Raw genomic sequence first — 57,671 nt, 5'->3', positions numbered from 1 at the left:
GGGGCCCGGTAGCTCGTAGGCTTCCCTGCATGAGTGATTCCCCTCCCGGTGTCGCCGACCTGCTCGGTGTCCTCGCCTACGCCGAGCTCACCGCCTTCCTACGGCTCGCCGAGGACGCCGCCCGGCTCGCCCCCACGCTGACCGACCGGGCCGCGCTCGGCGACCTGGCCGTGACCGAGTACGCCCATTTCCGGCTGCTGAGCGACCGGCTCGCCGCGCTGGGGACGGACCCGGAGGAGGCGATGGCGCCGTTCGTCGGGCCGCTGGACGACTGGCACGCCAGGACCGCGCCGCACGACTGGCTGGAGGCCCTGGTCAAGGCGTACGTGGGCACGGGGATGGCCCTCGACTTCTACCGTGAGGCGGCCACCCTGGTCGACGAGGAGACCCGCCGGCTCGTCGACGAGGTGCTCGTCGATGAGGGACGCTCGCAGTTCGCGGTGGAGCGGGTGCGCGCGGCCATCGAGAACGATCACGTGGTATGCGGGCGGCTGGCGCTGTGGGCCAGGCGGCTCGTGGGGGAGTCGCTCAACCAGGGCCGGAGGGTGGCCGAGGCCCGGCCGGAGCTGGCGGCGCTGCTGGTGGAGGCGGCGGGGGAGGACATCACCCGGATGTTCGGCCGGCTGACCGAGGCCCACGGCGAGCGGATGTCGGCCCTGGGGCTGACCCCCGGCCCCTGAGCCCGGCCGGACGGCGGACGGGCGCGCCGAGGGTCCGGGTCGCACAGGGCCGGGTGCCCCGAAAGGCCACCCGGAGCCGAGGCGCCGCCTCCCGGACGGGCCGGGGCCGAGACGCGGCCCCCGGATATGTCGGCTGATCGGGGAGCGTGAAGTCGCCGGACGGTTGTACGGTGCGAGACATGAGGGTCCCGCGCCGCTACGGCACTCCTCCGACCAGATGTGGACCGAACCGCTGGGCGCTCCGCGCCGTGCTGCGCCGGGGGGACGCGGACTGCCCCGCCGTCAGCCTGGGCCGCCACCCCGTCCACCGGGGCAGACGCCCGCCGGGCTGCCGCCTCCCGGGACGGGAGGACCGTCCGGGACGGTGCCCGGGAGACTGACCGGCCCGTGCCGGTCGGCCCCCCGGGGACTCCCGTCTTGTCAGAGGGTGCCGCCGAAGCCGACCGGCCGGTTCTCCTCCTCGCCGATCTCGATGAAACCGAGCGAGGCGATGGGGACCAGCACCTTGCGGCCGCCGGTGTCGGTGATGCTGAACACGCCGCGTTCGGGGGCGAGGGCCTGGTGCAGCTCCTCCTCGATCTGCTCGGCCGTCAGCTCGGTGTTCAGTATGAGCTCGCGGTGCACGGAGCGTACGCCGATCTTGATTTCCATCCTGCTCCCTTTCGACGAGGGTTGCTCGTCCCATGGTCACCCCATCGGAGCCGCGAGCGCCGCTTGATCGCGTCAAGCGAACAGACGCGTCGCCTTCCGCCGGCGTCCGGCCGGACGCCCGCCGGTGCTCGGCCGTACGGCCCCGCGGGTGCTCGCCGTGCCGCCCCGTCAGTGCTCGGCGGTGGTGCGGGGGAAGCCCGATATGCCGCGCCACGACAGGCGGGCGATGAGCTGGGTGGCGGCGTCCTTGGGGATGGAGCCGCCGCTGCTGATCCAGTAGCGGGCGCTGACCTCGGCCATGCCGACCAGGCCGACGCCGAGCAGCCGGGCCTCGTCGCTGGAGCAGCCGGTGTCCTCCTGGATGACCTGGCTGATCATCTCGGCGCTCTCGCGGAGGTTGCGCTCGATGCGCTGGCGGACCGGGGCGACGTTGCGCAGGTCGGACTCGAAGACCAGCCGGAACGCCTCGCCCTGGGTGGAGACGAAGTCGAAGAACGCCCCGATCGCCGCCTGGACCCGCTGCTTGTTGTCGGTGGTGGAGGCCAGTGCGTCGCGGCAGCGGGCGATCATGTCGTCCACGTGCACGTCCAGCAGGGCGAGGTAGAGCTCCTGCTTGCCGGGGAAGTGCTGGTAGAGAACCGGCTTGCTGACGCCGGCCCGTTCGGCGATCTCGTCCATCGCCGCCGCGTGGTAGCCGTTCTCCACGAAGACTTCCTGGGCGGCGCTGAGCAGCTGGCGACGGCGGGCCATCCGGGGCAGCCGGGTGCCCCGGGGCTTGGCGTCCGGGGTAGCGGTCACGGCGTTCTCCTTGCGGGTGCTCCTGCTGTCCTGCGACATCCTACGCGTGGGTAACCAGGTCAGCGATAGTCGTCCTCGTCGAGCTCCACCACGCGGGTCTGCTCGGCGGCGTCGGCGGGGTCGGCGTCGAGGGGGATGTGATCCGGCCAGTCCGGGCCGTCCTCCCGCACCGGGCGGGTCTGCTCGGCGGCGTCGGCCTCGGGGGTCTCGGGCGAGATCCCCGAGACCCGGCCGGGGGCGTCGTCGCGCGCCGGGCGGGTCTGCTCGGCGGCGTCGGCGTCGGTCGCCTCGATCCCGATCTCCTCCCCCTCGGGAAGATCCGTGAGCGTCTCGTCGTCCAGATCCGCCGGACCCTGACCGCGTGCGTTGATTTCAGCCACTCGTCTGCTTCCGTTCTTCCGTGTGACCGGGCGAACATCGGACATCGCCCAGCGTACGACCTCGGGTCCCGCCCGCCGCGAAAGGCGGGGCATCGGAACCCCCATGGCGGGTAACTGCCCTGTTGGTGAGTTTTTACATCCACCTCGTTCATGTTCCGAACGTACGTGCGAAGATCGGCGGGGGCGGTCCCGAGACAGGGAGAGACCATGCGGAGCATCTGGAAGGGCGCGATCGCGTTCGGGCTGGTCACGATCCCGGTCGGGGTGCACACCGCGACCGAGCAGCGCAACGTCTCCTTCCACCTCGTGCACCGGGAGGACGCCGGCCGGGTCAGGTTCCGGAGGATCTGCGAGGTCTGCGAGCAGGAGGTGCCCTACGCCGACGTGGCCAAGGGTTACGAGCTGCCGACCGGGGAGGTGGTCGTCCTGGAGAGCGAGGACTTCGAGGACCTGCCGCTCTCGACCTCGCGGCGGATCGAGGTGCTCCAGTTCTCCCCGGCGGACCAGATCGACCCCATCCTGCTGAACAAGTCCTACTACCTGGAGCCCGACTCCGAGGGCGTGCGCCCCTACGTGCTGCTGCGCGACGCGCTCGAACGCTCCCGCCGGGTGGCGATCGTCAAGGTCGCGCTGCGGCAGCGCGAGTCGCTGGCGGTGCTCCGGGTCAGGGAGGGGGTGTTCGTGCTGGAGACGATGCTCTGGCCGGACGAGGTGCGCCAGGCCGACTTCGGGTTCCTGGAGGAGGAGACCGAGGTGCGGGCCCAGGAGCTGAGGATGGCCGAGTCGCTGATCGACAGCATGGTCGCCGACTTCGACCCCGCGCTGTACAGGGACGCCTACCGGGAGGCGCTCCAGGAGGTCATCGAGGCCAAGGTGGCGGGCCGCGAGGTCGTCACGCCGGCCGCCGCGCCCGAGCCCGGTCCCGCGCCCGACCTGATGGCCGCGCTCCGCGCCAGCGTCGAGGCGGCCAAGCGGCGGCGGCCGCCCGGCGGGGCGCCCACCGCCGCGCGCGGGTCCGCCGGGTCCGCTGGGTCCGCCGGGTCCGCCGGGTCCGCTGGATCCGCCGGGGAGAGCGGGGAGGCGAAGACGCCGCGCAAGGGGAAGGCACGCCGTCCCGCCTGACACGCCGCTCCGTCTGACACGCCGTCCCGCCCGGCACGCCGTCCCGCCCGGCACGCCGTCCCGCCCGGCACGCCGCTCCACCGCCGCCCGGTCCGGCGGTCGTCCCCGGTACGGCGCGGTCACCGTACGGCGGGACCGTCCCGCTCCCGGAGCGCGGAGACATGCTCCCGGAAGCCGGGGACACGCGGGGACATGGGGACGGGGGCCCCGCCGGCTCGATGCCGGTGAGGCCCCCGTCGTTGCGCGCGGACGCGAGGTCCGCCCGTGATCGGCCGGGTGTCAGCTGGTCGGCGCGGCGCCGGCCGCGCCACCGCCGGCGGCACCCTCGTCACGGCCGCCACCGACGATCACCGGGTTGAAGCGCTCGAACTCGAAGTCACGGCGGGTCTGGGCCTGGCGCTCGCGCTGGGCCTGGGCGTTGTCGCCGTGCACGGTGTTGTAGTTGTTGTTGGCGGTGATGACCCGCAGCCTGAAGCGACGGTGGCTGCAGCGGCGGCCGCCCCAGCCGCAGCCGCCGCCGCAGCCGCAGCCGGTCTGGAAGCCGGCGATGGTGGTCTGCGCCACGGTGGCGCCGGCGGCCGTGGTGGCCGCACCCAGGCTGACGATGCCGCCGGTCAGCGCGGTGCTGATCGCGACGCCCGCGAGAACAGTCTTGAACATTTGTCTTTCCCCTTTTCGATGAGCGGTTTCCCGCTCGTTTCTCTGCGCTTCTTGAAAATGCGCGCCGTCCGGCGGATGACGCGCCGTTGCGAGCGGTGGCCATGGAATGGGTTTTCCGGCGGCGCCGGCCGCCCGGTCCCATTCGGAGAATGCCGTACGGGAATATCCCGTGCCGGCCGACGGGCGCCGTGCCGAGTCGTCTCGTCTCCCCCGGGGCACCCGGGCCCGCCGGTCGGGCACCGTCTTTCGCGGAGAACGGTGTCCTCGTGCGGGCCCGGGCCTCACCCCCCGGGCGGGTTGGAACTCGTCACGGTCGCGAGCCGGGTCGCGTGCGGTCACCCGCTAGGGGCGCGTGCCGCGTCCCGGCCGGGCGACTGGTCAGTCCCCGCCACCCGTGAACGGGTCGAACCGGTTGAAGTCGAAGTCCCGGTCCTCCTGGAACTGGCGCTGACGCTGGGCCTGCAGGTTGTCGCCCCGGACGTTGTTGTGGTTGTTGTTGACGGTGATGACCCTCAGCCGGAAGCGGTTGTGGCTGCAACGACGACCGCAGCCGCCACCGCATCCGCAGCGACGCCAGCCGCAGCCGCCGCCGCAGCCGCCGCAGGTCTGGAAGCCGGCGACGGTGGTCTGAGCCACGGCGGCGTTGGCCGCGGTCGCGGTGGTGGCCGCACCGAGGCTGACGATGCCGCCGGCCAGCGCCGTGCTGACCGCGACCCCCGCGAAGACGCTCTTGAACTTGGGCATTGCGTTTCCCCCTTGAAAGGATCGGTTGCCCCGCTCTGGCGTTTTCTCGATTTCTCGAAAAACGCCCGAGATGGCCCTTAAGGGCCGATCTCTCGCAGACTTGATTTCCGCCCCCCTTGGGCGACAAACAGAGATTGGCGGCTTTTACTTCTGCCTTATCTATTTATCGCCGCGGTTAGACTCTTATTAATTGTTTTGCTGTGAAATGTCTTTAATGTCGCTTTTGTGCTGAGGTGGGCGGTGACCGGTATCGTCGGATCAGGGGCCGTCACGGGCGCGACGCGAGAGGACAAGGGGTCATGGAGCTGATTCCGCCCTGGCCGGGCGAGATGGTCGACATCGGGGGGCAGCGCCTCCACGTGCGTTCCACCCCGCGGGGACCGGCCGAGACCGCCGTCTACGTGCACGGGCTGGCCGGTTCCGCGACGAACTGGACCGACCTGATGGCCGAGCTGTCGGATCTGGTCACCGGGCACGCCGTCGACCTCCCGGGGGCCGGCTACTCCCCGGAGCCGCCCGGCGCCGACTACTCGATCGACGCCCACGCCCGCTCGGTGACCGCGCTGGTCGAGCGGATCTCGGCCGGGCCCGTCCACCTGTTCGGCAACTCCATGGGCGGCGCGATCTCCGTGCGGATCGCCGCGACCCGCCCGGACCTGGTCCGCTCCCTCACGCTCGTCTCCCCGGCGCTGCCCGACCTGACCCCCCGGTACGGCCCGGCGCGGGTGGCCCTGTCGGCGGTGCCGAGGCTGGGTGACTGGGCCGCGAGCCGGCTGAGCATGCTGCCGCCGGAGCGCAGGATCAACGCCACGATGGCCATGTGCTACGCCGACCTCGGCCGCGTCCACCCCGACCGGCTGCGCGAGGCGGCGGAGGAGCTGCGCCGCCGGGACGGCCTGCCGTACGCCGGGGAGTCGATGATCGGCTCGGCGCGCGGGCTCGTCGCCGAGTACTTCCGGCGCGGTGAGGACAACCTGTGGCGGCAGGCGGCCCGGGTGACCGCGCCCACACTGGTCGTCCACGGCCGCTACGACCGGCTGGTCAACCCCCGGATGGCGGCCCGCGCCGGACGGACGTTCCCGCGCGTGCGACTGGTGCTGCTGCCCGACGCCGGGCACGTGGCGCAGATGGAGGTCCCGGGACGGGTGGCCCGGGAGGCCAGGCAGCTCATCACCGAGAGCGCCGGGAGTGCCGCGAGCGCCGGGAGTGCCGCGAGCGCCGGAAACGCCGGGGATGGCAGGAGTGCCGGAGACGCCGGGGGTGCCCGGTCACGGATCGGGGAATGACCGGGACGACCCCCGGGTTGTCAGTGGTGCGCGCCGTGCTCGCCCTGTGCCCGGCCGCCTCTTGAAGACCCCTGAAACGGGAGCAGAACTGTGTCGTTGCCACCGCTGGTAGAGCCGGCAGCCGAGCTGTCCGTCGACGAGGTGCGTCGTTACTCGCGCCATCTGATCATCCCCGACGTGGGGATGGCCGGTCAGAAGCGTCTGAAGAACGCCAAGGTGCTCTGTGTGGGCGCCGGAGGTCTCGGCTCACCCGCGCTGCTGTATCTCGCGGCCGCGGGCGTGGGCACGCTGGGCGTGATCGACTTCGACGTCGTCGACGAGTCCAACCTGCAGCGCCAGGTCATCCACGGCCAGTCCGACGTCGGCCGTCTCAAGGCCGAGAGCGCCGCCGCCAGCGTCCGGGAGATCAACCCGCTGATCGACGTGGTCGTGCACAACGTCGCGCTGAGCACCGACAACGTCATGGAGATCTTCTCCGGGTACGATCTGATCGTCGACGGCACCGACAACTTCGCCACCCGCTACATGGTGAACGACGCCGCGGTGCTGCTCGGCAAGCCGTACGTCTGGGGCTCGATCTACCGCTTCGACGGCCAGGCCAGCGTGTTCTGGGCCGAGCACGGCCCCTGCTACCGCTGCCTCTACCCCGAGCCCCCGCCCCCCGGCATGGTGCCCTCCTGCGCCGAGGGCGGCGTGCTCGGCGTGCTGTGCGCCTCGATCGGCTCCATCCAGGTCAACGAGGCCATCAAGCTCATCGCCGGCATCGGCGAGCCGCTGGTCGGCCGCCTGATGATCTACGACGCCCTGGAGATGAACTACCGCTCGGTCAAGGTCCGCAAGGACCCCGAGTGCGTGCTCTGCGGCAAGAACCCGACGGTCACCGAGCTGCTCGACGACTACGAGGCGTTCTGCGGCGCGGTCTCGGCCGAGGCCCAGGAGGCCGCCTCCGGCTCCACGATCAGCGCGGCCGACCTCAAGGCCATGCAGGACGCCGGCGAGGACGTCTTCGTCGTCGACGTCCGCGAGCCGAACGAGTACGAGATCGTCTCCATCCCCGGCGCCGTGCTCATCCCCAAGGGCGAGTTCCTCAACGGCTCCGCGCTGGAGCGGCTCCCGCAGGACAGGAAGATCGTCCTGCACTGCAAGTCCGGCGCCCGGTCCGCCGAGTGCCTGGCCATCGTCAAGAACGCCGGCTTCTCCGACGCCGTCCACGTGGGCGGCGGCGTGCTGAGCTGGGTCAAGACGATCGACCCGAGCCTGCCGACCTACTGATCCGACAGGGGGCGGCGTCGTCCCGGCGGCCCGGTGGCCGCGGGCGACCCCGGCCCAGCGGCCGCCGTACGGGCGGCCGCCCTCCGTACGACCGCCCGGCCGCGCACCCCGCGCGGCCGGGCGGTCGTCGTTTCCACGGGTTCCACGGGTTCCACGGGTTCCGTGGCGGTTCACGCTTGCATTTGTGGCGGTTCGCAGTCGTCCGACCGCATTAAGGTCAATGCGTGAGCGGGATACATGATCGGCGAGGACGCGCCTGGCCGACGCCGGTCATCGCCTCGCTGCTCACACTGGCCTGCGCGATCGTGGCCGCGGTGGCGGCGAGCACCGCCGCGGCCGAGCTCACCCGCGGGCCGACCCCCGCGGAGCTGGAGCGGGCCTCCCTCGGCGAGCTGGCCCGGCGCTGGCGGTCCTGGCCCGCCGGACGGATCTTCCCCGGCACCGTCGGCTACGCCGCCGAACAGGGCGGACGGGAGAGCGCCCTGCGCGTGGGCATCTCACCGGAGACCCGGTGCGACCGGGCGGTGGACGCCGCGCTCCGCGGGGCGCTGCGCCGGGCGGGCTGCCGGGGGATCCTGCGCGCCACCTACATCGACGGGCTCCAGGGGGTCGTCGTCACCGTCGGCGTCGCGGCCTTCGGGACGGAGCAGGGCGCCACCGCGGCGGAGGCGGCGCTGCCCAGGGGCGGCCTCCCGGCGCCGGGACTGCGGGCGCTCGCCTTCCCCGGCACCGTCACCGACCGGTTCGGTCAGGACGAGCGGCAGGGCGGCCTGGCACGGCGGGCCGGGCCGTACCTGGTGCTGGCCACGTTCGGGCAGGTGGACGGCAGGCCCGCCCGCGCGGCCGGGATCCAGCGGCCGACCGTGTTCTCCTTCGCCGGCGACATCGCCGACCGGATCCTCGCCGACCTCGCCACGCCCGCGCGGCCGGACTGCGCCTCCGGGGAGTGGCGGTGCTGAGGCGCGCGGCCCCGGCGGTCGCGGTGCTCCTCCTGGCCGCGGCCGGTACGGCGGGGCCCGCCGGCGCCGCCCGCGCCGACGACGTGCGGACCGCCCAGGAGCCGGTGCTGCGGACGCTGGACCTGCCGAACGCCTGGCGGACCTCCAGGGGCGAGAACGTGACGGTCGCGGTGCTCGACTCGGGGGTGGACGCCGCCCACCGCGACCTCACCGGCTCGGTGGTGCGGGGCAGGGACTTCACCAGGGGCGCCAACCCCCCGGGCGTCGCCCCCGCGCGGCTGCACGGCACCTACATGGCCTCGCTCATCGCCGGGCACGGGCACGGTCCCGGCGGGGCCGACGGGGTCGTCGGCGTCGCGCCGGAGGCCGAGGTGCTGTCGGTGCGGGTGATCCTGGAGGACGAGGAGCCGGGCTTCCAGCGGTTCAACACCGCCGCGCGGTTCGAGAACGTGGTCGCCAGGGGGGTCCGGTACGCGGTGGACCACGGCGCCGACGTGATCAACATGTCCATCTCCAAGGAACTGGCGACGAAGGAGGAGCGGGCGGCGGTCCGCTACGCGATCTCCAAGGGGGTCGTGCTGGTCGCCGCCGCGGGCAACGACGGGGGCCGGGAGTCCGCCGGGACGGGCTACGCCCCCTACTCCTACCCGGCCGCCTTCCCCGGGGTCGTCTCGGTCGCCGCGGCGGACCGGAGGCTGCGCCGGGCGTCCTTCTCCAACCGCAACCCCTCGGTGCTGCTGGCCGCGCCCGGGGTGGACGTCCTCGGCGCGGGCCCCGGGGACGAGTACTGGGTGGGTCGCGGCACCTCCCAGGCGGCTGCGCTGGTGTCGGGCGTCGCCGCGCTGATCAAAGCGAAATATCCCCGTATGTCGCCCGCGCTGGTGGCGCAGGCGCTCACCGCCGGAGCCACCCGGCGGCCGAGCGGCGGCTACGACACCGGCCTGGGGTTCGGGGTGGTCAACGCCTCCCGGGCGCTGGCCGAGGCCGCCAGGATCCACCGCCACACCCTGACCGCCGGGGCGGGGGCGGTCCAGGACCCCGCGCGCCCGGTCGGCCGCGCGGCCGGACCGGTCCAGGTCGTCCGGCGCGACCGGGACAGGATCAACCTGTACGGGGGGATCGCGGGGGCCGCGGGACTGGGGGCCGCCGCGTCCCTGGCGGTGCTCGCCGTCTCCGCCCGCGCCGTACGCCGCCGCCGGACGGCCCTGCCGGTCCCGGACGGCGCGGACGCCCTGACCGCGCCGGGGGGCGGCGCGCGACCGGCTCCGGACGGCGGGGAGGGGGCGGTCCCGGACGGCGCGGACACGCGGGCGGTCCCGGACGGCGCGGACACGCGGGCGGTCCCGGACGGCGCGGACACGCGGGCGGTCCCGGGTGGCGGGGAGGCATAGGGCGGCGGGGCCCGGCGACGTAGCATCGAAGTATGTCGATGCCCGGGGGTTCGCAGGAGCCGCGGCGGCGCCTGACGGCCCCGGCGTCCGGCGCCCGCGGCGGGTGGCCGCCGCCCGGCTCCCGGACGTCCGCGGCCGGAGGACGGCGGGCTCCCGCCTCCGCCCCGGCCGTCCCCCGGCGGGTCCGCCCCTGGCCGGCCGCGTCCCGCGACCGGGCCGCCACCGAGCGCGCCGCGCTGGCGGCCCTGGAACAGGGAGTGCGGTTCCGCGCGGTCTTCCTGCTCCTGGCCGGGCTGATCCTGGTCATCGCCATGACCGACGTGCTGATCGGCGCGGCCGGGCTGGTCCACGAGAGCGGATCGCGCCCCCTCACCCCCGCCGAGCAGGACCGCTACGTCAAGGACGAGATCGCCGGGCGCTGGCACACCTGGCCGGCGACCCTGGTCTTCCCCACCGAGCTGCAGTACGTCGGCCTGGGCGGGGCGCAGCAGTACGCCCGCCGGATCGGCCTGGCGCCCGAGGTCCCCTGCCGGGCCGGCACCGACGCCCCGGTCGGCGCGACCCTCGCCGAGCAGGGCTGCCGCACGCTGCTGCGGGCCACCTACGCCGACCAGACCTCGACCTTCGTCATCACCGTCGGCGTCGCCGTCCTCGGCGACGAGGAGCGGCGGATGGCGGCCACCTCCCGGCTGGCCGTCGACGACCGGGTGGGGGTGCGGCCCGTGGCGTTCCCCGGCACGGCCGCCGCACTGTTCGGCGCGGCCCAGCGCCAGCGCAACGCCTGGATCGGGGTGGGCCCCTACGTCGTGTTCCTCACCGCCGGATACGCCGACGGGCGCACCCGGGAGGCGGTCGCGCCGGAGGAGATCCTGCACAGCGAGCTGTGGCCGGTGGCGCAGTCGGTCGCCGGGCGCATCGCCCGGGCGCTGGGCGACGAGCCCAGCGCCGTTCCCCAGTGCACCCAGGGGAACGTGTGCTGAGGCCGGGCCGGACGCGGGTGGCGGGCGCCCTGGCCGCGATCTTCCTGCTGGTCCCCGCGCCGCCCGCCGCCGCGGAGGCGCCGCTCCCCGCGCCGCGGGCCGCCGCGGACGTGCTGCTCCCCGTACCGCCCGCCGCCGCGGACGTGCGCCGGGACCAGCGCTGGGTGCTGCGGGTCCTCGACGTCGAGCGGGCCTGGAAGGTCACCCGGGGCGCGGGGGTCACCGTCGCCGTGGTGGACAGCGCGGTGGACGCCGGGGTCGCCGAACTGCGCGGCAGGGTCGTCTCCGGGCCCGACATGGGATCCCCCGAGAGCGTGCTCCAGGGCAGCCCCGAGCCGGGCATGCACGGCACCGCGATGGCCTCGCTCATCGCCGGGGCTGGCAAGGGCGACGGCGGCCTGCTCGGCGTCGCGCCGGAGGCCGGGATCCTCTCGCTGCCGCTGATCCCGCGCGAGGACGAGGACGGCGAGGGCGGGATCGCCGCCGCGCCGCCCAGGGTGGAGCGGCGGCAGGGCGCCGACAGCACGCTGGCCCGCGCGATCCGCTACGCCGCCGACCACGGGGCGAAGGTCGTCAGTATGTCGCTGGGCGCCTACGGGCCGCACCGGGCCGAGCGCGAGGCGGTCTCCTATGCCCTGTCGCGGGGCGTGGTGCTGGTCGCGGCGGCCGGGAACGACGGCGGATCGCCCTACACCGCGCGCCACGGCACCTCCTTCTGGAGCTTCCCGGCCGGATACTCCGGGGTCATCGGGGTGGGGGCGGTCGACGCCCGAGGCGAGCCGGCGCCGTTCAGCAGCGACAACCTGTCGGTCGCGGTCGCCGCGCCGGGGGTGGGCGTGCCGGTGGCGCTCCCGGGCGGCGGGTACGGCACGTCGGAGGGGACCAGCGCGGCGACCGCGCTGGTGGCCGGGGTCGCCGCCCTGATAAAAGCGAAATATCCGGATCTGCCGCCCTATCTCGTGTCGCGGGCCCTGACCTCCACCGCCGCCTCCCCGCCCACCGCCGGATACGACGACCACGTGGGGTTCGGCGTGGTCGACGCCGCGGCGGCGCTGACCAGGGCCGGGGAGCTGGCGGGCGTCCGCGCCGAGGCCGGGGGGCCTCCGGGCGACCACTTCGGCACCGGCGCGCAGGCCCCGGCGCCGGAACGGCCCGGCCCGGACCCGCTGCGCCTGTGGCTGTACGGCACCGGCCTGCTGACCGGGGTGCTGGCCTTCGCCGGGGCCGCGGTGGCGCTCAACCGGCGGCCCGCGCCGTCCGGCCGAAGCGGCTCCGGAGGATCGGACGGCCCCGGGGGCCCCGGGGGATCTGGGAGATCGGGGGGACCCGGCGGATCGGGCGGCCCCGGTGATCCGGGCGGCGTCCCCGGCTCCGGGGGGCGGGGCGGACCGGCCCGTCCTGGCGGATCCGGCGGCCCTCCGTGGCGGCGCCGGCCGGGGTGGCCGGGACCGCGGCGCGGACCGGAGGGGTGAGCGCCTCCAGGAGACGGTTCGAACTCGATTCGAACGCGGTTTGGACACCGTTCGGACACTCTTCGTGCGCGGTACCGTCCGAACTTCGGATCTCCGGCACGAAGGCGATCAAAGGTTCGCTAAGGTCGCCCCTCATGGGGTACGAGTTGCGCGTGGAGCGCCCGGCGCCTCTCGCCTTCGCGGAACTCGCGACTGTGCTGGGGCAGGCGGGGTTCGAGTTCCGCGGTTCACAGGAGAAGGGCGAGGTGCTGGCCCGCCACGCCGACGGCCTGCACGCCGTCGCGGTCTGGGACGGCGGCCTGTCCGGCGCGCCCGGGTCCGACTGGCACGTGGCCCAGCTCGCCCGGGTCTCGACGCTGCTGAACGCCAGCCTGGTCGGCGAGGACGGCGAGACCTACGCGATCCGCGAGGGCCGTCTGGAGCAGCTGAACGGCCCGGCGTCCTACGAGTTCGGCAAGGTCGACGAGATCCTGGCCGCCGGACCGGCCGCATGGAGCCGGTAGGCCACCCGACACCGTACGCCGAGCGGGTGCTCGACCTGGTCGAGCGGATCCCGCCGGGGATGGTCATGTCCTACGGCGACGTCGCCGAGTATCTCGGTGAGGGCGGTCCCCGGCAGGTCGGCCGGGTGATGTCCCTGTGGGGCGGCGGCGTGCCCTGGTGGCGCGTCGTGCACGCCGACGGCACCCCGCCGCCGGGTCACGAGCGGCGGTGCCTGGAGCACTGGCGCCGGGAGGGCACCCCGCTGCGGGGTTCGGCTTCCCGCGCGGACATCCGTACGGCCAGATGGGATGGCACGCCCAGAAATCGGGCGTAATCGACGTCCGCGCGCCCACTACGATGGCGTAGGACAGCGATCTGTCCGAAAGGCGGTGCCTCCCCCCAATGGCCACCGGCGTCACACCCGCGCGGGCAGGCGGCGATCCCGTCGCCGACCGCCTGAAGGTCGTCCAGGATCTCTGCGATCGCGGGGAGCCCCTGGAATCGATGATGGCGACGGTGCTCGCCGAAGGGCTCACGCCCGCCCAGCGCCGCCGGCTCGACGCCGAGGTCCTGGCTGGCCCGCTCGGCGCCCGGCTGGATCTCGCGGTCAAGCGCGGCGCGGCCCGCAGGCGCGAGTTCGTCACCCTCGTCAAGCCGTACCTCGCCGGAGTGGACGCCAAGGTCAAGCGCGACCTGCCGGTGGCTCGCAGGATCGCCTTCCACCTGGTCGACACCCGCGCGGCGGACGATCTCATCGAGGGCGACACGCTCCAGAGGATCGTCGCGGCGGGCGCCGAGCCGTCGCGCCGGGTCCGCAGGAAGATGCGCTGGTACGCCGACCTGCCGTTCCAGGACGAGCTCCCGGAGAGCATGTTCCGGCTGCGCGCCGCCGACCTCGTCCCGATCACGCGGATCGAGGACATCTCCTGGTCGGGCGGACGGCTGCGGATCACCGGCCACGCCTACCTCGCGGGCCTGTCGGTCCGCGGTCCCCGCTTCAACCACGCCACCGTCGTGCTGCGCGGTCCCCGCTGGCTGCCGCCCGTACGGCTGCGCACCCGCCGCGTCCTCGACCCCTCGGCGACCCACGGCGCCGCCGAGGCGGGCTGCAACTACGACTGGTCCGGCTTCGTCGCCGAGCTGCGTCCCTGGTCGCTGCGCTGGCGCGCCGGGGCGCGGACCGTGTTGCGCGGCGGCAGGCGGCTGCTGCGCCGCCGTTCCGTCGTGCGCGACACCACGACGTGGCGCGCGGAGATCGTGATCTGGAGCCGCGGCGCCCGCGCCGTCGGCCTGCTGCGCGGCCCCTCCACCGGCCGCACCGAGCGGCCCGCGGGCCTGGACATCGGCGGCCGCCGGTGGATCCGCCCGGTCTGGACCTCCGACCGCGCCCTGCAGGTCGCGCTGCAGCCCACCCGGGCCGAGCTGACCGGGGTGACGCTGGACGGCGACCGGCTGGAGCTGAGGGTCTTCCTTCCCGGCACGCAGCACGCCAGGGGCAACGCGCGGCTGGACGGCCACCGCATCGCCGCGGACTTCACCCCCGTCGAGGGCGGCACCGACGTCGTCGTGCCGCTCGCCGTACCGTCCCTGCTGCAGGAGCGCGACGGCGGCAGGCTCTGGGTCGAGCCCAAGGGCGAGCCCGCGGCCCCGGTGATGCTGGGCGGCGCCGCGGAGAGCCGCTCGGTGATCGGCGAGCGGGAGATCACCGTGCTGGGCGACCGGCGCGACCGCGTGTCGGTCTCCGCCCAGCGCGTCCGCCCCGTCGTCTCCGAGGCGGCCTGGTCCGCGGACGGCACGCTCACCCTCGCCGGCACCTACCCCGCCGCTCCCGGCGCGGTCGAGCTGAGCCTCAAGCACCGCACCGGCCTGATCCACACCGTGCCGCTGGAACGTGACGGCGAACGCTTCACGGTGCGGTTCGCGCCCGCCGCGATGCCCCGCTTCGCCGGGACCGTCTCGCTGGCGAGCGGCACCTGGAGCATGGCGGTCCGCGACCCCGGCGGGAAGATCGTGCCGGTCCGCACCGACCACGCCCTCCTCGGCTCGCTGGACGAGGAGACGAGGATCCGCGACGGGCGGGAGTACCGCCTGGTCTCCACGCGGTTCGACGTCCCCGTGCTGACCGTCGCCGAGCACGTGCCCGACGACGAGAAGGGCGCCGGCGGCCTGTACGCGCTGCAGCGCACCTTCTATCCCGCCCAGCGGGCCATGGAGCCGACCGACGCGACCGTCTACGTCTCCTACGACGGCCGCCAGTACGAGGGCAACGTCCGCGCGGTCTACGAGGAGCGCGTACGGCGCGGCGACGACCGCGAGCACATCTGGGTGGTCAAGGACGGCGCGTTCGTCCCGCCGGGCTCGGCCGAGCTGGGCTTCGGCCCGGACATCCGCCCGACGGTGGTCCGCTCCGGCAGCCGCGAGCACTACGCGGCGCTCGCGCGCTCCCGGTACGTCGTGGCCAACGGCTTCCTGCCGCCGTGGTTCCGGGCCCGCGAGGACCAGACGGTCGTGCAGACCTGGCACGGCAGCCCGCTCAAGCGTCTGGGCAACGACCTGCCGCACATGTCGCGCGACCCGAAGCCGGCGGCCTGGCACCGCCAGGCGGCCGAGGTGCGCGGCTGGGACCTGCTGATCTCGCAGAGCCCGTGGGCCACCCCGATCCTGCGCAAGGCGTTCGGCTACCGCGGGGAGATCCTGGAGAGCGGCTACCCGCGCAACGACGTGCTGTCGTCCCCCGACCGGGACGAGGTCGCCGCGCGGGTGCGGCGCGAGCTGGGCATCGCCGAGGGCTCCACCGTGGTGCTCTACGCGCCGACCTTCCGCGACTACGACCGCAGGAACGCCTCGGTGAAGCTGAACCTCGCCGAGGCGCGGCGGGTCCTCGGGGAGGGCCACACGTTCCTGGTCAGGGGACACCCGATGCAGGCGGCGCCGAACGTGTCGCGCGACCTCGCACTGGACGTCACGACATATCCGGAAGTGACGGATCTGTTGTTGATCGCCGACGTGCTGATCACCGACTACTCGGCCATCATGTTCGACTTCGCCGCGACCGGCCGTCCGATGCTCTTCTTCACCTACGACGCGCAGCGCTACTCGGCCAAGCGGGGCCTGTACCTCGACCTCGCGGCCGAGGTCCCCGGGCCGCTGCTGACGACCGCCGCCGAGGTGACGGAGGCGCTGCGGACGATCGACGAGGTGGCCGCCGCGCACGCCGACCGCTACGAGCGGTTCCGCCGCACCTACGCGCCCCGCGACGACGGCAAGGCGACCGGCCGGGTGGTGGACCACGTCTTCGGCGGCTCCTGACACACGGGGGCCGGGCCGCGGTGAGGCCCCGGTCCACGGGTCCCGCTGTTCCCCGGCGGGGCCGGTGGGATCCGGCCCGGAAGGCCCGCGGGGCGCTCCGGTGTCCCGCGGCGTCCCGGCTCCGGTGAGATCTTCAGACATTCTGTGAGATTTCCGACGGCTCCCGGCTGCCGGGGAGCGTTCCCTCCGAGGTCCGGCGGGGTCCTCCGGGCGGCCCGCCCGCCGCCGCGGCGTCTTTCACCGTGCGACTCGCGCCGACTCGGCACGATCATCGTCCGGGATCTGGTGGAATGACGAGTTGTGAGTGGTCAGGGTTGGCGTCTGGTACGTCGTGAGGGCGCGGGGAAGGCTGTTGCCCCCGTGCTCGACGAGCACCAGCGTGCGGTGGTGGCGCATGGGAGCGGCCCGCTGCTCGTGCTCGCCGGACCCGGCACCGGCAAGACCACCACGATCGTGGAGAGCGTCGTCGACCGGGTCGAGCGGCGGGGCGCCGACCCCGAGCGGGTGCTGGTCCTCACCTACAGCCGCAGGGCCGCCGAGGAGCTGCGCGAGCGCATCACCGCCCGCATCCGCCGTACGACCCGCACCCCGCTGGCGATGACCTTCCACTCCTACGCCTACGCCCTGCTGCGCCGCGAGGCCGTCCTCGCCGGACGGGTTCCGCCGCGTGTGCTGACCGCCCCCGAGCAACTGCTGGAGATCCGGCGGCTGCTCCACGGCGAGCTGGAGGACGGCGCCCTCCAGTGGCCCGAGGACATGCGCGAGGCCCTCGCCACCCGCGGCTTCGCCCAGGAGCTGCGCGACTTCCTGGCCCGCGCCACCGAGATCGGCCTCGGCGGGCGCGACCTCGTCGAGCTGGGCCGCACGCACGGCCGCCCCTCCTGGGTGGCCGCCGGGCGGTTCGCCGACCGCTACCACACCCGGTTCGACCTCGACGCCGAGCCGGTGCTCGACTACGCCGACCTGATCCGCGCCGCCGCCGCCCTGCTCGCCGAGCCCGAGGCGCGGCTGCGCGAGCGGTCCGCCTACGACGTCGTCTTCGTCGACGAGTACCAGGACGTCGACCCGGCCCAGGAACTGCTGCTCCAGCAGCTCGCGGGGGAGGGCCGCGACCTCGTCGCGGTCGGCGACCCCGACCAGTCGATCTACGGCTTCCGCGGCGCCGACGTGCGCGGGATCATGGACTTCCCCGACCGGTTCCGCCGCGCCGACGGCTCCGGGGCGCCCGTCCTGGCGCTGCGCGTCTGCCGCCGCAGCGGCCCGGAGCTGCTCCGGGCCACCCGCCGCGTCACCGCCCGCCTGCCCTCCCCGCTCGGCGGCGCGGCCCACCACCGTGACCTGCGCGCCCTGCCGGACGCCGTCCCCGGCGAGGTCCGGGTCGTGGTGACCGACGGCGCGACCCAGGAGGCCGCCGTCGTCGCCGACACGCTGCGCCGGTCCCATCTGCTGGACGGCGTCCCCTGGTCGAGGATGGCGGTGCTGGTCCGCTCGGCCACCCGCCAGCTCCCGCTGCTGCGCCGCGCGCTGGTGAGCGCCGGGGTGCCGGCGGTGGTCGGCGGCGGGGAGGTGCCGCTGTTCCAGGAGCCCGGCGTGCGGCCGCTGATCCGGCTGATCCAGGTCGCGCTCCACCCGGAGAACCTCGACGAGGCCATGGCCGAGGAGCTGCTGACCGGCGCGCTCGGCGGCACCGACATGATCGGCGTGCGCCGCCTGCGCAGGGCGCTGCGGATCGCCGAGCACGAGGCGCTGCTCCACCCCGACGAACGCGACGTCCCCGGTGGCGACCTGCCCCGTGACGACGACGCCCCCGGCGACGACCCGTCCCGCGAGGACGACGTCCCCGGCGATGACGCGTCCGGCGATGACGTGCCCGGTGGCGACGCGCGTGACGACGTGGTCCGGAGCGGCACGACGCCCGACGGCGACCTGCCCGGCGGCGGCGCGGCCGGTCCGCGGGACGGCGACGCCGACGCGCCGGAGGGGGACGGGCTCCCGATCCCGCTGGAGGAGCGCGAGGCGCCGGCGCCCCGCTCGTCCGGTGAGCTCCTCGTCGCCGCGCTCAAGGACTCCCGGGAGCTGGTCCGGGTCGAGCCGCACGTGGCGCTGCCCGCCGAGCGGGTGGCCCGCCTCATCGCCGGCGCCACCGAGGCCGTACGGCGCGGCGGCACCGCCGAGGACGTGCTGTGGACCGTCTGGAAGACCACCGGCCTGGCCGAGAAGTGGACCGAGACGAGCCTCTCGGGCGGGTTCCGGGGCGCCATGGCCGACCGTGACCTCGACGCGGTGGTGGCGCTGTTCGACCACGCGGCCAAGTTCGTCGACCGGCTCCCGCACGCCGGCGTCGAGGTGTTCGTGGAGGACCTCGTCTCCCAGGAGATCCCCGGAGACTCCCTCGCCGAGCGCGCCCCCGACGCCGACTCGGTGCGCATCCTGACCGCGCACCGATCCAAGGGCCTGGAGTGGGACGTGGTGGTCGTCGCCGGCGTCCAGGAGGGCGTCTGGCCCGACCTGCGGCCGCACGGCCCGGTCCTGCGCACCGACGACATGGTCGCCCGGGCCCGCGGCTCCGAGAACGAGAGCCCGTCCGCCGTCGCCGCAGCCCTGACCTCCCAGGTGCTGGCCGAGGAGCGCCGCCTGTTCTACGTCGCGGCGACCCGGGCCAGGAAGCGGCTCGTCGTCACCGCCGTCGGCGGGGAGGACAGCGAGGAGCGCCCCTCCCGGTTCCTCACCGAGCTGGTGCCCGGCTCGGGCGAGGACGTCGGGATCGACGAGCGTTCCCGCTGGCTGAGCATGTCGGCGCTGGTCGCCGACCTGCGCTCGGCGGTGACCGACTCGACCCGGCCCGCCCCGCTGCGCAGGGCGGCCGCCGAGCACCTGGCCCGGCTCGCCGTCGCCGGGGTTCCCGGCGCGCACCCCGACGAGTGGTACGCCCTGACCCCGGTCTCCGACGACCGCCCGCTGAACTGGCCCGACGGCATCGTGCGCATCTCGCCCTCGGCGGTGGAGAACTTCACCAAGTGCGGCCTGCGCTGGCTGCTGGAGACCTCCGTCGGCGCGGGCGGCACCGACGCGGCCCGGGGCCTGGGCACGGTCGTGCACGCCCTGGCCGTGCTGGCCGCGACCGGCATGCCGAGCGAGGAGACGCTGGGCAAGCGCCTGGACGACGTCTGGGGCGAGCTCGACTTCGGCGGCCTCTGGTACAACCGCAAGCAGCGCCGGGTGGCCGAGGAGATGGTCGCCAAGTTCCTGCGCTGGCACCGGGAGAACCCCCGCGAGCTGGTCGGCCTGGAGGAGGCGTTCGTCGCCACGCTCGCCGACGGCGTGCAGATCAAGGGCCGGGTCGACCGCGTCGAGCGCGACGCCGACGGCCGGGCGGTGATCATCGACATCAAGACGGGCAAGAACGGCCCCAAGGACGCCGACCTGGACCGCCACCCCCAGCTCGGGGTGTACCAGCTCGCCGCGCTGCTGGGCGCCTTCCAGCGGCACGGGATGACCGAGCCCGGCGGGGCGGCCCTGGTCCAGGTGGGCGACGCGGCGGGCAAGAAGGACGCCAAGGAGCAGATCCAGCGGCCCCTGGCGGAGGACGCCGACCCCGGCTGGGCCCGCGACATGGTCGAGACCGTCGCGACCGGCATGTCGGGTCCGTTCTTCCAGGCCAAGGTCAACGACGGCTGCCGTACGTGCGCCGTGCGGTCGAGCTGCCCGGTCAGCAAGAACGGAGACCAGGTGTGCTGAGCCGTACCACCCGGCGCGGGGCCGCGCCGCGCCGTTCCCCGGCGTCCCGCGCCACGCCGTGCCGTGTCCGGGAGCGCCGCGTCGCGCCCGGCCGGGCCGTACCGCGCGGGGGCGCCGCGTGCTGAGCCCGATCCAGCTCGCCGAGAAGCTGGGCATCCTCCCCCCGACCCCGGAGCAGGCCGCGGTGATCGAGGCCGGTCTGGAGCCGATGGTCGTCGTCGCGGGCGCCGGGTCCGGCAAGAGCGAGACCATGGCGGGGCGGGTCGTCTGGCTGGTGGCCAACGGCCTGGTCCGCCCCGACCAGATCCTCGGCCTGACCTTCACCCGCAAGGCCGCGGGCGAGCTGGCCCACCGGGTCCGCGAGCGCCTGGCCGGCCTGGTCGCCGCCGCGCAGGTCCCCGCCGAGCTGCTGGAGGGCGAGCCGACGATCTCGACGTACCACGCCTACGCGGCCCGGCTGGTCACCGACCACGCCCTGCGTGAGGCGCTGGAGCCGACCATGCGCCTGATCAGCCCGGCCGTCTCCTGGCAGCTCGCCCAGCGGGTGGTCAGCGGCTACGACGGGCCGATGGAGCAGATCGAGTGGGGCCCGGCCACCGTCACCCGGGCGGTGCTGGAGCTGGCCGGCGAGCTGGCCGAGCACCTGCGGACCCCGGCGGACGTGCGGGAGGTCGGCGCCTGGCTCACCGACCGCTACGGAGAGCTGCCCGGCTCGCCCACCCTGGCCCAGCGCCGCCCGCTGGTCACCCAGCGGGCCCGCGAGCAGCTCCTGCCGCTGGTGGAGGCGTACGGCAGGCTCAAGCGGCGGCGCGAGGTCGTCGACCACGGCGACCAGATGGCGCTGGCCGCCCGGATCGCCTCCGGCCACCCCGAGGTCGGGGAGATCGAGCGGGGCCGGTTCGCCGTCGTCCTGCTGGACGAGTACCAGGACACCAGCCACGCCCAGCTCGTCCTGCTGCGCGCGCTGTTCGGCGGCGGTCACCCGGTGACCGCCGTGGGCGACCCCTGCCAGTCCATCTACGGCTGGCGCGGCGCGTCGTCGGGCAACCTCAGCCGCTTCCCCCGCGACTTCCGCACCCCCTCCGGGGAGCCGGCCCCGGTCAGGTTCCTGTCGGTCAGCTTCCGCAACGGCGACGCCGTGCTGGACGTCGCGGCCCGGGTGCAGCTCCCGCTCCGGATGGAGTCGCGGGACGTGCCGGTGCTGGTCCCGGGCGGCAACCGCGTCCAGCGCGGCCGGGTGACGTGCGCCTTCCACGAGACCGCCGACGACGAGGCCGAGTGGGTCGCCGCGGAGATCTCACGGCTGCTGGGCGGCGAGAGCGCGCCCGACGGCCTGCCGTGGGGCGACGGCGAGCGCAGGAAGGCCAAGCAGAGCGCCTGGGGCGGCCCGCAGTGCCTGCAACCCCACGACGTGGCGATCCTGGCCCGCAAACGGTCGCAGTTCCCCGCGCTGCGCCGGGCGCTGGAGGCCCGCGGCATCCCGGTCGAGGTGGTCGGCCTGGGCGGGCTGCTCGCCGTACCGGAGGTCGCCGACGTGGTGGCCACGCTGCGGGTGGTCTACGACCCGTCGGCGGGCGACGCCCTGGTGCGCCTGCTGTCGGGTCCGCGCTGGCGGATCGGCCCGGCCGACCTCAAGGAGCTGGGCGACCGGGCGCGCGAGCTGAACCGCGAGCACCGGGAGGAGTCCGAGGGCCCGTCCGCCGGGTCCGATCCGCTGGACCAGGTCGTGGCCGACCTCGCCGAGGAGCGCGGCAGCCTGGTCGACGCCCTCGACGAGCTGCCCGAACGCCCCGAGTGGCAGGAGGCGTTCTCGCCGCTGGCCCGGGTGCGGCTGCTCGCCATGGCCCAGGAGCTGCGGACCCTGCGCGCCCACACCGGTCAGCCGCTGCCCGACCTGATCGCCGAGATCGAGCGCAGGCTCGGCCTGGACATCGAGGTGGCGGCCCGGGGGACGGCCGTCGGCCCGTTCGCCTCCCGCGCCGACCTCGACGCGTTCCTCGACGCCGCCGCCCGGTTCGCCGGGGACTCCGAGGACCCGACGCTGGGGGCCTTCCTGGCGTTCCTGAAGGCGGCCGACGAGGAGGAGAACGGCCTGGACGCAGGCCGGGTGGGCGAGAGCAACAGCGTGAAGCTGATGACCGTCCACGCCTCCAAGGGCCTGGAGTGGCCGGTCGTCGTGGTGCCCGGAATGTCGCAGGCGCTGTCCAAGGCCGGGACGCTCACCGTGGGAACGATCTTCCCGGCCCGTCCGACGACCAGTCCCCGGTGGACGGAGAACGCCCGCAAGCTGCCCTACCCGTTGCGCGGCGACGCCTCGGACCTGCCCCGGCTGACCGGGCTGTCGAAGGAGGAGCTGGGCGACTTCGACGAGCGCTGCCGCGACCGCGACCTGCTGGAGGAGCGCCGCCTGGCCTACGTCGCGGTGACCCGCGCCCACTACCTGCTGATCGCCTCCGGCTACCGCTGGGGCACCGGGTCCAAGCCGCTCCTGCCGTCCGAGTTCCTGCTGGAGATCCGCGACACCTGCGGCCGGGTGGCGGCCTGGGCGCCCGAGGCGGCCGAGGACGCCGTCAACCCGCTGCTCGCCGAACCCGCCGAGTCGGCCTGGCCGGTCAGCCCCGACGACGCGCGCTACGCGGCCGTTCTCGACGGCGCCACCCTGGTCGAGGCCGCCCTCGCCGCCCTCACCGGCGGCGACGCCCCCGCGGACCCGTCCGGCCGTACGGCGGGCGGGCCCGGTACGACGGGCGGCTCCGAAGCCGGTACGGCGGACCCGTACGTGCCGCTCGGCGACATCCCCCTCCCACCGGAGGACGAGGAGGTCCCCTTCCCGGACGCCCCCTGGGACGTCCCGGAGGACGCGTGGGACGCCTCCGGCGGCGCCGCCCCGGCGGGTCCGGAGTCCGCAGAGCCCGCAGAGTCCGGGGAGGCCGGGGAGGCCGCGGGGGCCCCGGGTGTTACGGAGAGTTCCGGCGGAGGGCTCGCGGCGTCATCCCCGGACGCGCGGGAGGACGCGGCGGTGACCATCGCCGACCAGGCCGCCCACCTCGCCGGGTTCGGGGACGACCCGGGCAACCGGCACGCCAGGACCCTCGCCGAACTGCGCGGCTGGGACCGCGAACGGGCCAGGGCGTGGGCGCGCGACACCGAGCTGCTGCTCAGGGAGCGGGAGACCAACCGGCGGCGCGGCGGCGGCCGGGTCGAGCTGCCCACCCACCTGACCGTCTCCTCCCTGGTCACGCTGGCCTCCGACCCCAAGGCCCTGGCCCGGCGGATCCGCCGTCCCGTGCCGCGGAGGCCCGCGCCGCTGGCGCGCAGAGGCACCTCCTTCCACAGCTGGCTGGAGTCCCGCTGGGGCCAGCAGCGGCTGATCGACGAACTCGACCTGCCCGGCGCCTTCGACGACGGCTTCGAGGAGGCCGACGCCCGCCTGGAGGAGCTGCGCGCCCGGTTCGAGGAGAGCGAGTGGGCCTCCCGGGAGCCGATCGAGGTCGAGGTGCCGTTCGAGACGATGATCGCCGACCGGCTGGTCAGGGGCCGGATGGACGCGGTGTTCCAGACCCCGGACGGCCACTACGAGGTCGTCGACTGGAAGACCGGCCGCCGCCCCGAGGGCCGGAAGGCGGAGACGTCCGCGTCGGTGCAGCTCGCCGCCTACCGCCTGGCCTGGTCCCACCTGGCCGGCGTCCCCCTGCCGGCGGTGAGCGCCGCGTTCCACTACGTCAGGTCCAACGAGACCGTCCGCCCGGCCGACCTCCTCGACGAGCGCGGCCTGGCCGCCCTCATCGAGTCGGTCCCCGCCATCGGCTGACACTCCGCCCCGGGTCTCCGCGGTGTTCGCGGAGGACCCGGCGTGTCCGGCGACCGGCGGAGACGACGGCCGCCGTGGGCGCGGCGGGGCGTCAGGACTCACCGGGCTCCGGGGAGCTCCCGGCCGGCCTGGGGCCGGGGCCTCATCCCGGCGAGGAGGGCGTCGAGGATCCGGTCGACGTACTCATGGGTCAGTTGCTCCTGGGTGATCAGGAGCTGGAAGTACAGCGGGCCGGACAGGACCGCCATCGCCAGGTCGAGGTCGAATGCGGGCGACAGCTGGCCCCGGTCGCGGGCCGTCTTCAGCCGGGCGACGGTCTTGTCCGCCTGCGGGGTGATGAAGCGCTCGTTGAGCGTGGCGGCGATCCGGGGATCGTGCTGGGCCTCGCCGACCAGGGCCTTGAACAGGGGTCCGAAGGGCGGCCTGCCCAGCAGGTCGACGGCCGCGTAGATCTGCGTGCGCAGGTCGGTGACGAGGTCGCCGGTGTCGGGGTAGTCCAGGCCGGGCTCGTTCAGCGACAACAGCGAGTCGAGCAGCAGGGCTCCCTTGGACGGCCATCGGCGGTAGATGGTCTGCTTGCTGGCACCCGCGCGGGCCGCGACCGCCTCGATGCTCAGCTTCGCGTAGCCGATCTCCTGGCCGAGTTCCAGTGTGGTCCGCATGATGGCCTCGGTCCGGTCGGCGCCGCGACGGTGGGGAGTGTCGGTCATGCCGCCACTTTATCGGTACGGAACGGTCCGTACTTGACATTGGATCCCGGCTTGGAAATCATTCTATCGGTACGGTACGTTCCGTACAGATAAGAACGGTCAGGCTGAAGCCCGTCCCCAGGGACCGCGAGCGGGTGCGCCCCACCCCGGCGCGTCCGACGCCCGGTTGACCGGGTCTGACGTTCCTCACCACCTCATCGGAAAGACGATGCTCTCGTGATACCCGTTCCCGCCGACCCGACCGTGGTGCACCCCATGCCCGGCCAGCCGCGCCTGGTGCTGCTGAAGCCCCTCATCACCTCGCCGCTGATCGAGGCCGGGGAGTTCTCCTACTACGACGACCCCGACGACCCGGCCGCCTTCGAGACCCGCAACGTGCTGTACCACTACGGGCCGGAGAAGCTGGTCATCGGGAGGTTCTGCGCGCTGGGCGAGGGGGTGCGGTTCATCATGAACGGCGCCAACCACCGCATGGACGGCCCCTCGACGTTCCCCTTCCCGATCATGGGCGGCTCCTGGGCCGAGCACTTCGACCTCATCACCGGCCTGCCCGGACGGGGCGACACCGTGGTGGGAAACGACGTCTGGTTCGGCTACCGCTCCACGGTGATGCCCGGCGTCCGCATCGGCCACGGCGCGATCATCGCCTCGGGCGCCGTCGTCGTCGAGGACGTCCCCGACTACGGCGTCGTCGGCGGCAACCCCGCCAGGCTCATCCGCCGCCGCCACAGTGACGCCGACATCGCGCGCCTCCTGGCCCTGGCCTGGTGGGACTGGCCGCTGGAGCACATCACCGCTCATATCCGCACGATCATGTCCGGCAGCGTCGACGACCTGGAGAAGGCGGCGCCCGCGCGGATGTGACCGCTGCTCCCACCCGCCGTTGACATCCCCTTCACCACAGAATCGAGTTGCCCGATGTCTGCTCCGTCCCATCCCGGCTCGTTCACCGACTGGCTCGGCGACCACGCCGCCCCGCTCACCCACCTCGACCCGGAGGCGCCGCTCGACGACCTGGAGCCGCTGCGCGAACTCGTCGGAGCGGCCCGCGTCGTCGCGATCGGTGAGAACTCCCACTTCATCACCGAGTTCTCGCTCATGCGCAGGCGCATCCTGCGGTTCCTGGCCGAACGCTGCGGCTTCACCGTCCTGGCCTTCGAGTACGGCTTCAGCGAAGGGTTCCCGCTGGACGCCTGGGCCCAGGGCGAGGGCCCCGACGACGAGCTGCGGGCCCGGCTCGCCGAGGCGATCCCGGTCGGGGTCGGCGAACCGCTGCGCTGGATGCGCCGGCACAACGCCTCGGCCAGGGTGCCGGTGCGTTTCGCCGGGATCGACGTCCCGGCGGCCGGTGGGTCCCTGCTGCCCGCGCTCGCCCCGGTCGCCGACTACCTGCGCGAGGCCGATCCCGAGGTCCTCCCGATGATCCAGGAGGCGATGCGGATCGCCGAGTCGTTCGCCGGCGCCTCCGCGGCCTCGGCCGCACCGGCCTGGACCCGCCTGACCGCCGCCGAGCAGGACGCCCTCAGCGCGACCCTGATGCGGCTGCTCATCCGCTTCCGCGCCGTCGAGCCGTTGTACGTCTCCCGCACCGGCCGGGAGGGCTACGACATCGCCCTGCGCCGCCTTGAGGCCGCCTGCGCCGCCGACTACGGTTTCCGCGCCATGGCCGGCCTGTTCGCCGGCACCGGCCTGACCGCCGACACCTCGGCCAGGGACGTCTACATGGCCGGGTCGGTTCTGTGGCACCTGGAACGCCTCGGCCCCGCCGCCCGCGTCGTGCTGGCGGCCCACAACGCCCACATCCAGAAGACGCCGGTCTCCTTCGACGGCCATCTCACCGGGCTGCCCATGGGACAGCACCTTCACCATGCGCTCGGCGATGACTACGTCGCCCTCGCCCTGACCAGCCCCGCCGGGCACACCGCCGACATGCGTCCCGACGAGGACGCGCGCTTCGGCTTCACCATCGAGGACACCGAGCTGCAGCCGCCCGAGCCGGGAAGCGTCGAGGCCGCCTTCGCCGAGGCCGGGCTCGGACTGAGCATCGCCGACCTCCGCAGGGCGCCCCGCGAGACCCCCGGCCCCGACCGCTACCGGATCCAGAGCGCCTACCTGCACACGCCCGTCCTGGACGCGTTCGACGCCGTCCTCACCACCCCGGTCTCCACCGTCGCCGACATCGAGGACTGAGATGCGACACATGAAGAACGCCGACGTGATCATTGTCGGAGCCGGCCCGACCGGCCTGATGCTGGCGGGTGAACTGAGCCTGGCCGGGGTGCGGCCGCTGGTGCTGGAGCGGCACCCGCACCGCCGCGACACCCCGAAGGCCGGAGGTCTCGGCGGGCAGATCCTGGAGCTGCTGCGCTACCGTGGCCTGCTGGAACGCTTCCAGGCGGCCTGCACCGGCCCCGTCCCGGCGCCCCGGTTCCCGTTCGGCGGGGTGCATCTGGACTTCACCCGGATGGCGGATCCGCCGCTGCACGCGCTGCCGCTGCCGCAGCAGTCGCTGGAGAGGCTGCTCGACGAACGCGCCGGCGAGCTCGGCGTGGACGTCCGGCGCGGGCACGAGGTCACCGGGGTGAGCCAGGACGACACCGCGGTGACGGTGGACGTGCGGGGCCCGGACGGTCCGTACCAGGTGAACGCCCGCTACCTGGTGGGCTGTGACGGCGCGCGCAGCGGGATCCGGGACCGGGCCGGCATCCCGTTCCCCGGCGTCACCTACCCGGAGGTCAACCGGCTGGCCCAGGTCACCCTGCCCGACGAGGTGACCGTGCTGGACAACGGCGATCTCGACGTCCCCGGCTTCGGCACGGTCCGCGCGGGTTTCACCCGCACGGACCGGGGCCTGCTCGGCGTCGGCTCCTCACCCGGCGCCCGGAGCGTCTCCCTCTACACCATCGAGGACGAGAGCACCGAGTACGACGACGACGTCCCGATGACGCTGACCGAGCTTCAGGACAGCATCCACCGCGTACTCGGCGCGCACCTGCCCCTGGCCGGATCGACGCGGCTGTCGCGCTTCACCTTCAAGGCCCACCAGGCCGAGCGCTACCGGGCCGGGCGCATCCTGCTGGCCGGTGACGCCGCGCATCTGTTCCCCGCCACCGGGGTGGCGCTCAACGCCGGCCTGCTGGACGCGGTCAACCTGGCCTGGAAACTGGCCGCGGAACTCCACGGCCGGGCGCCGGGCGGCCTGCTGGACACCTACCACGACGAACGCCACCTCGCCGGCGCCCGTACCATGCTGCACACCCGGGCCCAGGTGGCGTTGCGACGCGGGCACGACGAGGCCGCCGAAGCACTGCGCGAAGTGTTCTCCGAACTGCTCGCCGACGAACAACCGCTGCGCCGCATGGGAGCACTCGTCGCCGGAACCGACATCCGCTACCCCATGCCAGGCTCGGGCCACCACCCGCTGGCCGGAACCTTCGCCCCCGACCTCACCCTGCACACCGACCGGGGGATCACCGGCGTCGCCGGACTCCTGCACCCCGCCCGGCCCGTCCTCCTCGACCTCGCCGGCCGTACGGATCTGCGCGAGGCCGCCCGCGACTGGGGACGGCGCGTCGACATCCACACCGCCAAGACCGACCGGCGGCCCGCCGACGCCCTGCTGATCCGCCCGGACGCCCACATCGCCTGGGCCGCACCCGTCGATGAGCCCGCCGGCACCGCCGTACCCGCGCTGCGCGAGGCGCTCTCCACCTGGTTCGGCACACCCTGACGCGGCCCGGGCATCGGCGATCCCCGCCCCGGAGGCCGGGGAATCCTAGCTCGGTGGGAGGTCCCTGACGAACACGATCCCGTCGGTCCCGGCCAGGTGGGCCGGGTTCATCGGGATGTAGCCGAACCAGGGGGAGACGCGGGGGGCGGGTGGCGCGTCGCCGAGGACGGCGGTCAGCCGGCGGGGGTCGAGAAGGAGGCGCTCCTCCGGGAGCGTGTACAGGAGTCCTTCGACGGTGTCCGGGGGCGGGGCGTCCACTCCCCGGTGCCGGATCGTGCCGAGGACCGTGGCCAGGAAGGCGTACTCCCCGCCCAGGCGCGCGCTCAAGATCGAGCCGGAGCTCCACCACTCGAACGGCGCGTCCCCCATCCGCATCACGCTCCTGCCCGGCTGGAGATGAAGGTTGTGGGCGTGGACCAGCGCCGGGCCCCGCTCGGCGACGGCGAGGACGTTGGCGGCGATCATCGAACTCCGCAGGCCCAGCAGCCGCGCCATGCGGCCCGGCGAGGTGTCGGCCATCCAGTGGTGGTAGCGCAGCAGACCGACGGCGGCGCGCCCGTACAGGCGGGCCCGCTCCATCTCCTCCCGTGAGGAGGTCTCGGCGAGGTGCGGGGTCTGCGCGTCGAGCAGCGCCACCAGGTCGTCGGCGATCAGCCGCAGCTCCCCGGCCTCGGCCGACCGTCCCACGGACTCGGAGGGGTCCATCATCGTGGCGGGGTTCGCCCACCGCTCGTCGGCGCCGAGCAGGCGGTCGAGCGTCTCCGCGTCGCAGGGGAGCAGGTCCGCGTCCACCCGGGCCGCGAGGTGGCCGTGGAGCGCGGTGAGGGCCTGGCGGGGGCTCGCGGCGTGGCTGATCTCCAGCGGGCCGTCGAGACCGGCGAAGCGCACCCGCTCGGACGGCGACCGGCCTTCGTTGTACTCGCGCATCCAGCGCACGAGCTCACGGTTGCCCGGGGCGGCTCCCCACCCGTGGCTGAAGCCGCGTTCCATGACCTCGTCGAGGGTGCCGGTGCCCGAGGTGACGTGGTCGTCCACGACCAGGCCCATCAGGCAGTCGCTCTCGATCCCGATCGTCCGGTAGCCCTCCCGCTCGACGAGCTGCCGGAAGAGCTCGTTGCGCACGTCGAGCAGGACGTCCTCGCCGTGGGTGGGCTCGCCCAGCGCGAGCACCCGCGGCCGGGCGGGGAGCAGGCCCATGACGGCGGCGGCGTCGACGGCGTGGGCGGCGTCTTTCATGTCGTTGACCATGCCTTCGACGCTATCTTTGAACTCCCGGTTGGGACTTTTCCCCGAGGCGCCCGGCATCACGAGATGAAACCTTCAAAACGGTGGGTCACCCCTCGGCATGGCGGCCGCTCCGGTGGCCGTCCCGGACCGCCGCCCGGCCCAGATAGCGGAACGACGGCGGCGGGTGCATCAGGAAGTCGTGGTGGGAGATGTTCCAGGCGTAGGCGCCCGCCATGGTGAACTCCACGACGTCGCCGGGGGCCAGCGCGACCGGCGCCCGGCGGGCGAGGACGTCCTTGGGTGTGCACAGCTGCCCGGCGATCGTGACCGGTTCGCCCGGCGGCAGCGGGGCCATCGGCTGGGAGTGCCCCTTGGCGGCGGGGGTGCGCAGGTGGTGGGTGCCCCCGGCGACCACGGCGAACAGCTCGCCGTGAACCCGCTTGACGTCGAGCACCCGCGTCACGTACCGCCCGCAGTAGGCGGTCAGGGACCGTCCCGGCTCGACCCGCAGCACCTCGCCCGGACGGCGCAGCCGCGCCAGGCCCTCGCCGTAGGAGCACCAGTCGAAGCGGTCGTCCGGGTCGGCGTAGGACACCGCCATGCCGCCGCCGAGGTTGACCTCCGTCACCCCGAGCGCGCGGGCGTACTCCAGCACGGTCCCGGCCAGCCGCAGCAGGTCGGCGGCGGCGAGCCCGCTGGCCAGGTGGGCGTGGACGCCGCGCAGCCGCACCCTGTCCTGCCCCTCCAGCGCCGCCGCGCAGCGGGCGACGTCGGCGGGGTCCATGCCGAACGGCGTCGCGCCGCCGCCCATGGCGAGGGACGCCCCGCCCACCGGCACGTCGAGGTTGACCCGCAGCAGCACGTCGGCGCGGCGGCCGGAGGCCAGGAGCCGCCGCAGCTCGCCGGGGCTCTCCACGTGCAGCCGGGTGACGTCCGCGGACAGCTCCGCCCGGGTCTTGCCCGGACCGCCGAGGGCCGTCGGCACGTCCGGGAAGAGCCTCCGGACGTGCGCCAGCTCGCCCGCCGAGGAGACCTCGAAGCCGTCCACGTGCCGGGCCAGCACCCTCAGCAGCTCGGCGTCGGGGTTGGCCTTGACCGCGTAGTACAGCTCGATCCCCGGCAGCGCGGCCCGCACCGCGGCGGCGTGCCCGTCGAGCGCGGCGAGGTCGTAGACGTAGGCGGGCAGGTCAGCGGTCGCCAGGCCGTACGGCGGGCCGCCGCGGTCCGGCTCCGGGGTCGCTCCCGCACCGTCCGGAGCCGGAGCCGGAGCCGGAGCCGGAGCCGGGACCGGGACCGGGGTCTGATCGGCGGGCGCCGGGCCGTACGGCGGGACGGCGGCCGTCACGAGACCATCGCCAGCGGGTTGGCGACCGGCACGTACCCGGCGCGGCGGTCGGCGGCGCGGGCCCACCGGACCGACAGGTTGGCCTTGGCGGGCAGCGGGGCGCCCGCCAGGAGGTCCGACAGCCGGCGCGGCCGGCCCCGCGACCCGGCGTACCCGGCCAGCACCTCCCCGGCCACGGCCCACAGCTCCCGCGCCGCGGCGGGGTCGGGGCCGGCCAGCCGGGCGGCGATCTCCGGCAGGTGGTTGACCATCAGGCAGTAGACCACCCGGTTCCAGCCCCCCTCCTCGTCGTAGGTGAGCGCCGCGGCGACCTCACCCGGCAGTCCGGCGAGGTCGTGACGGCCGGCGACGAGCTTGGCGCCCTCCATGTCGCGGAAGACGGCCTCCACCGGAAGCCCGGCCGCGTCCACGCCGACGAGCACGTTCTGCAGGTGGGCCTCCAGCACCACGCCGTGGGTCAGGTAGGCGTCGAGCACCGGCGGCGCGACGCGCTCCACGTAGGCCCGCCACCACCGCGCGGGGTCGGCGGGCCGGTCGCCGGCGGCGGCCAGCGCGCCGCTCAGCAGCGGGGTCACCCCCGGACGGCAGACCGACCACGGGCTCGCCCGGACGATCACGCTCAGCCCCTCCAGCAGCCGGGTGCCCAGGGCCGCGGAGCGGTAGCCCGGCTCGGGCAGCCACCGGGTGCCGGGGAACCGCTCGGCCAGGCCGGCGAACACCGGCGTGAGGCGCCGGGTCAGCTCCACCGCGCCCGCCAGCTCGTACCAGGAGTTCTTCCGGACGCAGTTGGTGATCCGCACGTCCAGGCTGAACTTCAGGCAGCGGTCGATCCCCGGCTCGTAGACCGTCCGGACCGACGAGGTGGGGACCGACGCCCGCGAGGCGCTTCCCAGGTCCGTCAGCCTCCCGTCGGCCAGCGGGGCGGCCAGCTCCGCCGCGAGCAGGTCGAGCTGCCACGGATGCGCGGGCAGGAGGGTGTAGCCCGGCGGCGCGGCGCCCAGCCCGTCGAGCGGACCGGTGTCGCCCACCCCGGCCAGCACGTCGTCGCGCACCCCGAGCAGCCGCAGCGGGAAGCTCGCGTGCGCCTCCGGGGCGTGCCGCAGCCAGCCCGCGTCGCCGCGCGCCTTCGGGCTGGGGTGGAACGGGTGGCCGAAGACCAGCCCCTGCTCCGAGGCGAGCCACGGGTCGGCCGGGGGCGGGACGTCCCGGCGGGCGGCGACCAGTGCCGCCATGGCCTCCCGGCTCGCCCCCACCTGGGTCGCGAACTCCTCGTTCGCCGCGTCCGCGGTCTCGCCCAGCTCCCGTTCGACGAGCCGGACCAGCAGGTCCACCGACAGGGGCCGCCAGCGCCCTTCGTCCAGCCGCTCCGGCGGCCCGTCGAACCGCAGCGCCAGCCCGCCGTACGTCCGGGCCCGCAGCAGGGTGCCCGCCACCCGCAGCAGCACGTACGGCTCGGCGTGCCATACCAGCCCGCGCGGCCCGGCCACCTCCCGGACGCAGCAGCGCAGCAGCGCGGCCAGCGACGCCTCCTCGGCGGCGGCGGCCGGGGAGGTGAGCGCGAGGCCGGTCAACACGGCGCCCTTCTCCCGGCCGCGCCACGGGAGGAGCCGTCACGGGTGGAGCCGTCGCGGGGAGCCGGGGGGCCGGCGGGGATCTGGCGCAGGTAGTTGGGGCCGCTGGTGCCGTAGAACTTGTTCACGTCGCGCGCCCCGGTGCGGGTCCTGTCCACCAGCGTCCCGGCGGTGACCATCGACTTGCCGACCAGCCGGGCGGCGTCGAGGGTCCTGGCCCGCAGCAGCCTGGCCATGGGGTCGTAGCCGTGCTCGTCGAGAGCCTCGGCCAGGGCGTCACGGACCAGCCGGAACGCCCGCGGGGGCGGCAGCACCCCGGATGTCACCGCGGTCGCGGCCAGGTGCAGGGTGATGGTCACGAACACGTCGGCGAGCGCGTGCGGGTCGTCGGTCAGCATCCGCTCGTCGGCGAAGTCCGGTACCTCGATCCCGGCCGCCCGCAGCCGCCCCGGGGAGGTCAGCAGGCCGTCGTAGTCCTTGACCAGCAGCCTGGCCGGTCCGTCGCCGAACACCAGCGACAGGTTCTGCTGGTGGGCCTCCAGCGCGGTGCCGTACCGGACGAAGAGCCGCACGTTGTAGGAGAACAGCAGGCGCAGGTAGTCCTGGAGCATCTCCGCCGCCTCCCCCCGGTACCACCGCCCGGCGAGCTCCTCGGCGACCAGCCCGCCGCCCGGCAGGGGAGCGGGCAGCGCGGCCACCGGGACGATCTCCCCGGCCGGGTGGCGGCGGAGCATCCAGCCGAGGTACTCGTGCCCGGCGTGGGCGTGGGTCTGCTCGTCGGCCAGCAGCACCCGCGGGTCCGGCATGCGGCGCAGCAGCAGCTCGGCCCGCGCCCCGTCGGCCAGCGTCTCCGGCTTGATCGACCGCCGGTTGCGCAGCCCCAGCGTGCTGGTGGTCAGCGGCAGTTTCAGGTGCGCGCGCCGGTCGAGCGCGACCGTGCGCGTCGAGAGCGTCGGCCGGACCTCGAGGTACGGTTCCGGCGCCAGGACCGTCCACGGGATCTCCTCGACCGCGCGGGCCGTCAGCGGGTGGACGGGGAACAGCACGTGCGTCCCGGCGAGCTCGCCGGGCAGCCCGACCGCGGGGAACTCCGGCGCGCACGGCAGTGCCGCCCCGGTGACCCGCTCCCGGGGCACGGCCGCCCAGCGCAGCTCGAAGGCGGGCGCGAACTCCGGCGCGTAGGCCACCAGCTCCTCGTCGGTCAGCCCGGTCCGGCAGCGCGCCGTCGGGTAGACCGGGTGGTCCACGAAGGCGGCCAGCGCCTCGTAGCGCACCGCGTCGAGCCGCCCGGCGTCCGCCTCCGCCCGGGGGCCGGTCCCCGCTCCCGCTCCGGTCCCGGTCCCCGATCCGGGGCCGACACCGACGGGGACCCGCCCGCCGGGGCCGTCGCCGCGTCCGTCCGGAAGCCGCCCGCCGCCGGTCCGCCGGCCCACCGGGGTACGGCGGGCGAGACGGGCCAGCACCTCCTCGCGGTGGGCGTCGTGGAGTTCGAGGGCGCGCAGCGCCTCCCCGCACTCCCGGGCGAACGCCTCCACCCCGGCCGCGTCCGCGGGCGCGGAGACCTCCCGCAGCGCGTGCAGGACCTCCGCCAGGCGCAGCGCCTCCTGCGGGGCGACCACGAAGTCCTGGAACGGCGACCCCGCCGCCAGCCGTACCTGCCGCCCGGTGGGCAGCAGCAGCACGACGCCGTCCCTGCTCCGCGTGACCCGTCCGGCCAGACCGCCGTAGTCCTCGCGCAGCAGCGCGTTCAGGACCCGGGCCGCCAGGTACGGCTCCCGCCCGCCGGCCCCGCCCGCGCGGTGCTCGCCGTCCATGCCGTGCCCTCCTCTCACCGGGCGCGCACCGCTCACGGGGCGCCCGCCGTTCACGCGACGCCCGCCGTCCGCGGGGCGCCTGCCGTCCGTGCCGCGCCCGCCGTTCGCGTGGCTCATGCGACCTCCCAGCGCGCGGTGGCGGCGAAGGCCGCGAGGGCGTCGTCCACGCTCGCCCGGTCGGGGCCGATGGCGCGGACGATGCCCAGGTAGTCGCGGTTGGTGTTGGACGGCTCGATCCGGTCGCCGACGGCGCGCAGCGGCCGGTGCCAGAGCCGCACCCGGTCGCCGGGGGCGGGGTCCACCACGCCCGGGGCCGCGGTCACGGTCCCCGGCCGGTCGGCCACCAGGCTCAGTATGGTCCCGTGCCCGGCGGGTCGGCCCGCGGGGTCCGGGAGGTCCGGGAGGCCGCTGCCGCCCCCGGGGATCCCCGGGGCCCGTCCCGCCCGCTCGTCCGTCCCCGCGGGGTCCCCCGGCCGGGTGCCGAACCGTTCGCCCAGGTGGACGGCGAGAACGTGCTCGAACAGCGGGACGCCCAGCAGGTCCGCGAGGAGGAAGTCGCAGTGGTCGCCGATGACCCGGTAGTTGACCTCGACGATCCGCGGCCCGGCCGGGGTCATCGCGTACTCGGTGTGGCAGGCCCCGAAGCCCGCGCCCAGCGCGGCGAGGGCCCGCAGGACGTGCTCCCTTCCGGGAGGGTCCGCCCAGTCGAGCCGTTCCTCCACGAAGTGCGGCGGCGGTCCCAGCGTGGTGCGGAAACCGCCGAGCACCCGCAGGTCGGTGCCGTCGCCGAGGGTCTCCAGCGTGTGCAGCGGCCCGTCGAGGTACTCCTCCACCACCAGTGCCTCACCCGGCCGCCGGCCACGGATCACCCGGACGGCCGTGGCGAGCTCCCCCGCGTCGGCCACCAGCACGACGTCCTCGCTGGCCACGCCCTCGCGCGGTTTGACGACCGCGGGGAACGGCGGGTCGGGGGGGGCCGGGTCGTCCGGTGCCAGCCGTACCGAGCGGACGGTCTCGACCCCGGCCTCGGCCAGCCGCCGCCGGGTGAGCGCCTTGTTCTTGGCGGCGAGGCAGGCCCGCCAGTCCTTGCCCGGCAGGCCGAAGTACGCGGCGGCGAGGGCGGTCTCCGCCTGGAGATGGTCGGAGTTGGAGAAGATCGCGTCGGGCGCGTGGTGGTGGGCGATGAGGTCGATCACCGAGCGGGCGTCGCGGACGTCGCACCGCAGCACCTCGGCCCCGGAGGCCGCGTGCCGTTCTGGGCGGTCGGTCAGGATCGTGACGTCGCAGGCCAGCGCGCGTGCCGCGGGGAGGAACCCGTCCGTGACCGAGTCGGTCGGTTTGAGCGCGGTGAGGTACAGGCGCAATGCGGGGACCCCCGTTTATCAGGTAAGGCTAACCTAACTCGGTTCATCTTAACCGGGTGGAGATCATCACGCTGGCGTCTCGGCGTAAACACGGTACATGTCCGGCCTGACATGAGGATGCCAGTCACCCCGGACGGTCCGGCGGCGGGCCCTGCGAGGCGCTCCGCACCGCTCCTGCGGGCCGGTCCGGGGTCGCGGCGGGAGGCGTCCGGGGACGCGGCGTAGGATGACCAGTCGGTCTGGGAGGCGAACGGCGTGGAGAGCGTGGAGATCACAGCACAGGACGGACTACTGGGGCCGCTGCTCCTCGCGCGCAGCGCCGTCGACCGCTCGGCGCTGCTGCGGGGCGACGCCGCGTGGCTGGAGAGGGCCTGGGCCGATCCCGCCACCCGGGTCCTGACCATCGACGACGGCAACACCCTGGTCAGGCGGTCGGGCGACGAGTTCTCACTGGTCCTCTCGGCCCCGGAGGACGCACCCGCGGGCGAGCGCTACCTCCTCGGCGTGGACGCCGGGGGCGTCGCCTACTTCGCGATCTCCGCGCCGCTGCCGGAGCCCGTCCTGGGCGCCTCGCACGGCCGGATCGTCTCCCCGGTCGCCGCCTCCGCCGTCCCGGACGGACAGGTCGTCGTCGCCGGGCTCCGCCAGATCGGCGCGCTGCTCGGCGACCTGGACGCCGGGCTGCTGGTCTACGCGGTCGCGCTGGAGGCGTGGCACTCCACCCACGAGTTCTGCCCGCGCTGCGGCAGCCGTACGGAGGTGCGGTCGGGCGGGCACGTCCGCGTCTGCCCCCGCGACGCCAGCCAGCACTTCCCCCGGGTCGATCCCGCGGTGATCATGCTGGTCCACGACGATCAGGACCGCTGCCTGCTGGCCAGGGGTCCGGAGTGGGGCGAGGGCCGGATGTCGGTGCTCGCCGGGTTCGTGGAGCCGGGCGAGTCGCTGGAGCACGCGGTGGCCCGCGAGGTGGCCGAGGAGGTCGGCGTGAGCGTCACCGGCGCCCGCTACCTCGGCAGCCAGCCGTGGCCCTTCCCGCGCAGCCTGATGCTGGGCTTCTTCGCGCGCGCCACCTCCACCGAGCTCGTCCTCGACCCGGAGGAGATCGCTGAGGCGCGCTGGTTCGGCCGCGCGGAGCTGCTGGCCGCGCTGGAGAGCGGCGAGGTGCGGCTGCCGTCCGGGCTTTCGATCGCCCGGAGGCTGATCGAGACCTGGTACGGCGAGCCGCTGTCCGGCGACTGGTGATCGGCGACGCGGTCCCGCAGTACGGCGGGTCGCCGTGCGAGGGCCGGTGATCCGCGACGCGGTCCCGCCGGGTTCGCAGGGTTCCGCGGTCCGGGGAAAGCCGATCCCGGCAGGGGGAACCACCCCACCGGGACCGTTGGCCGCCGCCGTGCTCCCCGCCGGAGCGGCGGGACGGCCGGCGCGGAGGCTACTCGCCGGCGACGGCCGCCGCGGCCCGCAGCCGCGCCTTGACCTCGATCACCGAGGGGTTGGTCGCCGCGGTGCCGTCGTCGAAGACGACGGTCGGCACGACCTGGTTGCCGTTGTTGACGCTCATGACGAACTCCGCGGCGTCGGGGTTCCGCTCGATGTCGACCTCCCGGTAGACGATGCCCTCGCGGGTGAGCTGGGACTTCAGCCGCCGGCAGGGACCGCACCAGCTGGTCGTGTAAACGGTGAGCGCCATGTCTTGATCATCCCCTCATGTGATGTTCGGCGCTCATGGCAACAAAGCGAAGGCCGTTCGTCTTCCCGCCCGATCCACGGACCTCTCCCGGCGGGTTCCCGGATCCTTCCCGCCCGGTCCTCGAACCCTTCCGGGCGGGCACCCCGGCCCTTCCCGCCCGATCCCGCGGACCCCTCCTGCCCGGCCCCGGGCCCTTTCCGGCAGGCGGCCGGGAAAGCCGTCAGCGGAGCCGGGACGCGACCCACTCCTGCACCGTCTCGGCCACCCCGGCCTGCCGGTACATCGGCGAGCTGTGGTCGGCGCCCGGCTGGGTCAGCACCGTCATCGGCACGCCGAACCGCTTCAGGCGCTCCTGGAGCCGGAGGCTGTGCTCGACCGGCACGAACTCCTCCTCCGAGTGCAGCGTCAGCACGGGGGCGTCGCCGCGGCTCGCGTGCAGCGGCACCTCCATGCTGTTCCAGACCTTCGGGCACTCGACGGGCTCGCACCCTCCGGCGAGGCGGACGGCGGACTCGCGCAGCTTGCGCCGGTAGGCGTCGGTGGTGTCGGCGCCGTCGTTGTAGGCGGTGATCGGCGAGATCACGGGGGAGACGCCGACCACGCCGCGCAGCCCCGGCAGCCTCCGCTCGCCGTAGGTGCCGACGGCGGTGGCCAGGTGGCCCCCGGCGGAGAAGCCGATCACCACGTAGTCGTTCGGGTCGAAGGACCACAGGGCCGCGTGCTTGCGCGCGGTGGCGATGGCGTCGAAGGTGTCGGTGCGGGGCGCGGGCCAGGCCGCGCTGCCGGAGAGGCGGTAGTTGAGGTTGAAGACCGTGTAGCCCAGCTCGGCGTAGCTCCGGGCGATCTCCGACATCTGCTTCTTGTCGCCGGTCGACCACCAGCCGCCGTGGATCAGGAAGACACCCGGCCGCCTGAGCTCGTCGGGCTGGTACCAGACGTCCATCCGCTGCATGGTGTGCCGGCCGTACGCGACGGTGTCGACGATGGTCCCCCTGGCCAGCGGGTCGGAGTCGCCGGTGGCGGGCGCCGAGGAGGTGGAGGACGGCGTCGGGGTCGGGGTGGGGGTGGGGTCGCCCTTCGCCGCCGCGGCGGACGCGGACCCCGCCGTGACGACGGACCCCGGCATGACGGCCCCCGCCGCGCCGATGGACCCCACCGTGACGGGCGTGGCCGCCGACACGTGGACGGCCAGGGACATGGAGGAGGCGTGCGCCATCGCGGGCCCGGACGCCAACGCCGCCAGGGCCAGCGCACTCACCGTCACCGCTGTTCGCACGAGTCTCGTCCTTCCCCGAAGTCCACTTCGCTCACATTGTGGAGTAAAGAAGGCGGTTTATGCATCTCGGGGGGCGACATAGGTTGGCCGCGGCACGGTGGCGGCCTTACCGGGTCGTGGCCATCGGCTGGAAAGATGTTTTCGTCCGACCCGTTCGACAGTCTGTGGGGGCGTTCGTGGAACTCGGCGTGGACCTCGATGACGTCCTGGCGGGCCTGGACCCCGAGCAGCGCGCGGTGGCCGAGACCGTCCGCGGCCCGGTCTGCGTGCTGGCGGGGGCCGGGACCGGCAAGACGAGGGCCATCACCCACCGCATCGCGTACGCCGTGCGCAGCGGCGCGGTCGAGGCGCAGAGCGTGCTGGCGGTGACGTTCACCACACGCGCGGCCGGGGAGCTCCGGCAGCGCCTGCGACTGCTCGGCACGCCGGGCGTGCAGGCCCGCACCTTCCACGCCGCCGCGCTGCGCCAGCTCACCTACTTCTGGCCGCGCGTCATCGGCGGCGACCCGCCCAGCGTGATCGAGTCGAAGCTGCCGCTGCTGGCCGACGCCGGCCGCTCCCTCCGCAGGAACCTCGACCGCTCGGAGCTGCGCGACGTCGCCTCCGAGATCGAATGGGCCAAGGCCACCCAGATCGGCCCCGAGGACTACGCCCAGGCCGTCACCAAGGCGGGCCGCACCCCGCCGCTCCCGGCCGAGGAGGTCTTCCGGCTCTACGACGCCTACGAGCGGCTCCGCCGGGAGCGGCACCTGGTCGACTTCGAGACCATCCTGGAGCTCACGGCCGCCGTGATGACCGAGCACCGCGAGGTGGCCGGCGAGATCCGCCGGCAGTACCGCTACTTCGTCGTCGACGAGTACCAGGACGTCAACCCGCTGCAGAAGCTGCTGCTCGACACCTGGCTCGGCGGGCGCGACGACCTGTGCGTGGTGGGCGACCCCAACCAGACGATCTACTCGTTCACCGGCGCGACCCCCCGCTACCTCACCGGTTTCCCGGTGGAGCACCCCGACGCCGCCGTGATCAGGCTGTTCCGCGACTACCGCTCCACCCCCCAGGTCGTCTCGCTGGCCAATCGGGTGCTCGACCGGGCGCGGACCCCCCACAAGATGACCCTGCTCGCCCAGCGCCCCGACGGCCCGGAACCGGTCTTCACCGAGTACGACGACGAGGTCGCCGAGGCCCAGGGGGTCGTCCGGGCCGCCGCCGGGCTCATCAGGAGCGGCGTGCCGAGCCGCGAGATCGCCGTGCTGTTCCGCGTCAACGCCCAGTCGGAGGTCTACGAGCAGGCGTTCACCGAGGCCGGCATCCCCTACCTGCTGCGCGGCGCCGACCGGTTCTTCGAGCGCCCCGAGGTACGGCAGGCGGTCGTGCTGCTGCGCGGCGCGGCCCGCTCCGCCTCGGCCGGCGACGACCTCGTCTCCACCGCCCACGGCGTCCTGTCCGGGATCGGCCTCACCGCCCAGCCCCCGAGCGGGGGCAGGACACGCGAGAAGTGGGAGTCGCTGAAGGCGCTGGCCGACCTCGCCGAGGAACTCGCCGCGGGCGGCGCCGACCTGCCGGGGTTCGTGGCGGAGCTGGAACGGCGGGCCGCCGAGCAGCACGCGCCCGCGGTCGAGGGGGTGACCCTCGCCTCGCTGCACGCCGCCAAGGGCCTGGAGTGGGACGCGGTCTTCCTGGCCGGAGTCACCGACGGGATGCTGCCGATCGTCTACGCCGAGACGCCCGAGCAGATCGAGGAGGAGCGCCGCCTGCTGTACGTCGGCATCACCCGGGCCCGCGTCCACCTGGGCGTGTCGTGGGCGCTGGCGCGCTCACCCGGGGGGCGCCGCTCGCGCCGGCCGTCCCGGTTCCTCGACGGCCTCATGGGCCGGGCCGCCGCCCGCGTCCCGTCGCCGGGTCGCGGCGGGCGCGACGGGACCGGTGGGACCGGCGGGGAGCACCGCGAACGCCGCGAACGCCGTACGGTCGCCGCGCCGGTGAGCTGCCGGGTGTGCGCCAAGACCCTGATCGCCGCGGCCGAGCAGAAGCTCGGCCGGTGCACCACCTGCCCCGCCGACTACGACGAGGGGCTCCTCTCGGCCCTGCGGTCCTGGCGCGCGGACGCCGCCAAGGAAGCCAAGATCCCGACATACGTGGTCTTCACCGACGTAACCCTGCAGGCCATCGCGGAACGGGCGCCCCTGTCCGAACGGGACCTGATGGCGATACCGGGAATCGGACGCGTCAAACTTGACCGGTACGGCGAGGCGGTGCTCCGCCTGTGCCGCGCTGCCGGAACCCAGACGGAGGACCTGTGAACGAGGCGCTCAAGGAGCTGCTGGACCTGCTCGACCTGGAGCAGATCGAGCTCGACATCTTCCGCGGCCGCAGCCCGGAGGAGCGCATCCAGCGGGTGTTCGGCGGCCAGGTGGCCGCGCAGGCCCTGGTGGCCGCGGGGCGGACGCTCCCGGCGGACCGCCACGTCCATTCGCTGCACGCCTACTTCATCCGGCCGGGCGACCCGTCGGTCCCGATCGTCTACAACGTCGAGCGGGTCCGCGACGGCCGGTCCTTCACCACCCGCCGGGTCGTGGCCATCCAGCACGGCAAGGCGATCTTCACTCTCTCCGCCTCCTTCCAGATCATGGAGCCCGGCGTCGAGCACCAGGCCGCCGTCATGCCGGAGGTGTCGCCGGCGGAGGGGTTGCCCTCGTTCCAGGACCGGATGCGTCAGATCGTCGATGAGGACTCCCCCTACCGGGAGTGGCTGTCCCGGCCGCGCCCGGTGGAGCTGCGCTACGTCACCCCCCTGACCTGGGAGGCCCACCGCGATCCCGAGCTGCGCGGCTCGAACACGAACGTGTGGTTCCGCTACGACGCCGAGCTTCCCGACGACCCGCTGCTGCACGTGGTGCTCGCCGCCTACGCCTCCGACTTCACCCTCGTGGACACGGTCCTGCTGACCCACGGGCTGGCCTGGGGGGCTTCGAACATCTCCGGCGCGTCGCTCGACCACGCGATGTGGTTCCACCGTCCCTTCCGCGTCGACGACTGGATGCTGTACGCCCAGGAGTCCCCGTGGTCCGGGGGCGCGCGGGGACTGGCCCGGGGCGAGATGTTCACCCGTTCCGGGGAGCTGGCCGTGTCGGTGGTCCAGGAGGCCATGATCCGGGTCAATTAGGTGGGAAACTGCAGGTAGAAAATATGTTGCCCGCCCCCGGGGGCCGGGTTTAGGGTCATGGTCAAGCAAGTCGGGTGTCGTAACCCGACGATCCGTAGACGGAGGTGAGTCCGCTGTGAAAATCAACATGATGATGCCGTCCCAGCTGGGGCTCGCTTTCGCATGCGGTGACACCGCCCTGCCTTGTGGCGGCCGGTCCATCCTCACGGCTGGTCCGGTCTCCCGGCGTCGGCAGGAGGAGTCTGCCCGGTCTCAGGCCGGTCGTCTGTTCGCCGCCGCTGCCACCGCCGAGCCGGTGGCCGCAGGCGTCGCGGGCGTTCCGGCTCTCGCGGGTGCCCCGGCTCCCGCAGGTGCTCCGGCCCTCATGGGCGGAAGCTACGCACCGGCCCAGCACGTCCGAATCGGTGGACTGCGTGGTCCGCATCCCTGGAGGAAACCTCCGGTCATCACCTGACCGGGGTTAATAGCCTCCAGGCCGCGGATCCGCAATCAGGATCCGCGGCCTTCTTGTTTGTCCGCGTCATTCCTGACCCCCACCCAGAGGTAACCAAAGATCAACACCCATACAGAGAGGTGAACAAGATGGGGGCCCAGACGATCATGGACCTGATCGACGAAGCCGAAATCCCCTGTCGTACCGACCCGGACCTCTGGTTCGCCGAGTCTCCTGAGGATGTGGAGTTCGCCAAGGCGCTCTGCGGAGGCTGCCCGATCAGGCAGGCCTGCCTGGCCCGCGCGCTCGAGCGCGAGGAGCCGTGGGGCGTGTGGGGCGGCGAGCTCATCCTGAGGGGGGTCATCGTTCCGAGGAAGCGTCCGCGCGGACGTCCGCGCAAGACCCCCCTCGCCGCCTGACCGAGAGCTGGTGACCGAGAACCGGTGACCGAGAACCGTTCGACCGAGAACTGATCGACCGAGAACTGATCGACCGAGAACCTGAGACCTTTCGAAAGGACCACTTCCGATGACCTACTCCACCACCCAGGGCCAGACCGCCTCCTCTATGCAAGAAGAACTGGTCAGGGACCGAATACGGACCCTTCACCGTGAGGCCGAGGAGCAGCGCCTGGCCTCCGGCGTTCTGCGCCTCCGGCGCGCGCGCCGTGACGCCGAGCGCGCCACCTCGCGTCTCCATCAGGCGCTGCTACGCCTGAGCTGACCGAAGAGGAAGAGATCGGGTGACCGGCCGCCACACCGGCCGGGCGGCCGGCCACCCGGCCTCGTGAAGGGCGTCCGCTCCGCATGGACCGGACGCCCACGCGGCCGCACATGCGATCTGAGTCACGGGGGCCCGCCACGGCGGGCCCCTTCTTCGTCTGCCGCCCCTCCCGAGGCGGTTCCCCGCGGCATCCAGACCGATGCCGTCTCCCCGCTTCGCCTCGGCCCCCGATGCCGTCTTCCCCGCGTCCGGCCCCCGATGCTCCGGTCCGCGGTCTCAGCCCGCGGCGGCCTGCTCCCAGGGGTCGTCCTCGTCGAAACCGGGAACCCAGCGGACCACCTCGTCGCGGAAGCGGGCGGTGGTGCCGAGCTGGCAGAGCACACCGATCCCGGCCGCGTGGACACGATGGATGAGCACGTAGGAGGGCGGCAGGTTCAGCTGGCGCGCGACGTTGCCGGGCCTCAGGTCGGTGACCGTCGCGGCCTGCTCCTGAAGCCACTCGCGGCTGAAGGTGAACTCCTCGGCCGTGGTCGGCTCGACGTAGGGAGCGAGGAACGCCCGCAGGGACTCGGGCTCGATCTCGATGTGGGGAAGGATGAACCCCTCGTCCCGCAACCCCTGCACCACGCTGGCCATGTCACCGCTGTTGAAGATGCGGGTCAGCTGCCCGAAGGCGGGCGGGTATCCCTGCGGCAGCCGGTTGACCGCACCGAAGTCGAGGGCGCACAGCCGTCCGTCGCCGGTGACCCGGAAGTTACCCGGGTGAGGGTCGGCATGGAGCATGCCCACCCGCGCGGGGGAGGAGAACAGGAACCGGACCAGCAGGAGTCCGGCGCGGTCGCGCTCCTCCTTGGTGCCGTCGGCGATGATCCGCGACAGGGGCGTGCCGTCCACCCACTCCGAGACCAGCACCTGCTCGTTGGCGGCGACGACGTCGGGGATCACGAAATCGGGGTCGTCCCTGAACTCCAGGGCGAAGGCGTGCTGGGCCTGGGCCTCGTTGAGGTAGTCGAGCTCCTCGGCGACCCGCTCACGCAGCTCGGTGAGCACGCTCTTGACGTCGAGGCCGGGCAGCAGCGCGCCGAAGAGCTTGCCCAGCCTGGCGAGCTGGGCGAAGTCGGAGAGCAGCGCCTTGCCGGCACCCGGATACTGGATCTTGACCGCGACCGTACGGCCGTCGTGCCAGACCGCCTTGTGCACCTGCCCGATCGACGCGGCCGCGGTCGGCCTGTCCTCGAACGACAGGAAGTTGTCCCGCCAGTCGTCCCCGAGTTGCTCGACGAGGACCTTGTGCACGGTCGCCGCCGGAAGCGGCGGAGCGGCGTCCTGGAGCCTGGTCAGGGTCGCGCGATAAGGCCCGGCGATCTCCTGGGGCAGCGCGGCCTCGAAGATGGACAGGGCCTGGCCCAGCTTCATCGCCCCGCCCTTGAGCTCTCCGAGGACCTTGAAGATCTGTTCGGCGGTGCGCTGCTGGATCTCCTGGGTGACGATCTCCGCGGGCTTGCCCCCGATCCGCTTTCCCAGGCCGAGAGCGGTGCGACCGGCGAAACCGATCGGAAGGGACGCCAGTTTGGCGGAGCGCGCTACGGCGCGGCGCGGAAGGTCACTCACCTTGGCTTCGCGGCCGGTCCCCGTACAGCGAGACGCCGCTCCCTCCCTTCGGTGTGGTGTCTATCAGCGGCAGGTAGCCGACGCGACCATTGTTGGTGAACCAAAGTCGTTTCGGAAGCAACGACATTGAGGATGAACACTCCAGGATCGCCGCTTCCATCTCCAATCAGGCAATACATCCAATGTGCTGTTGGTCACATTAAGCTCGCGGTCGTCGAGCAGGGCAAGCGCCTGACCTGCCGCTGTGGCCGCCACCAGTGCCGAGAGCACCGTTCCGCAGGCGATTTCACCCGCGGGGAAGCCACCCAGGCGGGCGCTGACGATCGGCCAGCCGGGATCACGGTCGCGTCTCGTCAAATCTAGGCACTGCAGACAGGTGCTTCGTCCAGGCAGCACCAGGGGACCGACCGAACCGAACCCCTCGAAGGCGGTCACCAGCAGATGGGGAACCCGCCGGTCGAGGAGATCCCGCACGAGCAGGCCGTCGAGCGGCTCCACCGGGGCGAGCACCACCAGATCGGGCGGTCTGGCGCCGTCGGCGAGCCGGGCCGCGCGCTCACCCGTCCAGGCGTTCACCCCCGGAGCCAGGGCCGTGATCACGGCGACCGCGCCGTCCTGCCTGCTCATCCCCACCTGCGCCCAGGTCAGCCCGCCGGGCACGATGTCGCATGGCCGGGCCGATCCGGGATCGACGACGCAGACGTTGCCGACGCCCGAGGCGGCGAGCAACGCGGCGACCTGCGCGCCCACCCGGCCGGCGCCGTGGACGCGCACCAGGGCCTCGCGTCTGCGCGCCAGCGCGCCCACCCCGCCGTCCGTGGCGCCGGGGGACAGGGACAGCATCTCCAGATCCGGCTGGAGCCGGTCCCGCTCGGCCAGCGGGAGTGTGCGCAGTGGGCCGAGGCCCGCCGCCGCGTCGTCCATCAGACCCCGGCCGGCCAGCATGCCGAGCAGTGCCCGGCCTCCCTCCTCACCGATCCCGATGTCGGCCGCGTCCGCCAGCACCCCGGGGAGGTCGCGCACGCCGTCCAGGCCCTCCACCCAGCGGCGGACCTCCGGCTCCAGGTCGGCCAGCATCACGGCGTGCCGGGGGTGCAGCCCGAACTGCAGGGTGCGTTCGTCGCGGGCGACCCGGCGCAACGCGGGCTTCAGCCGAGGCCGCATCGGGATGGACACTTCGGGTGATCTCGACGGGGACAACGGGATCTCCTTCCGGCGTGCGAGGACGGTCACCCTGCCGTGACGCCTCCCCGGCCGCCCGGTGAGGCGGTGCCGTGTCGGCGATGCGGCCTTTCGGGGACGTCGTGCTCGCGGAGTGCTCGCGGACGCCGCACCGGCAGGGACGTCACCGTGTCCTGACGGCCTCACGGCGACGTGCCGGAAGCGTGCCACGCGAACGGAAGATCCCGTCCGCGTTTCCCCCGGCCTGTGGATAACCGGCACCGTGGTCGGTGACCTGTGGAAAACCCATCGGGCTCCGGCCCCCGGCGTCCGGGCGGCCTGCACTACGCTCCCCGCATGAACGAGCTCCTGATCGACCGGCGCGACGGCGGAGTCGCGGTCCTCACCCTCAACCGCCCGGAACGGCGCAACCCGATGACCGACGGGATGACCGAGGAGTGGCGCGGCGCCGTCGCGGCCCTGCGGCGGGACCGTGAAGTGCGATGCGTGGTGGTCACCGGTGCGGGGAGCGCCTTCTGCTCGGGGGGAGACCTGTCCTGGCTCGCCGAGCGCGCGGCCGAGGGGGTGACCGGCCTGCGCGACCGGATGCTGGACTTCTACCGGACCTGGCTGTCGATCGCCGATCTGGAGGTGCCGACCATCGCCGCGGTCAACGGCGCCGCCGTCGGGGCCGGCCTGTGCCTCGCCCTGGCCTGCGACCTGGTCTACGCCTCCGAGGAGGCCAAGCTGCTCGCCCCCTTCACCTCGCTCGGCCTGCACCCCGGGATGGCCGCGACGTACCTGCTCCCCCGGGTCGCCGGCGTGGGCGTGGCCAGGGAGCTGCTGCTGACCGGGCGGACCGTGACGGGAGCCGAGGCGGCCGCGGCCGGGCTGGTCACCAGGGCCTTTCCCGGAGCCTCCCTGCTGGAGGAGGTGTTCGAGATCGCCCGCAGGACCGCCGCCAACGCGCCCGCCGCCACCAGGCTCACCAAGGTCGCGCTCGCGGGCGGCGGGCACGCGGACCTCGACGCTGCGCTGCGCTGGGAGTCCCTCGCCCAGCCGGTCACCATGGTCTCCGACGACATGCGCGAAGGCCTGGCGGCGCAGCGGGAACGCCGGCCCGCGCGATTCGGCGACTCCTGAGGCGGGTGTTATCCAGGTTAATTCGATAAGGAGCCGCCATAACCTCCAGGCATCGCCGAACAATCTACGAACACGGATTGACCAGCAGGAACGTCACTCACCCTCTGGTGTTAATTCATCTTTCTCGGCTACCGTTCATATGTGCCCCCCGAGACAGTCGAGGTCCGTCGAAGTTCTCGTCGCCGGCGGACGGTTTCCGCGTACCGTGACGGCGAGAAGACGATCGTGCTGCTGCCCGCCGGACTGAGCAGCAACGACGAGGAGCAGTGGGTACGGCGGATGCTCGACCGGCTGGCGGCCAAGGAGCAGCGGCGACGACCCTCCGACGACGACCTGATGGAGCGGGCCCGCGACCTGTCGGTCCGCTACCTCGACGGCCGGGCCACCCCGTCGAGTGTGCGCTGGGTGGACAACCAGCAGCACCGCTGGGGCTCGTGCACCCCCGACAACGGCACCATCAGGATCTCCACGCGGCTGCGCGGCATGCCGTCCTGGGTGGTCGACTACGTGATCATGCACGAGCTCGTGCACCTGCTCGTGCCCAGCCACGGCCCCCGGTTCTGGGCACTGGTGGAGCACTACCCGAGAGCCGAGCGGGCGAGGGGGTTCCTGGAGGGCTTCTCCATGGCGGCCAACAGCCCCGCGGAGGAATGGTGACCTCACGACAGGACCCGGGGGAGACCCCGGAAGAGGCTTCGCGGGAGCGGGAGCGGGAGCGGGAGCGGGAGTGGGAGACGCCCCGGGAGTCTCAGACACCGCGGCGCATGGTGGCGGTCCTCGTCACGCCCTCGATCGCGGACGCGGCGCCGCCCGGAGTGGACGCCGGAGAGTTCCTGAGGGCCGCGGCCGAGGACACCTACGAGCTCGCCGCCGCGCTCGACCTCGTCTCACCCGTCCTGGTGACCAGCGTGCCGGGCATGGAGGAGATCGTCTGGCCCGGGACGCCCGTCGTGGAGATCCCCGACCTGTCGGGCCCCGCCCTGGTCCGCGCCGCCTTCGAGGCGCTGTCATCCGTCTCGGGGAGCTCGGGGAGCTCGGGGAGCTCGGGGAGTTCCGGGGGCTCGGAGGGCTCCGGCACTCGGCGACCCGCCCCCGGAATCCCGCCGCACGAGGGGAGCGCCCCGCCGTACGGCGGGCAGGCGGTGCTGCTGAGCGGTGACGCGCCGGACCTGCCCGGCCTGCTGGTCGGCAAGCTCTTCCGCCGGCTCGGCCGCGCCCGGATCGCGGTCTGCCCGGCCGTGGGCGGCGGCGCCGTGGCGATAGCCGCCCACCTGCCCTACCCCGCCTGGGCCGGCGTGGGCTTCGACGATCCCGACCCGGTCCGGTCGCTGCGCGCCTCGGCCCCCGGTCCCCGTACGGTCGCCACAGGCCCCGGCTGGCACCGCCTGCGCACCCCGGGCGACGTCGCGCGGCTGGATCCCGGCCTGGAGGGCTGGGAGAACACGCGGGCGCTGCTGTCGGCCTGAACGCCGGACGACGACGCCGTCAGGGCGGCAGGCGCAGGTCGGCGAAGACGGCCCGGTGGTCGCTGCCGGGGACGGTGTGGACGCTCACCGCGTTCACACCCACCCGCTCGTCCACCATGACGTGGTCGATGGTGATGATCGGCGGAACGCCGCGCCTGTTGGCCGGCCAGGTGGGGACGAGCCCCGCGCCGACCCGGTCGGCCGCGTCCGCGTAGCCCCGCGCCAGCAGCCCGCGCAGGGCCGCGTGGTCGAGGCTGGCGTTGAAGTCGCCGGCCAGGACGCGGATCCTGTCGGGGACGGCGGGGGGAAGGGCCGCCAGGGCCCGCCCCCACTCGTGGACCTGTGCGCCCAGCGGCGGGTAGGGATGGACGTCGACGAACTCGACGGGCTTGGCGCCCGGCACGGTTACCAGCGCGGCCGGCATGTTGTGCCCGACCGGCTGGAACAGGTCGTCCAGCCGGGTCATCGGGTTCCGGGCGTACAGGCCGCTGCCCCGCGCGCTCCACTCCGTCTCCAGCACCCGGTACGGCATGAGCTCCTTCAGCCCGGCCGCGTCCAGCTTCCCGGCCAGCCCGGGGGTCAGCTCCTGGGCGCTCAGCACGTCGGGTCTCAGCCGCCGGACCAGATCGACCACGGCCACCGCGTCGGCCTTGCCGAAGAGCATGTTGAGGGTCAGCACCCGCAGCGCCGGCCCTGAGACCGAAGCCGCCTGCGCCGAGCCGACGGCACGCGGCAGCACGCTGAGACCCAGCGCCGCGGTGGCGGCCAGCGCCACCGCCGTGGCCGCGCGCCTGCGGGACAGCGACGCCAGCAGGAGGGGCACCAGCGAGCCGGCCGCGACGTACGGCGTGCCGGTCATGAGCTGCGTGGCCAGCGTCCCGCGCTCAAGCCCGGCCACCCTTGCCACGGCCCAGGCGGTGAACGGGACGACCGCCGCCCAGGCGAGGGCCTCGGGGACGCGCCGACGCCGGCGGGCAGGCGTCATGATCGCGCCGCCCACGTCTCCGCCGGCCGCCGTTCTCACCCTCAAGCCGCCCCGATTCGCTCATCACGCCAGTGGACAGAAACGGTAGTCAGGGGGGTGTGAGACGAGCATAAAACACCCGGCTATCCGGTACGGAGAACCTCACGGGCCCGGCGCGCCAGCCGCCGGGTCGCCTCGTCCGACAGCTCGGGGATCTCCTCGATCGGGAACCAGCGCAGGTCCAGCGACTCCTCGCTGATCACCGCCTCGACGCCCGCCGGGGCGACCGCGCCGTACTCCACGTCCAGGTGATGGCTGTGAGGCGGGTGACACCAGACCCGGTGCCGGTCGAGGGCGAGCGGGCCGGGAAGCAGCCGCAGACCCGGAATGCCGGACTCCTCGGTCGCCTCCCGTAGCGCCACCGCGGCGAGCGTCGCGTCGCCGCGCTCGCAGTGACCCCCCATGGGCAGCCACATCCCCGCCTTCGGATGCAGCGTGAGCAGCACCCGGAGGCCGTCGTGCGACAGCACCGCGGTCGTGGCCGTCAGGTGACCCGGCACGCACTCGCGCCACATCGCGTCCTCGTGGGCGTGCACGTGCTCCAGGAACTCCTCGCGCAGAAGCTCCTCCCCGGCCGTCGGCGCGGTCCAGCCCCGCAGCACGGACGCCGCGTCCGCCCGCAGGCTCCCGGAGCCTTCCGCGCCGGCCGGGTCCGCCGCGCCGGCCCGCGCCCTCGGAACCACCGAGGTCACCGGGACCGCCGGCCTGGCCGTGCCGGCCGGTTCGCCGAGCCCGCCGGCCCGCTCGCCCGGCCGGTTCACCCGCGATCGCCCTCGCCGCCGTCCTTCCGGTCGTCGCCGCCGTCCGCGCCGTCCGCGCCGTCCTCACGGCCCTCGCCGTCCTTCCGGCCCTCGTCCCCGGCGGAGGAGGACTCCCTGAGGGACGCCTCCAGGCCGGACAGGTCGAACTCCGGCTCGCCGTGGACGAAACCGGCGGGGTCGTCGAGGTCGCCGGCGGTGGGCATCAGGTCGGGGTGGCCCCAGACGGCGTCGCGCCCGTCGACTCCGCGGGCGGCCTCCAGGGCCTGCCACAGCGCCGCGGCCTCGCGCAGCCGGCGCGGCCGCAGCTCCAGCCCGACGAGCGTGGCGAAGGTCTGCTCGGCCGGGCCGCCGGTCGCCCGGCGACGCCGTACGGTCTCGGCCAGCGCGGCGGCCGAGGGCAGCTTGCCCTCGGCGGCGCGGTCGACGACGGTGCCGACCCAGCCCTCCACCAGGGCCAGGACGGTCTCCAGCCGGGCGAGGGCGGCCTTCTGCCGCTCGGTCTCCTCCGGCTTGAGGAGGTTGCCGCCGGACAGCGCCTGCTGGATCTGCTCGGGGTTGTTGACGTCGAGGCCGCGGAGCTGCTCTTCCAGCGCGGAGACGTCCACGGTGATGCCCCGGGCGTACTCCTCCACGGCGCCGAGCAGGTGGGCACGCAGCCACGGGACGTGCTGGAACAGACGGTGGTGCGCCGCCTCGCGGAGCGCGAGGTAGAGGCGGATCTCCTCGGCGGGCGTCTCCAGGCCCTGGCTGAACGCGGCGATGCCGCCGGGCAGCAGCGCCGGGTCGTCCGACAGGGGGAGCCCGATGTCGGTGGAACCGATCACCTCGCGGGCGAGCGAGCCGACGGCCTGGCCGATCTGCTGGCCGACCATCATGCCGCCCATCTGCTTCATCATGCCCATCAGCGGACCGGCCATCGCCTGCGCCTCGGGGGGCAGCCCGGCCGCGCCGAGCGTGCCGCTCATGGTCTCGACCATGCGCGCGGCTATCGGGTCGCAGAGCTGCCGCCAGACCGGGACGGTCTTCTCGATCCACTCCGACCGGCTCCACGCCTGTGGGCTGCCCGTCCCGCCCGGCAGCGCCGTGACCTCGTTGAGCCACAGGTCGGCGAGGTTGAGGGCGTCGACGATCTGACGCCGCTCGCCCTCCATGACGCTCGGATCGCCCTCGGCGACGACCACGTGACGCGCGATGTTCTTCGCCATGTCCCAGTTGACCGGGCCCGAACCCGATGGCGCGGAGAGCATGTCGGCGAACTGGCGCATGGCCGCCGCGATCTGCTCAGGGTCGCCGAACATGGCGAACGGGTTCTCGTTGGGGTCGTTTTCCCGACCTGGCAAGTCAGTCACCGCTCTACCTCGTGCAGGATGGAGGAGTCCACATCCGCCACGTTATCCGTCACACGGCGGGTCAGTGCAAAGCGAGGACATGGTGCCTACCTCGAAACGCCCGCGGTCCCCGGTCGTCGCCGTCACCGGCGCCGCCTCGGGAACCGGCCGCGCGTTCCTCGCGAAGGTCGCCTCTTCTGCGGATTTCCGCAGGGTCGTGGCCATCGACGAGCAGCGCGGCGACGTCCCCGGCGTCACCTGGAGGATCATCGACGTCAGGGATCCGCTTCTGGCGAACCGGATCTCCGACATCGACGTGCTCGTCCACCTGGCGGGAGACTTCGCCCTCGACGCCGACCCCGCCGAACGCAGGGCCTACAACCTGCGCGCCGCGCAGACGGTCCTCACCGCCAGCGCGGCCGCCCGCGTGCGCCGGGTCGTGCTCGTCACCAGCGCCATGGTGTACGGCGCGACACCCGACAACCCCGTTCCGCTGCCCGAGGACGCCCCCGTGGCGGCCGAGCCCGACACCGGCATGGTCGGCGACCACCTGGAGATCGAGGCGCTGGTCAGGCGCTCCCTGCGCAGCCACCCCGGCCTGGACGTCACCGTGGTACGGCCCGCCGCCGTGGTCGGCCCCGGGGTGGACAGCGTCGTCACCCGCCACTTCGAGGCGCCCCGGCTGCTCAGCGTCAAGGGCTGCGAGCCCCGCTGGCAGTTCTGCCACGTCGACGACCTGGTCTCGGCCCTTGAGCTGGCCGCGCTCGGCACGGTCTCCGGGGTGGTGGCCGTGGGCTGCGACGGCTGGCTGGAGCAGGAGCAGGTCGAGGAGATCTCCGGGCTGCGCAGGTTCGAGCTGCCCGCCGGGCTGACCTTCGGCACCGCCCAGCGCCTGCACCGGCTGGGCGTCACCCCGGCGCCCGCCACCGACCTCCACTACGTGGTCTACCCGTGGGTCGTCGACTGCGTGTCGCTGCGTGAGGCCGGGTGGAAGCCGGCGTGGACGAACGAGGCCGCGTTCACCGAGCTGCTGGAGCTGCGCGAGGGCAGGCACACCGTCGTCGGCCGCCGCCTGTCCGGCAAGGAGGCCACCCTCACCGCCGCCGGGGCGACCGTCGCGGTCCTGGGCACCGCCGCCATCGTCCGCGTGGCCCGCAAGAAGCGCCGCACGTGAGCCCGGCGCCCACGCCGCACGCGAGAGCCGGTCCTCGCGGCGCGTGCTCGCGGCGCGTGTGAGTCCGGTCCCCGCGCCGCACGCGGGTCCGGCGGTCGTGCCGCACACGATCGAGCACTCCGGCGCCGGGGCCGCCGGGCACCGGCGATGTAGGCTTTCGGCGTGGACGTCATCCGGCTGCTGGGCATTCGCGACACCCCCCTGTCCCTCGACGAAGTGTTCTCCGCGGTCGGCGACCACGCCGCCGGCGGCACGGCGATCTTCGTCGGCACGGTCCGCGACCACGACCACGACAGACCGGTCACCCGGCTGTCCTACTCGGCCCACCCGAGCGCCGAGGCGGAGCTGCGCAGGGTGGCCGAGAAGATCGCCGCGGACTTCCCGGTGACCGCCCTGGCCGCGGTGCACCGGACCGGTGACCTCGCGCTGGGGGACGTCGCGGTCGTCGTGGCGGTCGCCTGCCCCCACCGCGGCGAGGCGTTCACCGCCGCCCGCAGGCTGATCGACGACCTCAAGAGCACCGTGCCGATCTGGAAGAACCAGCTCTTCGCCGACGGCACGACCGAGTGGGTCGGGGCCTGCGACTGACGCCCGCCGCCGGCGGGTGGGTGCGCGGTTCTCCCACCGGTGATACGGAATAGGCTTCCTGTCATGTCACGACGAGCGCTGACACTGACGGTGGCCGGCATCCTCACACTCCTGCTGGGCATCGTCGGCGCCCTGCTGCCCGTGCCGTACGTGGTGCTGAGTCCCGGACCGACCGAGAACACCATCGGAGACGTCAAGGGCAAGCCCGTGATCAGCATCGAGGGTCGTCGCACCTACCCGACCTCCGGCGCCCTCAGGCTCGTCACCGTGGCATACCAGGGCGGCCCCGGCAACAGGATCGACCTGCTCAGCGCGCTGCGGGGCTGGCTCGACCCGACCATCGCCGTCGTGCCGGAAGAGACGATCTTCCCGCCGACGAGCACTGCGGAGCAGGTCGAGCAGCAGAACAGCGAGGAGATGACCGGCTCCCAGGACGACGCCACCGCGGCGGCGCTGACCGAGCTGAAGATCCCCTTCACCTCGGTCGTGACCGTGGCCTCCGTCCAGAAGGGCCTGCCGGCCGACGGGAGGTTCAAGCGCGGGGACGAGATCACCGCGGTGGACGGCGCCGCCGTGACCGACCGCGAGAGCGTCGCCGCCGCCGTCCGCAAGCACAAGCCGGGCCAGCGGGTCACCTTCACCGTCAACCGCGCGGGACAGAGCACCACCGTGGCCGCCCCCACCGTGGCCGCCAAGGACGGCACACCCGTCGTGGGCGTCAGCATGCAGGTCGGCTACAAGTTCCCGTTCAAGGTGGAGATCAACGTCGGTGACGTCGGCGGGCCGAGCGCCGGGATGATGTTCTCCCTCGGCATCGTGGACAAGCTCACCCCCGGCGAGATGACCGGGGGCAAGGCCATCGCCGGCACCGGCACCATCACCCCGGACGGCAAGGTCGGCCCCATCGGGGGCATCCAGCAGAAGATGGTCGGCGCCCGCGAGGACGGGGCGGCGTTCTTCCTCACCCCGGCGGGCAACTGCGCCGAGGCCGTCCAGGCGGTCCCCGACGGGCTCAAGCTGATCAGGGTGAACACGCTCCACGACGCCGTGCGGGCGGTCGACGCGATCCGCACCGGCGGCCCGACGGAGAGCTGCCCGGCGGGCTGACGGCCGTACCGGAGGGCGGTGACGCGGGGTGACCGTCCGGATTCCCGGGGTTCCACCGGGTTCTTCCGGGCACTGTTCCGCGCTCCCGCACGTTGGCATCGATGAACCCGGGATCCGCGGGCGTTGTGGCCGGACCGTGCCCAAGGGCTGAGCACGGCCGAACCCCCGCCGGTGTAGGTTTCCAAACACGGACCGTGCTCTCACGACAAGGGGTTGGCCTTGAGCTTCCGGACCCCCGGAGCCGGTAGGGCGATGCGCTTGCCCCGCCGGCCACGACTCTTGATTCCCACGGCGATCGCCATCGTCGCGCTCGTCGCTTTGTTCTTCCTGTTCGTCGGCGTCTTCACCGACTACCTCTGGTACGACTCGGTCGGCTACACCAAGATCTTCTCCGGTGTGATCGTCACCCAGATCGTGCTGTTCGTCGTGGGTGCCGTCCTGATGGTCGGGCTGGTGGGGGGCAACATGCTCCTCGCCTACCGGACGCGGCCGATGTTCGGCCCCGGGATGTTCGGCGGCGCCAGCGGCGCGGACCGCTACCGGATGGCCCTCGACCCGCACCGCAAGATGATCTTCCTCATCGGCGCCGCGGTGCTGGCCCTCTTCACGGGGTCCTCGTTCGCCGGACAGTGGAAGACCTGGCTGGAGTTCGTCAACGCCACCCCGTTCGGCGAGACCGACGCGCTGTTCCACTACGACGTGTCGTTCTTCATGTTCACCTATCCGTTCCTGCGGATGGTGCTGAACTTCCTGTTCACCGCGGTGGTGCTGTCGGCCGTCATGGCGGCCGTCGTGCACTACCTCTACGGCGGCTTCCGGCTCCAGTCGCCCGGCGTGCACGCCACCCGCGCCGCCCGCGTCCACCTGTCCGTGCTGCTCGGCGTCTTCGTGCTGCTCAAGGCGGTCGCCTACTGGGTCGACCGGTACGGCCTCGTCTTCTCCGACCGCGGCTTCGTGTACGGCGCCTCCTACACCGACGTCAACGCGGTGTACCCCGCCAAGACGATCCTGGCGATCATCGCGCTGATCTGCGCGGCGCTGTTCTTCGCCGGGGTGGTCCGCCCCGGGGCCATGCTGCCCGGCGTCTCCTTCGGCCTGCTGGTGCTGTCGGCCATCCTGATCGGCATGGTCTACCCGGCCCTGGTCGAGCAGTTCCAGGTCAAGCCCAACCAGCAGGGCAAGGAGCAGCCGTTCATCAGCCGCAACATCGAGGCCACCAGAAAGGCGTACGGCGTCGACCAGACGGAGGTCATCGACTACGCCGCGCAGGGCGACGCCTCGAAGGTCAACGTCAGCGCCGACAGTTCGATCTCCGGCGTGCGCCTGCTCGACCCCAACCTGGTGTCCAAGACCTACCAGCAGAAGCAGCGCATCCGCGGCTTCTACGACTTCCACGACCCGCTCGACGTCGACCGCTACCCGGACGAGTCGGGCAAGCCGCGCGACACCGTGGTGGCGGTGCGTGAGCTCACCGGCCCGCCCGCCGAGCAGGACAACTGGATCAACCGGCACCTCGTCTACACCCACGGCTACGGCTTCGTGGCCGCGCCCGGCAACAAGGTCGACGCCGAGGGCCTGCCCGCCTTCGACGCCAAGGACATGCCGGTGACCGGCTCCCTGGCGGAGCGGACCGGTCTGAAGGAGGCCCGGGTCTACTTCGGCGAGTCCCCGAGCGCACCCGAGTACGTCATCGTGGGCGGCGACCGCAACCAGGAGCTGGACTACCCGCTGAGCAGCGGCACCGGCCAGAAGAACACCACCTATGAGGGCAAGGGCGGCGTCCCGGTCGGCTCGTTCCTCAACAGGGTCCTCTACGCCGCCAAGTACAGCGAGATGAACCTGCTGCTGTCGGGCGACGTCAACGACAAGTCCAAGATCCTCTACGTGCGAAACCCGCAGGAGCGCATCGCCAAGGTCGCGCCGTTCCTGAGCCTGGACGACAACTCCTACCCCGCCATCGTCGACGGCAGGGTGGTCTGGATCGTCGATGCCTACACCACGTCCAACGCCTACCCCTACTCCGACAGCAGGAGCCTGGAGGCGATGACGCGGGACACCGTCACCGACCCGCGCCTGGTCGTGCAGCAGCCGCGCGACCAGATCAACTACATGCGCAACTCGGTCAAGGCCACGGTGGACGCCTACGACGGCACCGTCACGCTGTACGCCTGGGACGAGAAGGACCCGATCCTGCAGACCTGGCGCAAGGCGTTCCCCGGTGTCGTCAAGCCGAAGAACGAGATCTCCACCGGCCTCCAGCAGCACCTGCGCTACCCCGAGGCGCTGTTCAAGGTCCAGCGCGACGTGCTGTCCCGCTACCACATCAAGGACCCGAGCGCCTTCTACAGCGGCCAGGACTTCTGGAACGTCCCCAACGACCCGTCCTCGGGTGAGCGTGACATCAAGCAGCCGCCGTACTACCTGTCGGTCAAGATGCCGGACACGACCGAGCCGACGTTCTCACTGACCACCACGTTCGTGCCGCGCCAGGGGCCCAACCTCGCGGCGTTCATGTCCGTGGACGCCAACCCGGGGCCCGACTACGGGAAGCTCCGCATCCTGCGGATGCCTTCCAACACGACGATCCCCGGCCCGGGCCAGGTGCAGAACAACTTCCAGAACAAGTTCTCCGGCGAGCTCAATCTCCTCGGCATCGGAGGGGCGAAGGTCCGCTACGGCAACCTCCTGACCCTGCCGTTCGCCGGCGGCCTGGTCTACATCGAGCCGGTGTACGTGGAGACCGCGGCCTCCTCCGGGCAGGAGCCGTACCCGATCCTCCGCCGGGTGCTGGTCTCCTACGGCGACAGGGTCGGCTTCGCCGACACGCTGGACGCCGCGCTGAAGCAGGTCTTCGGGGAAGGCGCCCAGCTGCCCCAGCAGGAGGTGAACAAGCCGAACACGCCGGCCCAGCCGAACACCGCGCTGAACCAGGCGATCGGCGAGGCCCAGCAGGCCTACGACAGGGCGCAGAAGGCACTGAACGCCAACCCGCCCAACTGGACGGAGTACGGCGCGGCCCAGAAGGCGCTCTCGGACGCGCTGAAGAAGCTGGAGTCGGCCGCTGAGCCGTCGGCGTCCCCCGCTCCGACGGCGACGCCGACCCCGGCGCCGTCGGGCTCGGCCACGCCGTCGCCCACCCCGACCCCCACGTCGTCACCGAGTCCCTAGCAGGTGAAGAGCCCCGCAGGTCAACCGATTCGCGTCCACCGCCAAAGCCGGGTAGTCTTTAGACACACACCGACGCGGGGTGGAGCAGTTCGGTAGCTCGCTGGGCTCATAACCCAGAGGTCGCAGGTTCAAATCCTGTCCCCGCTACCAAGGCCGAGGGCCCGGATCTCATCGAGATCCGGGCTCTTCGCATTTCCCTGCCTCCGTCCCACCGTGCGCCGGCCGCCGCGCCGCTGATTTGCCTTGTCTCCGGGGGGCGGGTAATCTTTAGACACACACCGACGCGGGGTGGAGCAGTTCGGTAGCTCGCTGGGCTCATAACCCAGAGGTCGCAGGTTCAAATCCTGTCCCCGCTACCAAG

Annotated in this window: 46 protein-coding genes and 2 tRNA genes; 30 read left to right on the top strand and 18 right to left on the bottom strand. The window is 73.5% G+C overall.

Features of this window, described 5'->3' with window-relative positions:
• The first annotated feature begins 29 nt into the window (after positions 1–29).
• Positions 30–680 (top strand): ferritin-like fold-containing protein, encoded by a 651-nt coding sequence (locus ACZ6W9_RS34440; RefSeq protein ID WP_470121503.1) that lies wholly within the window; start codon positions 30–32, stop codon positions 678–680.
• 420 nt (positions 681–1,100) lie between these two features.
• Here the strand turns inward: ACZ6W9_RS34440 and ACZ6W9_RS34435 are convergent, their stop codons facing one another.
• From ACZ6W9_RS34435 to ACZ6W9_RS34425, 3 genes are all read right to left on the bottom strand, one after another.
• Positions 1,101–1,331 (bottom strand): DUF3107 domain-containing protein, encoded by a 231-nt coding sequence (locus ACZ6W9_RS34435; protein WP_362939259.1) that lies wholly within the window; start codon positions 1,329–1,331, stop codon positions 1,101–1,103.
• Between the two features lie 168 nt (positions 1,332–1,499).
• Positions 1,500–2,129 (bottom strand): TetR/AcrR family transcriptional regulator, encoded by a 630-nt coding sequence (locus ACZ6W9_RS34430; RefSeq protein WP_179825285.1) that lies wholly within the window; start codon positions 2,127–2,129, stop codon positions 1,500–1,502.
• Positions 2,130–2,188: 59 nt separating this feature from the next.
• Positions 2,189–2,509: a hypothetical protein gene (locus ACZ6W9_RS34425; RefSeq protein ID WP_389956477.1), complete on the bottom strand. Its 321-nt coding sequence runs from the start codon at positions 2,507–2,509 to the stop codon at positions 2,189–2,191.
• 207 nt (positions 2,510–2,716) lie between these two features.
• Between ACZ6W9_RS34425 and ku the strand changes: the two genes are divergently transcribed.
• Positions 2,717–3,631 (top strand): non-homologous end joining protein Ku, encoded by a 915-nt coding sequence (gene ku / locus ACZ6W9_RS34420; RefSeq protein ID WP_389956473.1) that lies wholly within the window; start codon positions 2,717–2,719, stop codon positions 3,629–3,631.
• A gap of 279 nt (positions 3,632–3,910) precedes the next feature.
• Here ku and ACZ6W9_RS34415 read toward each other — a convergent pair whose 3' ends face one another.
• Together ACZ6W9_RS34415 and ACZ6W9_RS34410 are read right to left on the bottom strand one after the other, a co-directional pair.
• Positions 3,911–4,291: a hypothetical protein gene (locus ACZ6W9_RS34415; RefSeq protein ID WP_470121500.1), complete on the bottom strand. Its 381-nt coding sequence runs from the start codon at positions 4,289–4,291 to the stop codon at positions 3,911–3,913.
• A 378-nt stretch (positions 4,292–4,669) separates the two neighbouring features.
• A complete protein-coding gene (locus ACZ6W9_RS34410; RefSeq protein ID WP_389956467.1) occupies positions 4,670–5,035 on the bottom strand; it encodes a hypothetical protein in 366 nt (121 codons plus the stop codon).
• Positions 5,036–5,334: 299 nt separating this feature from the next.
• Here ACZ6W9_RS34410 and ACZ6W9_RS34405 point away from each other — a divergent pair, with 299 nt between their 5' ends.
• The 11 genes from ACZ6W9_RS34405 to ACZ6W9_RS34355 all read left to right on the top strand — a co-directional run bounded on the left by ACZ6W9_RS34405 (position 5,335) and on the right by ACZ6W9_RS34355 (position 23,736).
• On the top strand, positions 5,335–6,321 hold the full coding sequence (locus ACZ6W9_RS34405) for an alpha/beta fold hydrolase (protein ID WP_389956464.1): 987 nt from the start codon (positions 5,335–5,337) through the stop codon (positions 6,319–6,321).
• 90 nt (positions 6,322–6,411) lie between these two features.
• Positions 6,412–7,593 (top strand): adenylyltransferase/sulfurtransferase MoeZ, encoded by a 1,182-nt coding sequence (gene moeZ, locus ACZ6W9_RS34400; RefSeq protein WP_362939277.1) that lies wholly within the window; start codon positions 6,412–6,414, stop codon positions 7,591–7,593.
• Positions 7,594–7,817: 224 nt separating this feature from the next.
• Positions 7,818–8,552: a hypothetical protein gene (locus ACZ6W9_RS34395; RefSeq protein WP_470121497.1), complete on the top strand. Its 735-nt coding sequence runs from the start codon at positions 7,818–7,820 to the stop codon at positions 8,550–8,552.
• Positions 8,546–9,943: a S8 family serine peptidase gene (locus ACZ6W9_RS34390; RefSeq protein WP_470121495.1), complete on the top strand. Its 1,398-nt coding sequence runs from the start codon at positions 8,546–8,548 to the stop codon at positions 9,941–9,943. The genes ACZ6W9_RS34395 and ACZ6W9_RS34390 overlap by 7 nt, the downstream gene beginning before the upstream one ends.
• Positions 9,944–9,975: 32 nt before the next feature.
• Complete coding sequence (locus ACZ6W9_RS34385; RefSeq protein ID WP_389956454.1) at positions 9,976–10,923, top strand: hypothetical protein; 948 nt, start codon at positions 9,976–9,978, stop codon at positions 10,921–10,923.
• Entirely contained in the window at positions 10,917–12,395 is a 1,479-nt protein-coding gene (locus ACZ6W9_RS34380) for a S8 family serine peptidase (RefSeq protein ID WP_470121493.1), read from the top strand. The genes ACZ6W9_RS34385 and ACZ6W9_RS34380 overlap by 7 nt, the downstream gene beginning before the upstream one ends.
• A 134-nt stretch (positions 12,396–12,529) precedes the next feature.
• Complete coding sequence (locus ACZ6W9_RS34375) at positions 12,530–12,898, top strand: hypothetical protein (RefSeq protein ID WP_362939289.1); 369 nt, start codon at positions 12,530–12,532, stop codon at positions 12,896–12,898.
• Entirely contained in the window at positions 12,886–13,212 is a 327-nt protein-coding gene (locus ACZ6W9_RS34370) for an MGMT family protein (protein WP_389956448.1), read from the top strand. The genes ACZ6W9_RS34375 and ACZ6W9_RS34370 overlap by 13 nt, the downstream gene beginning before the upstream one ends.
• Positions 13,213–13,280: 68 nt before the next feature.
• A complete protein-coding gene (locus ACZ6W9_RS34365; RefSeq protein ID WP_389956445.1) occupies positions 13,281–16,187 on the top strand; it encodes a CDP-glycerol glycerophosphotransferase family protein in 2,907 nt (968 codons plus the stop codon).
• Positions 16,188–16,547: 360 nt separating this feature from the next.
• Entirely contained in the window at positions 16,548–19,925 is a 3,378-nt protein-coding gene (locus ACZ6W9_RS34360) for an ATP-dependent helicase (protein WP_470121490.1), read from the top strand.
• 118 nt (positions 19,926–20,043) lie between these two features.
• The gene (locus ACZ6W9_RS34355; protein ID WP_470121488.1) at positions 20,044–23,736 is read left to right on the top strand and encodes an ATP-dependent helicase; all 3,693 of its coding nucleotides are present in this window, start codon (positions 20,044–20,046) and stop codon (positions 23,734–23,736) included.
• Positions 23,737–23,834: 98 nt separating this feature from the next.
• Here the strand turns inward: ACZ6W9_RS34355 and ACZ6W9_RS34350 are convergent, their stop codons facing one another.
• The gene (locus ACZ6W9_RS34350) at positions 23,835–24,446 is read right to left on the bottom strand and encodes a TetR/AcrR family transcriptional regulator (protein WP_389956438.1); all 612 of its coding nucleotides are present in this window, start codon (positions 24,444–24,446) and stop codon (positions 23,835–23,837) included.
• Positions 24,447–24,701: 255 nt separating this feature from the next.
• On the opposite strand from ACZ6W9_RS34350, the gene ACZ6W9_RS34345 reads away from it, so the two are divergent.
• The 3 genes from ACZ6W9_RS34345 to ACZ6W9_RS34335 are packed head-to-tail and all read left to right on the top strand — an operon-like array spanning position 24,702 to position 28,176.
• Entirely contained in the window at positions 24,702–25,310 is a 609-nt protein-coding gene (locus ACZ6W9_RS34345) for a CatB-related O-acetyltransferase (RefSeq protein WP_389957922.1), read from the top strand.
• 54 nt (positions 25,311–25,364) lie between these two features.
• On the top strand, positions 25,365–26,636 hold the full coding sequence (locus ACZ6W9_RS34340) for an erythromycin esterase family protein (RefSeq protein WP_389956435.1): 1,272 nt from the start codon (positions 25,365–25,367) through the stop codon (positions 26,634–26,636).
• A 1-nt stretch (position 26,637) separates the two neighbouring features.
• Positions 26,638–28,176 carry an FAD-dependent monooxygenase gene (locus tag ACZ6W9_RS34335; protein ID WP_389956432.1) on the top strand — a complete coding sequence of 513 codons (1,539 nt, stop codon included), beginning with the start codon at positions 26,638–26,640 and terminating at the stop codon, positions 28,174–28,176.
• 45 nt (positions 28,177–28,221) lie between these two features.
• On the opposite strand, the gene ACZ6W9_RS34330 is transcribed toward ACZ6W9_RS34335, so the two are convergent.
• From ACZ6W9_RS34330 to ACZ6W9_RS34310, 5 genes are all read right to left on the bottom strand, one after another.
• Positions 28,222–29,424 (bottom strand): erythromycin esterase family protein, encoded by a 1,203-nt coding sequence (locus ACZ6W9_RS34330; RefSeq protein WP_389956430.1) that lies wholly within the window; start codon positions 29,422–29,424, stop codon positions 28,222–28,224.
• Between the two features lie 85 nt (positions 29,425–29,509).
• A complete protein-coding gene (locus ACZ6W9_RS34325; protein WP_470121484.1) occupies positions 29,510–30,748 on the bottom strand; it encodes an alanine racemase in 1,239 nt (412 codons plus the stop codon).
• On the bottom strand, positions 30,745–32,322 hold the full coding sequence (locus tag ACZ6W9_RS34320) for an IucA/IucC family protein (protein WP_470121482.1): 1,578 nt from the start codon (positions 32,320–32,322) through the stop codon (positions 30,745–30,747). Before ACZ6W9_RS34320 ends, ACZ6W9_RS34325 begins: the two co-directional genes overlap by 4 nt.
• The gene (locus ACZ6W9_RS34315; protein ID WP_389956422.1) at positions 32,316–34,133 is read right to left on the bottom strand and encodes an IucA/IucC family protein; all 1,818 of its coding nucleotides are present in this window, start codon (positions 34,131–34,133) and stop codon (positions 32,316–32,318) included. Before ACZ6W9_RS34315 ends, ACZ6W9_RS34320 begins: the two co-directional genes overlap by 7 nt.
• A 113-nt stretch (positions 34,134–34,246) precedes the next feature.
• On the bottom strand, positions 34,247–35,497 hold the full coding sequence (locus ACZ6W9_RS34310; protein ID WP_470121480.1) for a siderophore biosynthesis protein: 1,251 nt from the start codon (positions 35,495–35,497) through the stop codon (positions 34,247–34,249).
• Between the two features lie 264 nt (positions 35,498–35,761).
• Between ACZ6W9_RS34310 and nudC the strand changes: the two genes are divergently transcribed.
• Positions 35,762–36,739, top strand: a complete 978-nt coding sequence (nudC, locus tag ACZ6W9_RS34305; protein WP_389956416.1) for an NAD(+) diphosphatase — start codon at positions 35,762–35,764, stop codon at positions 36,737–36,739.
• A gap of 187 nt (positions 36,740–36,926) precedes the next feature.
• Here nudC and ACZ6W9_RS34300 read toward each other — a convergent pair whose 3' ends face one another.
• Both ACZ6W9_RS34300 and ACZ6W9_RS34295 read right to left on the bottom strand, forming a co-directional pair.
• Positions 36,927–37,184 (bottom strand): mycoredoxin, encoded by a 258-nt coding sequence (locus ACZ6W9_RS34300; protein ID WP_362939334.1) that lies wholly within the window; start codon positions 37,182–37,184, stop codon positions 36,927–36,929.
• A 220-nt stretch (positions 37,185–37,404) separates the two neighbouring features.
• A complete protein-coding gene (locus tag ACZ6W9_RS34295; protein WP_389956412.1) occupies positions 37,405–38,460 on the bottom strand; it encodes an alpha/beta hydrolase in 1,056 nt (351 codons plus the stop codon).
• A 188-nt stretch (positions 38,461–38,648) separates the two neighbouring features.
• Here ACZ6W9_RS34295 and ACZ6W9_RS34290 point away from each other — a divergent pair, with 188 nt between their 5' ends.
• The 4 genes from ACZ6W9_RS34290 (at position 38,649) to ACZ6W9_RS34275 (ending at position 42,779) form a co-directional block, all read left to right on the top strand.
• Positions 38,649–40,760 (top strand): ATP-dependent DNA helicase UvrD2, encoded by a 2,112-nt coding sequence (locus ACZ6W9_RS34290; protein ID WP_389956410.1) that lies wholly within the window; start codon positions 38,649–38,651, stop codon positions 40,758–40,760.
• A complete protein-coding gene (locus tag ACZ6W9_RS34285) occupies positions 40,757–41,623 on the top strand; it encodes an acyl-CoA thioesterase (RefSeq protein ID WP_389956407.1) in 867 nt (288 codons plus the stop codon). The genes ACZ6W9_RS34290 and ACZ6W9_RS34285 overlap by 4 nt, the downstream gene beginning before the upstream one ends.
• A gap of 582 nt (positions 41,624–42,205) precedes the next feature.
• Positions 42,206–42,475, top strand: a complete 270-nt coding sequence (locus ACZ6W9_RS34280; protein ID WP_179826406.1) for a WhiB family transcriptional regulator — start codon at positions 42,206–42,208, stop codon at positions 42,473–42,475.
• Positions 42,476–42,584: 109 nt separating this feature from the next.
• The gene (locus ACZ6W9_RS34275; protein WP_362939343.1) at positions 42,585–42,779 is read left to right on the top strand and encodes a hypothetical protein; all 195 of its coding nucleotides are present in this window, start codon (positions 42,585–42,587) and stop codon (positions 42,777–42,779) included.
• Between the two features lie 276 nt (positions 42,780–43,055).
• Here the strand turns inward: ACZ6W9_RS34275 and ACZ6W9_RS34270 are convergent, their stop codons facing one another.
• The gene (locus tag ACZ6W9_RS34270; protein ID WP_389956403.1) at positions 43,056–44,390 is read right to left on the bottom strand and encodes an ABC1 kinase family protein; all 1,335 of its coding nucleotides are present in this window, start codon (positions 44,388–44,390) and stop codon (positions 43,056–43,058) included.
• A 63-nt stretch (positions 44,391–44,453) separates the two neighbouring features.
• Entirely contained in the window at positions 44,454–45,554 is a 1,101-nt protein-coding gene (locus tag ACZ6W9_RS34265) for a ThiF family adenylyltransferase (RefSeq protein WP_389956400.1), read from the bottom strand.
• Positions 45,555–45,908: 354 nt separating this feature from the next.
• Here ACZ6W9_RS34265 and ACZ6W9_RS34260 point away from each other — a divergent pair, with 354 nt between their 5' ends.
• The 3 genes from ACZ6W9_RS34260 to ACZ6W9_RS34250 all read left to right on the top strand — a co-directional run bounded on the left by ACZ6W9_RS34260 (position 45,909) and on the right by ACZ6W9_RS34250 (position 48,160).
• Positions 45,909–46,694 (top strand): enoyl-CoA hydratase/isomerase family protein, encoded by a 786-nt coding sequence (locus ACZ6W9_RS34260; RefSeq protein ID WP_362939352.1) that lies wholly within the window; start codon positions 45,909–45,911, stop codon positions 46,692–46,694.
• A gap of 141 nt (positions 46,695–46,835) precedes the next feature.
• Positions 46,836–47,351 carry a M48 metallopeptidase family protein gene (locus tag ACZ6W9_RS34255; protein WP_389956397.1) on the top strand — a complete coding sequence of 172 codons (516 nt, stop codon included), beginning with the start codon at positions 46,836–46,838 and terminating at the stop codon, positions 47,349–47,351.
• On the top strand, positions 47,348–48,160 hold the full coding sequence (locus ACZ6W9_RS34250; protein WP_470121474.1) for a DUF2064 domain-containing protein: 813 nt from the start codon (positions 47,348–47,350) through the stop codon (positions 48,158–48,160). Before ACZ6W9_RS34255 ends, ACZ6W9_RS34250 begins: the two co-directional genes overlap by 4 nt.
• A gap of 19 nt (positions 48,161–48,179) precedes the next feature.
• Here ACZ6W9_RS34250 and ACZ6W9_RS34245 read toward each other — a convergent pair whose 3' ends face one another.
• The 3 genes from ACZ6W9_RS34245 to ACZ6W9_RS34235 all read right to left on the bottom strand — a co-directional run bounded on the left by ACZ6W9_RS34245 (position 48,180) and on the right by ACZ6W9_RS34235 (position 51,294).
• Positions 48,180–49,145: an endonuclease/exonuclease/phosphatase family protein gene (locus tag ACZ6W9_RS34245; protein ID WP_389956391.1), complete on the bottom strand. Its 966-nt coding sequence runs from the start codon at positions 49,143–49,145 to the stop codon at positions 48,180–48,182.
• Between the two features lie 122 nt (positions 49,146–49,267).
• Positions 49,268–49,867: an NUDIX hydrolase gene (locus ACZ6W9_RS34240; RefSeq protein ID WP_389957919.1), complete on the bottom strand. Its 600-nt coding sequence runs from the start codon at positions 49,865–49,867 to the stop codon at positions 49,268–49,270.
• 74 nt (positions 49,868–49,941) lie between these two features.
• Positions 49,942–51,294 (bottom strand): zinc-dependent metalloprotease, encoded by a 1,353-nt coding sequence (locus ACZ6W9_RS34235; RefSeq protein ID WP_389956388.1) that lies wholly within the window; start codon positions 51,292–51,294, stop codon positions 49,942–49,944.
• A gap of 79 nt (positions 51,295–51,373) precedes the next feature.
• Here ACZ6W9_RS34235 and ACZ6W9_RS34230 point away from each other — a divergent pair, with 79 nt between their 5' ends.
• From ACZ6W9_RS34230 to ACZ6W9_RS34205, 6 genes are all read left to right on the top strand, one after another.
• On the top strand, positions 51,374–52,447 hold the full coding sequence (locus ACZ6W9_RS34230) for an NAD-dependent epimerase/dehydratase family protein (protein ID WP_362939361.1): 1,074 nt from the start codon (positions 51,374–51,376) through the stop codon (positions 52,445–52,447).
• Positions 52,448–52,609: 162 nt separating this feature from the next.
• Complete coding sequence (locus ACZ6W9_RS34225) at positions 52,610–53,035, top strand: molybdenum cofactor biosynthesis protein MoaE (protein ID WP_362939364.1); 426 nt, start codon at positions 52,610–52,612, stop codon at positions 53,033–53,035.
• Between the two features lie 63 nt (positions 53,036–53,098).
• Positions 53,099–54,142, top strand: a complete 1,044-nt coding sequence (locus ACZ6W9_RS34220) for a YlbL family protein (RefSeq protein WP_470121471.1) — start codon at positions 53,099–53,101, stop codon at positions 54,140–54,142.
• Between the two features lie 252 nt (positions 54,143–54,394).
• Positions 54,395–57,310: a UPF0182 family membrane protein gene (locus tag ACZ6W9_RS34215; protein ID WP_389956380.1), complete on the top strand. Its 2,916-nt coding sequence runs from the start codon at positions 54,395–54,397 to the stop codon at positions 57,308–57,310.
• Positions 57,311–57,383: 73 nt separating this feature from the next.
• Positions 57,384–57,460, top strand: a tRNA-Met gene (locus tag ACZ6W9_RS34210).
• Between the two features lie 132 nt (positions 57,461–57,592).
• A tRNA-Met gene (locus ACZ6W9_RS34205) sits at positions 57,593–57,669 on the top strand.
• Positions 57,670–57,671: the final 2 nt, after the last annotated feature.

It is taken from the genome of Streptosporangium sp. NPDC053982, from assembly GCF_055585205.1.
Note: the sequence above shows the minus strand (reverse complement) of the source record. Positions and strands in the feature narration are given on the sequence as shown.

Coding starts and splice junctions, on each gene's coding strand:
- ACZ6W9_RS34440 (WP_470121503.1), top strand. CDS start 30: ATGAGTGATTCCCCTCCCGGTGTCGCCGACCTGCTCGGTGTCCTCGCC.
- ACZ6W9_RS34435 (WP_362939259.1), bottom strand. CDS start 1,331: ATGGAAATCAAGATCGGCGTACGCTCCGTGCACCGCGAGCTCATACTG.
- ku (WP_389956473.1), top strand. CDS start 2,717: ATGCGGAGCATCTGGAAGGGCGCGATCGCGTTCGGGCTGGTCACGATC.
- ACZ6W9_RS34415 (WP_470121500.1), bottom strand. CDS start 4,291: ATGTTCAAGACTGTTCTCGCGGGCGTCGCGATCAGCACCGCGCTGACC.
- ACZ6W9_RS34410 (WP_389956467.1), bottom strand. CDS start 5,035: ATGCCCAAGTTCAAGAGCGTCTTCGCGGGGGTCGCGGTCAGCACGGCG.
- ACZ6W9_RS34405 (WP_389956464.1), top strand. CDS start 5,335: ATGGAGCTGATTCCGCCCTGGCCGGGCGAGATGGTCGACATCGGGGGG.
- ACZ6W9_RS34385 (WP_389956454.1), top strand. CDS start 9,976: ATGTCGATGCCCGGGGGTTCGCAGGAGCCGCGGCGGCGCCTGACGGCC.
- ACZ6W9_RS34375 (WP_362939289.1), top strand. CDS start 12,530: ATGGGGTACGAGTTGCGCGTGGAGCGCCCGGCGCCTCTCGCCTTCGCG.
- ACZ6W9_RS34370 (WP_389956448.1), top strand. CDS start 12,886: ATGGAGCCGGTAGGCCACCCGACACCGTACGCCGAGCGGGTGCTCGAC.
- ACZ6W9_RS34365 (WP_389956445.1), top strand. CDS start 13,281: ATGGCCACCGGCGTCACACCCGCGCGGGCAGGCGGCGATCCCGTCGCC.
- ACZ6W9_RS34350 (WP_389956438.1), bottom strand. CDS start 24,446: ATGACCGACACTCCCCACCGTCGCGGCGCCGACCGGACCGAGGCCATC.
- ACZ6W9_RS34345 (WP_389957922.1), top strand. CDS start 24,702: ATGCCCGGCCAGCCGCGCCTGGTGCTGCTGAAGCCCCTCATCACCTCG.
- ACZ6W9_RS34340 (WP_389956435.1), top strand. CDS start 25,365: ATGTCTGCTCCGTCCCATCCCGGCTCGTTCACCGACTGGCTCGGCGAC.
- ACZ6W9_RS34335 (WP_389956432.1), top strand. CDS start 26,638: ATGCGACACATGAAGAACGCCGACGTGATCATTGTCGGAGCCGGCCCG.
- ACZ6W9_RS34330 (WP_389956430.1), bottom strand. CDS start 29,424: ATGGTCAACGACATGAAAGACGCCGCCCACGCCGTCGACGCCGCCGCC.
- ACZ6W9_RS34315 (WP_389956422.1), bottom strand. CDS start 34,133: ATGGACGGCGAGCACCGCGCGGGCGGGGCCGGCGGGCGGGAGCCGTAC.
- ACZ6W9_RS34300 (WP_362939334.1), bottom strand. CDS start 37,184: ATGGCGCTCACCGTTTACACGACCAGCTGGTGCGGTCCCTGCCGGCGG.
- ACZ6W9_RS34280 (WP_179826406.1), top strand. CDS start 42,206: ATGGGGGCCCAGACGATCATGGACCTGATCGACGAAGCCGAAATCCCC.
- ACZ6W9_RS34275 (WP_362939343.1), top strand. CDS start 42,585: ATGACCTACTCCACCACCCAGGGCCAGACCGCCTCCTCTATGCAAGAA.
- ACZ6W9_RS34265 (WP_389956400.1), bottom strand. CDS start 45,554: ATGCGGCCTCGGCTGAAGCCCGCGTTGCGCCGGGTCGCCCGCGACGAA.
- ACZ6W9_RS34260 (WP_362939352.1), top strand. CDS start 45,909: ATGAACGAGCTCCTGATCGACCGGCGCGACGGCGGAGTCGCGGTCCTC.
- ACZ6W9_RS34245 (WP_389956391.1), bottom strand. CDS start 49,145: ATGACGCCTGCCCGCCGGCGTCGGCGCGTCCCCGAGGCCCTCGCCTGG.
- ACZ6W9_RS34230 (WP_362939361.1), top strand. CDS start 51,374: ATGGTGCCTACCTCGAAACGCCCGCGGTCCCCGGTCGTCGCCGTCACC.
- ACZ6W9_RS34220 (WP_470121471.1), top strand. CDS start 53,099: ATGTCACGACGAGCGCTGACACTGACGGTGGCCGGCATCCTCACACTC.
- ACZ6W9_RS34215 (WP_389956380.1), top strand. CDS start 54,395: ATGCGCTTGCCCCGCCGGCCACGACTCTTGATTCCCACGGCGATCGCC.